This window comes from Jiella marina, from assembly GCF_024359545.1.
Taxonomy (GTDB): Bacteria; Pseudomonadota; Alphaproteobacteria; order Rhizobiales; family Rhizobiaceae; genus Jiella.
Window position 1 is genome coordinate 57,672 of sequence record NZ_JAKQZG010000004.1, and the last position, 56,431, is coordinate 114,102.

Sequence of the window (56,431 nt, forward strand, 5' to 3'; positions counted from 1 at the left end):
AGGCGGGACCGTTCACGTTCCCTCCGACGGCAAGCCGCTTCCGGGCTACCAGCAGGCGCTGGCCTCCTACAAGGCGCGGCGGAGCCGGTCCGAGATCCAGGTCGCGAACGCTTCTTCGTCGTCTTCCGGCGGCGGCAAGTCGCTGATCGCCATGCTGTTTGGCGGCGGTGAGGACGAGGCCGAGGACAATGCCGATACCGCGGCACCCGCCCGGGCCGCCCCGGCGCGCCGCGAGGCTCCGGTCCAAGTCGCGGCCGTCGTGCCGACCCCGCGGCCTTCGCGGGATCTTCCGGCCGGTGTAGCCGTGGCCGTCCCGGATCGTTTCGACACTGGTCCGTCTGCGGTTTCGCAGAAGCCTGAGCCTGAGCAGACGGTGGTCGCATCGCTCGATCCGGCCCGCATTCCCGTGCCGACCTTCGCACCGTCTCGCGGTGAACCGCAGGTCGCAAGCGACGAAGTGGGTGCGCTGGTGGCTGCTGCCGAGAAGAATGACGATCAGAGCGCCGTCGCCGGTCAGCTTGCTTATGCCGTTCCGACGCCGACAGATCGGCCGAACTTCGACAGCATTCTCAAGAAGAGCGAGCCGAAGGCCGAGAAGGCTGAGCAGGCTGTCGCAGCCCTCAGCGCGCTTGCCTCGCGCCAGGAGCGGAATGTTGCGGCCGTCCTGCCGCAGGATCGCCCCGAGCCGCGCGATGCGAAGAAGGTTGGCCAGGAACGCGCCGTTCCCGCGGGCATGATGGCGGCCTCCTTCGGTCGCAAGGCCGAGCCGAAGCGCTCGTCCGAGACGCTGGTCCGTGCTGCGGCCCTCGCGTCCGACAAACAGGGCGCCGGCTTCAGCGGCAAGGGTGGTCGTGTCCTGCAGGACGCGGTCGGCCGGGCCGCCAAACCCGCCCCGAAGACGATCGATCCGCAGGAAGTCATTGCCTCGCGCATCCAGCTTGCCTCGCTGGTGCAGGAGCAGGACAAGCGCGTCGAAAAGATCCGCTCGGTCGAGCCGTCCGCCGGACGCCTGGTCGGCAACCTGCCGCAGGTTCTGATCGCCAAGGGCTTCACCGTTGCCGAGTCTGATGCCGCGACCGATCGCTTCGCCGGTTCGGCTGTGACCTTCCTGCCGACGGTGAAGATCGCCCGCTAGGCCGGACGATCTGCCAGCATCAATAGCACAAAGCTTGGGACCCGGAAGGCGATCGCCTTCCGGGTCTTTGTTTTTCCTGAGGTCTCCCGAGCCGCTGTCTGGCCTGAAGCGGGCCGCGTCTTCTTCGACCGATGCCGGCGTCTTTACCGGGGGGATCCAACTCCTTCATGAGCACCGCCAACGCGGCCGATGCGCGCACGTCGCAAGATCGCCCGGGATCGACGCCAAGCCAAGGCAGAGGCCGCTCGAGGCTCTGTCACCCAAGTCATCGAACACCGAATGGCCCCCGATTGACCTCGCCGCTCCGTCATGGGCGCGGGTCATTTCAAGGGACAAGGCCCGCAGCCTGCTAGCGCGGGCGACGCGGACGGGCTCCGCATTGCAGATGAGAAGCAAAACATGCGGCCCGGGGTGAGAAAACACCCGGCAAGGCGATGATGCTGAAGCAGTTGCAGCGATAAAGAATTACAATCAACACGATGCTTCGCGCTGGATTTGTTTTGTGATCTCTCGCTGAAATGGTTGTCGCTGCGTGCCTTTGACCGATTCCACCATATCGGGGGTCATAAAAATTTCGCAAAGTCTCGCGGTAATCGGTCGCGCCAGCATGCCATGCGGCGCTTGTTTAAACATTATGGTCAGACATTTACCGACTATTTCTCCGGCCAAGTCGGTTCTGCGCAAAGCCGGTTCTGATCGAAAGTTCGGCCAGCAACGACATGCTTGTTTCCACCGTTTTTTGATATTTTTTCTTGCATTCTGCGCTCAATGGCTTGACAGCAAGTAAATCAATATAAATACAGAGCCAACGAGGATATTGGAGATATTACTCCATCGTAAGGTCCTCGGGCTCGCCACCATGATATGCGACGTTTTCCAGTGGAATGCGGGCTCTTGTGGCCAACTTTCGAATGAACGGGTGAAAAATTGGACCAGATCGAAGCTATCGATAACAACGAAATGCTCATGGAATTGACCGCAGAAGTGGTCGCGGCTTACGTGAGCAATAATTCTTTGCCCGTGTCAGAGCTTCCGGCCCTGATTTCCGACGTCTACGGCGCGCTTGGCCGCACGACGACGGCTCCGGCGGCGCCGCAGGCCGAAAAGCCGAAGCCGGCTGTTCCCGTCAAGAAGTCGGTGACCGATGATTACATCATCTGTCTGGAGGACGGGAAGAAGTTCAAGTCGCTGAAGCGTCACCTGATGACCCACTACAATCTCACGCCGGAAGAGTATCGTGAGAAGTGGGATCTTTCGCCGGAGTACCCGATGGTGGCGCCGAACTACGCCGCTGCGCGTTCGCGTCTCGCCAAGCAGATGGGCCTCGGCCACAAGCGCCGCCGCGGCGGACGCTGAGCCGAAGCCCAACCAGCTCCCAACCGCCCTCTCGGGTGGTCGTGAATGCGGGTTTGATGAGAGATGGGACTGGTCGCAAGGCCGGTCCCATTTGCGTTTGAGGCTCATACAGTGCTTGCGCGGGAAAAGGGCGCAGTTTGCGCCCTTCCCGAGACGTCCAATTGCGCCTTACGGGTGGCTCGACCCGTGTCGGCGGTCACCGAGAACGTAGTTCACCAGGTGATTGGCATAATACGCATAGCCCTCCACCGAAGCGTGGAAGCCGTCGCGGGAAAAGCCGGCCGGTTCGACGCGGGGCAGGGTGGTCGCAACGATGGCGCCGCGTTCGGCGCACAGGCGCGCCCCCATCTTGCGTACGATCCGGGCCCTGAGTTCCAGAACATGCCCGAGGCCGCGCGGCAGCGCCGGTACGCGCTTCAGATCCACCGGCGGCGACCACACGATACGCGCTTCCGGCCATTTGGCCTTGAGGGCATAGAGCAACCCGCCGAAGCCCTTCTTGAAGCGCCGGGCGCTGTGGAAGTTCTTGGCGTCGTTCGAGCCGATCATCAGAACGATGTGCGTGAAAGCGTCGCGGGCCAGGTTCGGCACGACGAAGTCGCGGACCTCCGCCGAGACGGCGGAATTGGCTCCGGCCGCCCGCCAGAAGACCGACAGGCCGGTCATGGCATAGATGCGCTCCGCGAGCCGCGGTCCGAGGGAGTCCTCGATCGACTCGACGCCGACACCGGCCGCCGAAGAATCGCCGATGATCAGGAGCTTGACGGCGGCCTCGCGGATCGTCGGCGCGCCAAAGGAGCCCCAGGGCTCGCCTGCAGGAGGGCGCATGCGTTCGACACGCCGTCGTGTGGCGATGCCCTGCCAGACATAGACCGGGAACAGCAGCCAGGAGATCAGGCCGGTCTTGAAGGAGGCCGCAAGGCCTCCCGGGTCGATCTCGCCCCAGCCGGCAGGCGGGTGGCCGGAAAACCGCGTTTCGGGAGCGATCATGCCTTGAGCACCTCGACACCGGGCAGGGCCTTGCCTTCCATCCATTCGAGAAAGGCGCCGCCTGCCGTCGAAACATAAGTGAAGTCGCCAGCGACGCCGGCCTGGTTCAATGCTGCCACGGTGTCCCCACCCCCGGCAACGGAAATCAGCTTGCCGGCCTTGGTGCGCATCGCCGCATGGCGAGCGGCGGCCATGGTCGCTGCATCGAAGGGTTCGATCTCGAAGGCGCCGAGCGGGCCGTTCCACACCAGCGTCTCCGCCTTGTCGAGCCAGGCGATGACGGTTTCGACGCTTTTCGGGCCGGCATCGAGGATCATCGCATCCTCGGGCACGGAATTGACGTCCACCGTCTCACTGGCCGCCCCGGCCTTGAATTCTCGCGCGATCACCGCATCGGTCGGCAGGACGATCTCGCAGCCGGTCTTTCCGGCGGCCTTGAGGATGGAGCGTGCCGTCTCGGCGAGATCATGCTCGCAGAGAGACTTGCCCACCGCGACGCCCTGGGCAGCCAGAAAGGTGTTGGCCATGCCGCCGCCAATGACGAGCGCGTCGACCCGCGAGACGAGATTCTGCAGAAGGTCGATCTTGGTCGAGACCTTCGCGCCGCCGACGATCGCGACGACCGGCCGCTTCGGAGCGCCGAGCCCTTTTTCGAGCGCTTCGAGCTCGGCCTGCATGGTCCGGCCGGCATAGGAGGGAAGGTGGCGCGCCAGGCCCTCGGTCGAGGCGTGGGCGCGGTGCGCGGCCGAGAAGGCGTCATTGACGAAGACATCGCCGAGCGAGGCGAGGGCCGTGACGAAGTCCTCCTCGTTCTTCTCCTCGCCGGCGTGGAAGCGGGTATTCTCCAGAAGCACGACATTGCCGTCCTTCAAACCTTCCACGATCCCGGCGGCAACCGGCCCGACGCAATCATCGGCAAAGCCCACCGGCTGGCCGAGCATCTCGCTCAGGACTCCAGCGACGGGTTCGAGCGACATTTCCGGATTGGGCTTGCCCTTGGGACGGCCAAAATGGGCGAGCAGGATCACGCGGCCGCCCTTTTCGGCGATTTCGCGGATGGTGGGCAGAATCCGTTCGATCCGGGTGCGATCCGTGACGACCCCGTCGCGCATCGGAACGTTGAGATCGACGCGCACCAGAACGCGCTTGCCCGTCACGTCGGCATCATCAAGGGTCTTGAACTCGGTCACGACATGGCTCCTTCAACACGACCGGGAGACGGAAACTTCCGGAGACGAACGGCACACGCTTCGTCGGCGACGGCGCGCCCCTCCCTCTTGTCATCAGCGATCTCGTAGCGGTGTCATGGCCATGCGTCCAGTCAACCGTTCTTAGCGCGATGATGAGGATTCCTTGCCCGCGCGCCGAAAAAGGCGGGCGAAAAGACTCCTGAGATCGCGGCGGTTGAAGAACATGGGAATCGCGGCGCCTCGTCCGCTTTCTGGCTCCAGCGAGAGGCCTGCCGCGACGACGGCCCCGTCGAGCCCGGTCTGGCGCACGATCAACTCGATCGGGGCCGCCGGAACGCGGTCGCCATAATCGGCTTCGCCGCCAAGCCGCGTGATCATCATCTCGGAGATCGACATCCTGTCTTCGCCGGGCTGAAGCCGAAAGCCATAGGCGCTTGCAAGATCAGCCGCCTTCGCGCTGGGATCCACGGAAAATTCGCCGAAGAATTCCGCGTCGTCCGGGTCGAGCACCGTCGGCCGCGCGAAGAGCCTGTCGAGCAGCGGCGGATAGCGCGGGGAGATGAACAGAAAGACATAGTCTCCCGCCCGAAGCCGCCCGGCATATTGATAGCGCATGGAGTGGCCGTCGCGGATGACGAGCGATGGCCGTGCCCAGCGCGGAACCCTCTCGCCGCGTGCCACAGGGCTACCTTCCACGACGCGATAGGAGAGGAGTTCGTGATCGGGCGTGCCCGGCAGTTCCAGCTCGTATTTCTCGATCGCGCCGGTACGCGGCGGTACCACGAGCCCCAACCGCCGGGCCACGCTAGCGATCGTCCAGCCCTGCACGAGCAGCGAGGTCAGCACGATGATGAAGGCGGCATTGAAGAAGAGCCGGGAGTCCTCGAGCCCACCGATCAAGGGAACGATGGCAAGCAGGATGGAGACCGCGCCGCGCAGTCCGACCCAGGAGACGAAAGCCATTTCGCGGCGTTGAAAGTCGAAGGGTAGGAGGCAGAGCCAGATAGCCGCCGGCCGCGCGACGAAGATCAGGAAGGCGGCTAGGAGGAGTGACGGCCAGATGATGTCGGCAAATTGCGATGGCGTCGCGAGAAGACCGAGGATCAGGAACATGACGATCTGGGCGAGCCAGGTCAGCCCGTCCTGAAAGCGCCGGATCGAGGCCGCGCGGGCGAGTTTGGAATTGCCCGCGTAGAGACCCGCCACATAGACGGCGAGAAAGCCCGAACCGCCGACGGCGCCGACAGCGGCAAAGACGCAGAGAGCGAGGCTGAGCGTGATGATGGGCAAGAGCCCCTGATCGATATTGAGGCGCTTGATCGCGGCGGCGATCATCAGGCCACCGCAGAGCCCACCGACAAGGCCGATCACCATCTGCAGGACAAGATCCAGCGCCACGCCGAAACCGACGGTCTCGAAACCCGCACCGCTGCCGGCCACTTCCACCAGCGCGACCGTCAGGAAGATCGCCATCGGGTCGTTGGTCCCCGATTCGATTTCGAGCAGGGACCGGACGCGGTCGCGAATGGTGATGCCGCCGACGCGCAGGAGAAAGAAGACGGCCGCCGCATCCGTCGAACCGACGATCGCGCCGAGGAGTAGGCCTTCGACCAAGGAGAGGCCGAGGAGCCAGACGGCTGCGAGACCAAAGAGGACGGCGGTCAAGAGGACGCCGACCGTTGCAAGCGTGATGGCCGGAACGGCCGCCTGTCTGAACGTGCTGAGCCGCGTGCCGAAGCCGGAATCGAACAGGATGATTGCGAGCGCGATCGTTCCGACGAAATAGGCGAGCCCGGCATTGTCGAAATCGATGCCGATGCCGTCGACGCCGGCGAGCAGGCCGATCGACAGGAAGAGCAGAAGCAGCGGCGCGCCGAAGCGAAAAGCCAGAAGGCTCGAAAAGGCGGCGACGACGATCAGGATCGTCCCGACGAGAATCAGGACGTAGAGGGATTCCAGCATGCGTCGTGCGCGTTTCCGTCTGCGGCAAGGGGTTGGAGAGCCGGAGGGCTTGATCTTCGATATAGCCGCGATCCTGTTCCCGGCTACGGAGGATGCCCGCTTTATCGTCGCAAGCCAGATGGAGAGTGTTGCCGCTGGTGGTCACGCACTGATCCCTCAAGAGGCATCCTGCGGTCGCGCGCCGCCATGATCGGAACCCCTTTCGACCGCGTAAGCATCCGCTTATGAGGCGCTGAATAAGCCGAACGACAATCGTATCCGCCGTCGCGGCCTGTCATCTCGATCCTGCGGTCGCCGTGATCGCACACTCATCGAGAAAGGACACGACATGATGAAAATCCTCCTTCCGGCTCTCGCCCTCACCCTGACACCCGCCGTGGCGCTGGCGATGCCCGCTGTCGGCGACGTGGTCGGCACCAATCCGGCCGACGCCACTGCCGCGCTCGAAAAGGCGGGCTGCAAGGTGCGCGAATTCGAAGCGGAGAACGGCCAGATCGAGGCCAAGTGCGTCGGCTCGGATTCGAAGCTCTGGGAAGTCTATATCGACCCGAAGTCCGGGGCCGTCACCAAGGTGAAGGCCGAGGACTGAGCCATGTCCACCGATCAGATCACGGGCGCCGACATGGCGCCCGTTCGTCCCCGACCCTGGGATCCCGTGGTGCGTGTGACCCACTGGACCATCGCCGCAGCAGTCATCGTCAACGGCTTGTTGATCGAGCCCGGCGGCACCGTCCACGTCTGGATTGGATGGATTGCGCTCGGCACGCTGGCGCTGCGCCTCGTCTGGGGCGTGATCGGGCCGCGCGAGGCGCGTTTCACCGCCTTCCTGCCCGATCCCCGGGCGGCGATGAGCCACCTGTTCGACCTCGTCCGCGGCCGACCCCGCGAGTATCCTTCGCACAACCCGGCAGGTGCGCTCATGGCCTATACTCTTTGGGCATGCCTTGCCGTAGTCGTGGCAACGGGGCTAATCATGACGGACGGCAAGAGCCCGGTCACCATCGCGGAAGAAAACGCCGCGGTCGCAGCGGGCGACTGGTCCGTGCTCGTCGACGAAGAGGAGACCGGCGAAGGCCGTGAAGGTGGCGGCGACGTCGCCGAGGAGGTGCACGAAGTGGCCGCCAATCTGATGCTGTTTCTTGCTCTTCTTCATGTTGCAGGCGTCGCGCTCGAGAGCCGGGCGCTCGGCAGGAACCTGGTGCGCGGGATGGTGGCAGGCGGAAGGAGATAGGGTGAGCGTGCCCGAGGGTTCCCGAGCGCGAGACAGGCACGGGCAACTGGCCCTTGCGGGGGTCATGGTGCTTCAGAGCGTCGCGGTGGTCTTCTTCATGGCGGACGCCGCGGCGGATCTTCTGACCGAACCGCTGGGGTCTCATTCCATCGTCGAAACTCTCGTCACGCTCGCGCTCGTCGCGGGCGTTCTCCTGACAGGATGGCAGTTGCGCCAGACGCTGGAGCGTATCCGTGCCCAGGAGCGAACCATCGAAACGGCTCGGGGTGACCTCTCGCGGGTGATCGCCGATCAGTTTGCAGCCTGGAAGCTGACCCCCGCGGAACGCGATGTGGGGCTGCTGGCGCTGAAAGGTCTCGACCCGGCCGAGATCGCCGAGATCCGCGGTGCCGTGCCCAGCACGGTCCGTGCGCAACTCACCCGGATCTATAGCAAGGCCGGCGTTACCGGCCGGGCGCAGTTCGCCGCCTGGTTCGTGGAGGACTTGCTCGACAACGGTGTCGCCGACCGCTGATCGCCTCGAAGCCGGGCTGGCCCCCAGCTAAATTCCGCGCAAACGCTGTCCTCGCGCGAATGTCACAAGCTCTGCCATTCTCAAACATCCGTGGATGACGACTGTGAGCCGAGCTGAAGTGCTCGTGGCCTTCGTCCCAAATAGAAATGCCCTGCCGCCTAATCCGCGACAGGGCCGTTCTTGTATCTCAGCAGATGAAGCGTAGCCCCAAGACAGAGCGCTTCACGGCCGTGCGATCCCGCTCCCGTTATCCGTAGACCACGTCCGGCAGCCAGGTGATGATCTCCGGAAAGACCATGCAGAGGACAAGGCCGGTCAGCTGGATCAGAAGAAAGGGAATCGCCGCCTTGAAGATACGGGTCATCGGGATTTCCGGTGGGGCGACGCCGCGCAGATAGAACAGGGCGTAGCCGAAGGGCGGCGACAGGAAGCTCATCTGCATGTTGACGAGGTAGAGCACGCCGAACCAGAGCACCAGATCGTCGCCGCTCTCGAGCCCGAAGGCCGCCGCGCCGAGACCCTTGATGATGGGCACGAAGATCGGAACGCACAGGAGCAGGATACCCACCCAGTCGAGGAACATGCCGAGGAAGACCAGGATGATCTGCATCAGGATCAGGATGCCCCAGGGGCCGAGGCCCATGCCCTGCATCGCGCCGGCGACGAACTGCTGGCCGCCCTCGAGCACGTAAAGACCGACGAAGATCGTCGCGCCGAACATGATCCAGATGACCATGGCCGTGGCCTTGAGGGTCGTCAGGCAGGCACCCTGGACGGTCGGCCAGTCGAGCTTGCGGTGGATCGCCGCGACGATGAAGGCGCCGAAGGTGCCGATGCCGGCGGCTTCCACCGGCGTCGCGACGCCGGAGAAGATCACGCCGAGAACGACGACGATCAGGGCGATGGGGGCCGACATCTTCGACATCACCCGCACCTTCTCGCCAAAGGAGATGCGTTCCTCCGGCGGCGCGGGCGGGCCGAGCTCCGGATTGATGTAGGACCGTGCGATCACGTAGAAGACGTAGAGGCCGGACAGGAGCAGGCCGGGGAAGACCGCGCCGATGAACAGTTCGCCCACCGACTGTTCGGCGACGACGGCGTAGATGATCGCCAGGATCGATGGCGGGATCAGAATGCCGAGCGTGCCGCCCGCCATGATCGAGCCCATGGCGATCTCGGGATTGTAGTGGCGCTTCAGCATTGCCGGCAGGGCGATGATGCCCATGGTGACCACCGCCGCGCCGATGACGCCGACCATGGCGGCGAGCACCGTCGAGGCGATGATCGTCGCCGCTGCGAGCCCACCCTTCACGCCGCCGAGCACCTTGTAGATGACGTCGAACATGTCGTTGATGATGCCGGCCCGCTCCAGCATCGCCGCCATGAAGATGAACAGCGGGATCGCCGAGAGCTGATAGTTGGTCATCAGCGGGAAAATGCGCGACGGCACGATGTTCAGCGTCTGCCAGTCGCCCAGGATGAACAGGAAGACGCAGGCAAGACCGCCGGTGACGAAGGCGAGCGGCAGGCCGGCCATGAGCAGGGCCAGCAGACTGCCGAACATGATCAGCGTGAGCCAACCGATTTCGATTTCGAGACCCATGGATCAGGCCTTTCCGGGCACGCGCGGCTCGCCGGTCGCCAGGGTGCGGAAATCCTGGCCGAGCTTGGCGATGCCTTGAAGAATGAGAAGGATGGCGCCGACGACGATCGCCCATTTGAACGGCCAGTAGGCGAGTTGCCATTCGGTGAAGGACACCTCGTTCACGCGCGTCGCGTCGGCCGCGAAGATCCAGCCGGTGACCAGCAGCACACCGGCGAAGATGAAGAAGAACACCGAGGTCAGGATGTCGGCGATCGCCTTGCGGCGTGGCGAAAGGGGTGCGTAGAAGATGTCGACCCGGACATGGCTCTCGCACAGCATCGCATAGGCACCCATGATCAGGTACTGCATCCCGAACATGAGATACATGCCTTCATGGGCCCAGTTGGTCGGGGAGTTGAAGACATAGCGGGCGACGACTTCGTAATAATAGACGAAGACGGCGATGACGGCCCAGTAGGAGACGAACTCGCCGGTGTAGAAGCTCAAATTGTCGATCCAGCCCGTCCAGCCCCGCGAGACATTGGCACGGTCCCTGTCGTGCTCGCTGACTTCTGGCGCATTGTCTTTTGCGTCCTCGGCCGGATCGATGTTGCGATTGGCCTTCCTGACGAGGAAGGGCATCAGGATCGCGTCCAGAACAATCAGGGCGAGGATCGCGGCAAAACAGACGAACGCGACGATCTCCCAGAAGCGGCGGTCTTCACCGGCGGAGTCGGCGATCGCCTGCTGTTCGGCAAGGTCGGTGCGGGCCTGTTCGAGCCGGGTGCGCGAGGTTTCGAGGCGCCGCTCCTCCCGCTGCAGTCGACGTTCGGCCGCGCGTTGGGAGAACGAGCCTTCCTCGGCGGCCTCGACCTCGGCGCGAAGTTCAGCCAGCGATTCGTCCGCCTGGGCAATGCGCGGCTCCTCGCGCTGGATCGTGCCCGTGGCGACGCGAACGATATTGGCCGCGTTGGAATAGGTTTCTCTCGCGTCACGCTGATGCGCGTTGGCATAGAGGATCGCGGCGAAGAGCGGCAGGAACAGCAGTCCCCATTTGACGCTCTTCAGGTAGAAGCGATGCAGGCCCAGAATCCCGCCTGTGATCAGGATGAAATAGGCAAGCGGAAGGGAATAGAGGCGCTCGCCGTCTCGTTTCGAACGCCGGGCCATGATCATGGCGACGATCGGAAAGACGACAAGCGTCGTCCAGTACAGCCAATGCGGCAGTACGAACGTCAAGCTTGGCATGGGATTTGTCCTGGCTGAGCGGGAAGGTACTTCAAGCGCCAAACGCGTGCATGCGGGCCAAGTGAATGCGCGCCGGGTTGAGCCCGGCGCGCATCTTGCGGTGCCCTTGTCCGCAAAGTCGAATCTAGAGGTTGGTCAGTTCCAGGCCCTCGAGCAGGAACGGATCGACGTATCCGAGGGAACCGGACGTCATGTAGTCGAGCTGGATCTGGAAGACCCGCGCGGCATTCGGATCCTTGTTGGCCCAGTTGTACCAGATCGGCACCGCCACTTCGGTCATCAGGGCGACGTCGTCCTGGGTGAGGCGCGTGACCTCGGTGCCGTCGGCCTCGAACTGCTTCCAGGCTTCCTGGTTCGCCTTCTGGATCGCGGCATGGTGCATGTCGGAATAGACATGCGTCTCCATTTCGACGAACTGCTTCATCTCGTCGGAAAGCGCATTCCAGGCGTCCATGCCGACGGTCAGATCCATCAGATCGACCGGCTGGTAGAGCGACATGAAGCCCGGAGGGCCCATGGAGATGTAGTCGGTGACCTGGCTGAAGCCGAGGGCGTAGTTGACCGCGGGACCAGTATAGTCGGCGACGTCGATCGTGCCCTTTTCAAGCGCGGGGAAGATCTCGGAGCCGGGGAGCACGGTCGTCTTCGCGCCGAGAGCCTGGAAGACCTCGGCGACCATGCCGCCGGGCAGGCGCATCTTGCGGCCGCGGAAATCGTCGATCGAGCGGATCGGCACCTTGGAGTGGATGATGTTGGCGTCGTGCTGGATCGGACCGACGAAATACATGCCCTGTTCGGCATAGAGTTCGCGGGCGATCTCCAGGCCGCCGAGGCCGTAGTAGAAGGTGTCGAATTCGTGCGGGTTGCGCAGGCCCAGCGGATAGGAGGTGAGGAACACCGCCGCCGGGATGATGCCCTGAGCATAGATGGTGAAGGGGTTCACTGCCTCGAGAACGCCGTTCTTCACCGCGTCATAGAGCTGGAAGTCGCCGACGACGTCGTTTGCGCCGAAGGCCGTGAACTCCAGTTCGCCGCCGGTCTTCTCCTTGATCGTGGCGCACCAGTCCTTGAAGGTCTGCAGGCCGATACCGCCGGGCCAGGACGTCTGGACGCGCCAGGTCGTCGTCTGCCCCTGGGCACGGGCGATGTGGGGCGCGGCCAGCGTGGTGGCCGCTGCGCCGCCGACAAGCGCCGTACGGGTCAGAAAACGGCGGCGGTCGATCGAGTGATTGGTCATGGTACCTCCCTTGGTCACGGCACGAAGCTGTCTCCTCCCAGCTCCGGACCCTGTTCCATTAAACTAGAGGCAAGTGAACCGAGAAGGCAACCTTTATACGACTTTAGTCGCAATCGCATTCATTCTGCCGTGCATCCAACGACATGCCACGTTCTTGGAATTGCTCTGAGTCAGCAATGACTTTCCGAATAATTCCCGCAAGCAATAACTGCACGGGTCTTTTGTATAAGCAAAAGAGAATAGAACCATGCTTGGCGGATGGGAGAAGGGCAGGATTGATAAGGCTGCCAAAATGAAGCCGCGCCACGAAAAAGAGGCGCCGCCCGACCGGCAGCGCCTCCTCTTCTCGTCGTGCTGATGAAATTGCGATCGATCAGTAACGGGCAGTTCGAATCGTCAGTACGGGCAGTTCGAATCGGTGGTGTAGTCGTGCACCTCGATCTTGCCGTCGATGATATCCTGCTTGGCCTGTTCGGCGGCGGCCTTCATCTCTTCGGTGACGAGATCCTCATTGTTCTCGTCCATGGCGTAACCGACGCCGTCCTCGGCGAGGCCGAGGGTCACCACGCCGGATGACCATTCGCCGTCCTGACCGGCTTTGAACGTGTCGTAGACGGCATTGTCGACGCGCTTGACCATCGAGGTCAGGACGTGGCCGGGAAACAGGCCGTTCTGGTTTGAATCGACGCCGATGCCGAAATTGCCCTCGTCGGCAGCCGCTTGCAGGACGCCGAGACCGGTTCCGCCGGCTGCGTGGAAGATCACGTCCGCGCCCTGGTCCATCTGCGACTTGGCGAGTTCGCCGCCGCGCACCGGATCGTTCCAGGCGGCGCCCGTCGTTCCGGTCATGTTTTCAAGCACGGTATTGCCTTCCGCGACCGACTTCACGCCGCCCGTGTAGCCGCAGGCAAATTTCGAGATCAGCGGAATGTCCATGCCGCCGATGAAACCGACCTTGCCGCTCTCGGACTTCATGGCCGCGAGGATGCCGACGAGATAGGAGCCTTCCTCCTCCTTGAAGAGGATCGAGCGCACGTTCGGCAGATCGACGACGGAGTCGATGATCGCGAACTGGGTGTCGGGGAATTCCTTGGCCACCGCCTCCAGCGCAGCCGCCTGGCTGAAGCCGACGGAGATGATCGGGCTCGCTCCGTCGCGGGCGAAGCGGCGCAGGGCCTGTTCGCGCTGGGCGTCGTTGACGATCTCGAATTCGCGATATTCGACGCCGGTGTCCGCCTTGAACCGCTCGGCGCCGTTATAGGCGGCTTCGTTGAAGGATTTGTCGAACTTGCCGCCGAGATCATAGAGGATGGCAGGTTCGAAATCGGCGGCCGAAGCGGCGGACGCGGTCAGAACGGTGGCGGCGAGAAGTCCGGCCAGGAAGTGTTTCATCAAAGTCAGGATCCCTGTTGGCGACTGTGGATGTCGTCTTGGCGTGTCTGCGAGCCAGGCTTGGCTCTCCGTTCACAAGGGGACAGATTGGCACGGCTTTCCACGCAAATGAAGCGGAATCAGATGGATGTCGGGTCGTTGAGGAAGCGGGAGGAAACCCTCCCGCCTCGCGTCAACTGGCTGCGACGCCTTCAAGCCCCACGGGGCAGGTCACACCGGTGCCGCCGACACCGCAATAGCCGCCCGGATTCTTGGCGAGATATTGCTGGTGATAGTCCTCGGCATAGAAGAATTCGGGGGCCGGCAGGATCTCGGTGGTGATCGTGCCCTTGTGGCCCGCGGCCGTCAGGGCCTGATGATAGCGCGCCTTGGTCGCCTTGGCCGCTTCGGCCTGGGCCTCGGTCGTCGTGTAGATGCCCGAGCGGTACTGGGTCCCCATGTCGTTGCCCTGGCGCATGCCCTGGGTCGGATCATGGCCTTCCCAGAAAACCTTCAGCAGGTCTTCATAGGAGACGACCGCCGGATCATAGACGACCAGAACCACCTCGTTGTGCCCCGTCTGGCCGGTACAGACTTCCTGATAGGTGGGGTTCGGGGTGGAGCCGCCTGTGTAGCCGACAGCCGTAGTATAGACACCATCGGTCTGCCAAAACTTGCGCTCCACGCCCCAGAAACAGCCCATCCCGAACACCGCCGTCTCGTGGCCTTCGGGGAAGGGGGGCTTCAGCGGCTGGTGCTTGACGAAATGCTCCTCAGCCGTGGGGATCGGCTCGGACCGGCCCGGCAGCGCCTCGCCGGGGCCGGGCAGCTTCATCTTCTTGGCGAACATGTCGAGGATATACATGGAAGGCCCCTTTAATCGAGACGGTCTCAACGCATTGGCCGACGGCGGCTGACCCGACGCCGATCCTTGCGACGGAATTTGCGGATAGATGCAATGTCGGACCGTCGGACGCCCGCATCAAGGCCCGGGGGCTTCACGGAATGCGGCGCACTACGGATTGGCGTCTGCGGGTGCGATGGCCGAGCAGGATCAGGACGAGGCCGATCACCCCGCAAGTGATGGCCATCGACCAGGCGCCGACGACCGCGAGGAATTCGCTTTCGTCGGTCGCGATCACGATTCCCATGGCGTTCAGCGCTTCGGTGACGCTGATCATCTCGGTTGCCTCGTCGGCGAGCGAACGGGCGATGTCCCCGACCGCGAAGACGAGACCCAGAGCGAGAACCAGCATGCCGACGGCGCGAAACAGGAAGGACATGAGACGTGAATTAGACGAGGAGCGAGACGACGTCCACCGGGGTCTGAGCGGGCGTAGTCCGGTTCATCTCGGTTCGAATGTGCCGGCCGCGACGACAGGCGCATTGGCGGATGCATGCTGCGGGGGAGGGCGCCGATCCTCACCCGATCGCCAGCCCGATCAGAATCGCGATTTCGGCGAGTTGCTGGAAGGCGCCGAGGCAGTCGCCGGTCTGGCCTCCGATCCGTCGCATGACGAAGCAGCGCAGCCAGAGGAAGACCCCCGCCGCTAGAAGGATCGCCGAAGTGACCGGCAGGAGCCCTGCAGTGGGCAGGCCAAAGACGAGAGCGATTGCCGCACCAAGCCCTGCCGCTAGCCAGCCTGCCTGTCGCGACGGCTCGCCGACACGGGCAGCGAGACCGGTCTCCAGCGCGGAGGGTGTCAGCGCCCAGAACAGCGCCATTCCTCCACGGCTGGCGGCGGCAGCGGCGAGGACGGCGCAGGCGGCGAGCGTCGGCTCGCTGGCCGCAAGTTCCGCAAGAAGCGCCGCGCGCAGGCCGATCGACAGAATGAGCGCGATCGCCCCGTAGCTGCCGACGCGGCTGTCATGCATGATCTCCAGTGCCCGATCGCGGGGGTGATGGCCGCCCAGACCGTCCGCCACATCAGCCAGCCCATCCTCATGGAGCCCGCCCGTCATCGCGATCATGGCGACGACGGCAAGAACCGCCGCGACGAGCGGCGAGAATCCAAAGGCGGGCAGGCCGAACAGAAGGAGCGCGGCCGGCGCTGCGACGATCAGCCCGACCAAAGGGAATCCGGCCGCATCGTCTCCCAAACGGTAGGGTTGACGATTTTCCTGGGAATTCTGCGGGTCATGGGCCTCGAACGCCCGGCCGGAGATGTTAAGCCGGGTGAGAAAGGCCGCGGCCCGCATGGTCGCGCCGAACAGTGCCGTGACTTTCTGCAAGATGTCGTCCCGCCAGTTTGCGCCCGCGATGGTCCGCGGTCCGCATGACCGTCCAAGGGGCGGCACAGGCAGAACACCAAGGAGCGTTTCATGTCCACCACCGGCCTTCCCTTCGACGATATTCGCGACCTGATCGCCCGCATGCCCGGGCCGGATGATGCGGCGGTGGGCGTCGCACGCGAACGCGAGGCTCAGCTGACCAAGCCGGCCGGATCGCTGGGTCGGCTGGAGGAGCTCTCCCAATGGCTGGCCGCCTGGCAGGGCGGCGTGCCCCATGTGGATCGGCCTCTCGTGGCCGTCTTTGCCGGCAACCATGGTGTGACCGCCAAGGGCGTGTCGCCGTTTCCGCCGGAGGTGACGGCTCAGATGGTCGAGAACTTCGCGGCCGGCGGCGCCGCGATCAACCAGATCTGTGCGACCTACGATCTCGGTCTCAAGGTCTACGATCTGGCGCTGGAGCTGCCGACGGGCGACATCACCGAGGAGCAGGCGATGGACGAGCGCACCTGCGCCGGCACCATGGCCTTCGGCATGGAAGTGCTGATGGACAGCCCGGACCTCCTCTGCATCGGGGAAATGGGCATCGGCAACACCACGATCGCCGCCGCGATCTTCGCTGCGCTGTTCGGCGGCGAAGGCGCCGACTGGGCGGGGGCCGGCACCGGCCTCGATGCCGAAGGGCTTTCCCGCAAGGCGGCGGTCATCGATCAGGCCCTGGCGACTCACAAGGATCATCTGGACGATCCGCTCGAAGTGCTGCGCCGGCTCGGCGGGCGCGAGGTCGCCGCCATGGCGGGTGCGATCCTCGGCGCGCGTCATCAGCGTGTCCCAGTGATCGTCGACGGATTCGTCGCCACTGCGGCGGCTGCAATCCTTCATGCTCTCGACAAGCGCGCGCTCGACCATTGCCTGTTCGGCCATGTCTCGGCGGAGCAGGGCCATCTGCACGCCCTCGAAGCCATGGGCAAGGTGCCGCTTCTCGCTCTCGGCATGCGGCTTGGCGAAGGCACCGGGGCCGCGCTCGCCGCAGGCATTGTGCGGGCCGCCGCCCGCTGTCATCGCGACATGGCGACCTTTGCGCAGGCCGCCGTTTCCAACCGAGACCCGGGGTGACCCCGGCGAGCCGCCGATCTCGCTATCGGCCGCGGGGAGCCTAGATTGTTTGTCGCGAAGAAATTAACTGAAACTTACAAAAATCCACCGCGTCGCCGTAGGCTTCGCGTCGGGAGGTGATCATCATGAAGACTGCGGTGATCGGGGCGGGCGCCATCGGCGGCTATTTCGCGGCGATGCTGACAGAAGCCGCTCACGAGTCCCTCTTGTGTGTGCGAACGCCGTTCGATCAGCTGACGCTGGAGGATGACGGCAAGCGTCAGACCGTGGCGACGACCATCGTCTCCAGGCCCGACGCCATCGCCGAAGACTTCCTCCCCGCCGATCTCGTCGTCCTCGCGACCAAGGCACAGGATTCCGAGAGCGCGGAATCGTGGCTCCGCAGGCTGGTCGGGCCTGAAACGCTGGTTCTCGTGGCACAGAACGGCGTCGACCATGTCGAGCGGGTCGGCAAGATGTGCGGCGAGGGGCGGATCGTCCCGTCCATCGTCTATGTCGCGGCCGAGCGCGTGGCACCGGGCCGGATCGTGCACCATTCCAACAGCCGCCTGGTCGTGCCCGACGATGTGGATGGCCGCCGGATTGCGGAAATCTTCTCTGGGACGAAGTTGAAGGTCGAGACCGAGCCGGACTTTCTCACCGCTGCCTGGCGGAAGCTTCTGTCCAATGTGGTCGCCAATCCGATCACCGCGCTGACCCTCCGCCGTATGGACGTCTTCAAGGACCCCGATGTGGCGGATCTGACCCGCGCTCTGATGAAGGAGGCCGTCGCCGTTGCCGCTGCCCAGGGAGCCAGGCTCGATGACAGCGATGTCGAGCGAGTGCTGAGCTCCTACGACCGGATCAATCCGCAGAGCGGTTCATCAATGCTCTACGACCGCCTGGCAGGCCGGTCGCTGGAGCATGAGCATCTCACCGGCGCCGTGGTTCGCGCCGGCGAAAGGCATGGTGTGGCGACGCCCTTGAACAGAGCGATCCTGACACTGCTTTCAGCTGTCGATCCCGCGCCTATCGCACGACCATGACCGAGGTCTTGGCGTGGGCAGCAACGCTGCCGGCGTGAGACGCGAAGAAATGTTCGGGGAATCCGGGCCGATGCGAGGCCATGACCACCAGATCGGCGTGGCTTTTCTCGATCGCCGCGAGGAGTGTGTGGTTGAGATCGGCTGTGGGATCCGGCGTGACCTTCATCTCGATGTCAGCCTGGATGCCGTCTTCCGCGGCGCGGGCGGCAGCGAAGTTCCTCAGCTTCTCTTCGAATTCCTCCGGCGTGTGGGCCACGGGGCCGGGGCTGCTGCTCGTGACCCCGAGATAGCACAGGGTCGAACCGTAGAGCTTGGCGAGGTCGGCGGCTGTCTTGAGCGCCTTGTCGAGGGTCTTGGCGTGGCTGAGGTCGACGGGGACGAGGATCTTCTCATACATGTCGGGCACCTTTATCGACGTTTGGGTCTTCTTTTGTCTCGACGTCTTCGCAGCTTGATCGGCCCCAGGGAAGGGGCGGCAGGCAGGCTGAAATCAGATTTCGCCCTGGCCGGTCCCTGAGATCAACGACGCCATGGGATTCGGGAACTTTAGGCGTTCCCTCGGGTTGCAGGCTGACCATGCCTTGTTCGGCGCGCGGATGGCAAGCCGCAGACGCTTCGCCCTGCATCGCCTTGTCCTTCATCCCAACAGGGAGACGTTCCTTGAAGTTCGCCGCATCTTTCGCCGCCATGGCCCTGGTCCTCGCCGCGCCTGCCTTCGCGCAGGACACACCGTCCGACCCGGCGGCGCAATCCCAAACGTCGAGCGACGTGCTGGTGCCGATCGAAGATGACGACGCGCCCGTGCCGCAGCTCAACCTCATGGCCGGTCAGGTGGAAGATATGGATGTGATAGGCCCGGACGGCGAGGAGATCGGCGATATCGAGAACATTCTCGGCAATCAGGACGGCAATGCCCAGGCGATCACGGTCGATGTCGGCGGATTTCTCGGCATCGGCGAGAAGACGGTGATCATCATGATCGACGACGTGTCGCTGGATATGGGCCGGCTCAGAACCACAATGTCGAAGGACGAGATCGAATCGCTTCCCGCCTTCGACGACTGATTCCTTTCGCGGCCTGGATCAGACGAAAAGCGCCCGCTCGGCCTCCACGGCCGAGTGGATGAAATCCGTGACGGCCGCAACGCGGCGCACGTCCCGTGCGCTCTCGTGATAGACCAGCCAGTAGGTTCGCCAGATCGTCTCGTCGGTCAGAATCGGGACGAGATCCTCCCTTCCTTTCGCAACGAAGCCATGAAGGATGCCGATACCGGCTCCGGCCGCGACGGCCTCCGTCTGGCCGATGGCACTCGAGACTTCGAAGTGCGAGGGCCATTGCGGGAGGATGTCGGAATAATAGGCGAGACGCGGAGAGGCGAGCAGGTCCTCCACTGCCCCGACCAGATCGTGACTTTCCAGTTCCGCCAGGCTTTGCGGCGCAGGCCGCTGGGCGAGATAGGCGGGGCTCGCGTAGAAACCCAGGCGATAATCGCAGAGTTTCGCTGCCACCAGCCGGCCGGCCGATGGCCGCTCGACGGTGATCGCGATGTCGGCCTCGCGCCGGGACAGCGAAAAGGCGCGGGGGACCGGTACGAGTTGCACCGTCAACTGCTCGTGTTGCTCCGCCAACCGCCACAGGCGGGGCGCGAGAAAGGCCGTGCCGAAGCCGTCGGGCGCTCCGATCCGCACTGTGCCGGACAGGGAAATGTCGGCACCACCGACTTCCGATCGGCCCGCATTCATGGCTTCTTCCATGGCCTCGGCATGCCGGCGGAAGATCTGCCCCTCCGCCGTCAGCTCGCAGCCGTTCGGACGGCGGTCGACGAGGCGCGCCCCGATCCGCTCCTCCAGCGCAGTCAGCCGGCGCCCGACGGTCGCGTGATTGAGTTCCAGCCGCCGCGCGGCCGCGAGGATCTGGCCGGCCCGGGCAACGGATAGAAAAATGCGCACGTCATCCCAGTTCAACGGACAAACCCCGGCTTCTGCCTCACGGACTCTATTTCTTGCACAGCGGATGCGCGTTTCAAGGGATTGGAAGCGGGTTCAATGTGCGCGAAAAGACAGGCAGACAGTTTGAGGTCAAATCCAGGGAGGCTCCATCATGTATGAGATCGGCCATTTCATCGGCGGCGAGCGCGTTGCCGGCAAGAGTGGACGGACGTCCGAGATCTTCAATCCGGCCACGGGCGAGGTGCAGGGAACGGTGGCGCTTGCGACGCCGGACGAGCTCCGCGCAGCGGTCGAGAACGCCAAGGCGGCCCAGCCGAAATGGGCCGCGACCAATCCGCAGCGCCGCGCCCGCGTGATGATGAAGTTCGTCGACCTTCTCAATCGCGACATGGACAAGCTCGCCGAAGCCCTGTCGAAGGAGCATGGCAAGACCTTTCCGGACGCCAAGGGCGACGTGCAGCGGGGCCTCGAGGTTGCCGAGTTCTGCATCGCCGCTCCGCAGATGATGAAGGGCGAGTTCTCCGAAGGGGCCGGGCCCGGCATCGACATCTATTCGATTCGCCAGCCCCTCGGCGTCGTCGCCGGCATCACGCCGTTCAACTTCCCGGCCATGATCCCGATGTGGAAGTTCTGCCCCGCGATCGCGGCGGGCAACGCCTTCATTCTCAAGCCCTCGGAGCGCGACCCCTCCGTGCCGATGATGCTGGCCGAACTGATGATGGAAGCGGGCCTGCCCGCCGGCGTCCTCAACGTCGTGAACGGCGACAAGGCTGTGGTCGACGCGATCCTGGACGATCCCGACATTCAGGCCATCGGCTTCGTCGGCTCGACCCCGATCGCCCAGTACATCTACGGCCGCGGCTGCTCGAACGGCAAGCGCGTGCAGTGCTTTGGCGGTGCCAAGAACCACATGGTCATCATGCCGGACGCCGATATGGATCAGGCGGCCAACGCCCTGATTGGCGCGGGTTACGGCGCGGCCGGCGAGCGCTGCATGGCGGTCTCGGTGGCCGTTCCCGTGGGCCAGGAGACCGCGGACAGGTTGGTCGAAAAACTGATCCCCAAGGTCGAGGCCCTGAAGATCGGGCCTTACACCGCCGGGGACGACGTCGATTTCGGTCCGCTCGTCACCCGCGAGGCGCAAAAGCGCGTGCTCGGCCTCGTCGATCGCGGCATCGAGGAGGGCGCCAAGCTCGTCGTCGATGGTCGGGACTTCAAGATGCAGGGCTATGAGGACGGCTTCTTCGTCGGCGCCTGCCTGTTCGACCATGTGAAGAAGGACATGGACATCTACAAGACCGAGATCTTCGGTCCTGTCCTCTCGGTGGCGCGGGCCAAGGATTACGAGGAAGCGCTCGATCTGCCGATGAGCCACGAATATGGCAATGGCGTTGCGATCTACACTCGCGACGGCGACGCCGCGCGCGATTTCGCCAGCCGCATCAATATCGGCATGGTGGGCGTGAACGTGCCGATCCCCGTGCCGCTGTCCTACTACACTTTCGGTGGCTGGAAGGCCTCCGGCTTCGGCGATCTGAACCAGCACGGCGCCGACGGTTTCCGCTTCTATACGCGCACCAAGACCGTCACCAGCCGCTGGCCTTCGGGCATCAAGGAAGGGGCCGAGTTCCACTTCAAGGCCAATGGCTGATCAGCCGACCGAGATGTCTTCGCGCGGCGGACGGGGCCGGTCCCGTCGGCCGCCACGACGTCGAGGATGCAGACATTCGATCTGACAGGTGCCCCAACCGTGATCGAATGCCTGCATCCGGCTCTGTCGCCGCGTGGCGCGATTCGCTGCCGGCTTGCAGCGACAGGCTATAGGTGCTGCCGGACATCTCGCGAGACATCCGGCTGGCTCCCGGTCTCGCGCGTCAATGGTCCGCCCGCGCACTCCCCGGCATGTCCTCAGTCGTCAGGAACAGCGAGACGCGACCATCCCGTTTGACGTCGAGATGGATGGTCAGAGGGCGGTCCTGGGACAGGTGCAGAAAGCCGAGCATATGCCGGCGCTGTTCCAGGGACATGCGATCGCCAAGCGCCGTCAGCAATTGTTTGAGCTCGGTCGTGGTGACCTGTTCGGTGATCATCGTGCTGCTATGCGGCATGGATGTCCTCACGGATCGACAACGGTTCGGCGAGGCCGCGTCGCACAAGACAGCTGTGCTCGATGCCATAAACACCACGCATTTCCTCGAGCGCGCGCTGCGTGATGTCGAAGGCGAAACCGGCCAGGGTCATGCCTTCATGCGCAATCGGCAGACCCAGGGGACGCGGCCGCCATCCGAGCCCCTGGATGCGCGGGATCCACCAGGCTTCGCCGAGGGCCCGCATCTCGCGCACGCCTTCTTCGAGCAGATATTCGAACATGCTGCAGAGAACCGCGCCCCCGGTACGGCTCAGCCGATGCTCTTCCCGGTGGGATTTGGCGACGAAGAAGCGCGTCCATTCCCACACGTCCGGCCCCTGCGGCATGCCGCGCACTGCAGCGGCCTCGGGAAACACCGCCGACAGGAGGGTCGGCTTCCAGCTTGGCAGCAAGCGCGTACCGCCCACGACTCCCGCCTTTGGGTCGACGGCAAGAAGATAGACGGCCTCCGGATAGTCGAACTGATCGGCCTCACGCCCGTTCCGGTCGACCAGGGCGCGCCAGCCATGCTCGCCAATATAGATGTCGCACCGCAAGCGATGGTGCTGGTCGAGTTCGTCTTCGTAAAGGTGTCGATTGGCCGCGCTGACGACGTGGACAGAGATCATTTCGTCCCTCCATGGTTAATTCATCCATGAGGATAAAAGGACGAAACTTGTGGTCGGAATATCCCCGAAATCGGGGACAAATCGACGTCAGTTCTTGCCCGGCAAAGAACAAACGTGATCGAAAATTAGAGCATCCGGCCAGGGCGCCGCAGCGGGTCGACCATGGTGAGAAACAGGCACAGAGTTAACTGGGGCGGAGCAGGAAGATAGGCATGCGACGCCGAAGACGTCCGAAAGAACGATAGGCGGGTGAGAGCGACCACGGCCGTTCTTGCCAGCCGGGATTGACCACCGGCTCGGCGCAGGGTTCTGGAAGAAGACCTGGGATGTATCAGGGGCGCAATTCGCGTTGGCGAAGGGCTTCCACCACAGTATGGGTCGTCGACCGCGTGCCGAACTTGGCCTTTGCTCTTTTCAAATGGGTCGTGACGGTCTCGACCGATACCCCGAGCCTTTCGGCGACGTCATTGATGGCGTTTCCTTCCGCGATGAAAGCCAGGACTTCACGTTCGCGCGGACTCAAGACGCCGCCTCGCGAAAGTTTCTGCTTGCCGACACGGATCGAGGCGTTGTGGGCGTAATAGCCCAGAAGATGGAGCATCCGCCGCTCGTCCGGCGAGGCTTCGATACGCTCGCCGGCCATGGACACGACGGCCTGGAAACCGTTCACGTCGATGATCGGAATGCAGAACCCCTCAGCCATCCCGAATTCGCTGGCCTCGCCCATGACACGGTCGGCCTTGGGATATCGGTTGGGATCGATCGGTGCATTGGACCATTCGAAGGGGTTGATGGTCTCGAAGCAATATTTGAGGACCGGATCCTCGCGGCAATAGCCGCTGCGGTCGTAATGGGTCATCCAGCCCGTCGGCCACTCCTTGAGAATGGCATAGGGTGCAAGCCTTTCGCGAGCTGGCGGAAGGTGCGAAACCAGAAAGTAGTCGATCCCGAAATTCGCAAAAACACTGCCCAGAGCATCCGACACGGCGGCAGCCGTCTTCAACTGATCGAGACCCTCCATCAGATCGAAAATGTCGCCGACACGCCTTTCGAAGCGGGCATTCATGACCACTCCTTCCTCTCGCTTCCTGCCTCAGTCGTAAGCGAATAGAATAACGGGCAAGCGCCGGTCTTGCTACGACGAAGTTGCTTGAGTTCGAAGTTTTTCGACTCGTTGAGCTTCGTTGACCGGCTTTGTTAGTCCGCAAATGATTTAGGCGTGTCTTGATCCGGACCGCTACGCGAAGACCCCAGTCGGTCTCGGCTGCGTTCGGCTCCGGCCGAAGGGGCGACATTCCTGCAAAGCGCGTTCACATGGCCGTGTGCGGCCTGTTACACAGCGTCGCCCTTGGAAACGGAGCGGTATCGGCCCCTGTGCATCACCCCTGTCCCAGCGACCACGACGTCTCGAACCAACAGCCGCGCCGAGCGCCTCGGGTGTTGTCCTGACGGCAGGAGGGACCAGTATCCTGCCTTGATGTGCGTCAAGATGCCGCAAATCGCATGATGGCGTTTTTCCCGTCTCCGGGTCGGCCGCACTTCAAGCGGTCCCAGGCTGAAAGGCGCGCGGAGGCAGGGTCCGAGGAGGGCGACCGCGCCTGTCATTTCCGAGCGCGGATAGGCGGTCAGGATGGAGAAATGTTCACCCGGGGTCTTGGAGCGGTCTTGCGCATTGTCTCGGAGCGCGCTGCTTCCGAGAGACCTTCGCTTTTGGGCGCAACCGCGACCTTCTGCGCGACGGCCCACCAGTCGAGATAGCGAGCCAGCGTGAACTGGGCCAGCAATCCGAGCCCGATGACCAGCGTATCGAGCGGCAGATACGGTTCCTGATCGTATTTGATCACCTGCCCGATGAGCGAGAGCACCGTACCCAGGGCGAAGACGGGCAGGGAGTGGCGGCCGAGCATGGCAAGCGGATTGTCCCGGCCAATCCGCGAGAAGGGCGATGAGGCCGCAGCATTGGCAAAGATGTAGACGAGTGCCAGTACATGCAGCAGACGCGGCAGGCTGACATAGGTCTTGTCGAAGCCGGCAATCAGCGTGGGCAATGAGAGATCGCCCCAGAGGAACCACAGCCGAAACTTGAGGGTGGCGAAGGCGAACAGAAGGAAAGCGCCGGCCAGCGCCACCAGCCAGGGACGGAAGGCGATCGAATAGCCGCGCTCAATCCGCCGAAACCCGCAATAAAGTCCGCAGGCAAAAATCAGCTGCCAGGAGAACGGATTGAAGAACCATCCGCCGGGCAGGGGATAGGCCGGGACATCGATGCGAAAGATGTAGGCGAGAATCCATGTGAGGATCGACACGCCGAGCATCAGCCTCAGATCGATCCGCGACAGCCAAAGAAGGGCAGGCAGGAAAAGGAGCATGGCCGAATACATCGGCAGGATGTTCACGTAGCCCAGCTGATGACCGAGAGTCGCGAAACCGATCATGGTCTCCAGGGGCTTGGTGATGAAGGACGTCAGCGCGATCCTGTCCATCAACTCGCCGCGTCCGAGGGCGAGAGCTCCCCAGGCAAAGATGCCGACGGCCAGCGTGGTGAGCATGAACTGCACCATCACCAGCACACCCGCACGCCGCCAGGACTTCAGCGTCGCGACCAGCCTGTGACCGGCAAAGAAGAGGCGGCCATAGGCATAGGCCGATGCGAAGCCCGCCAAAAAGACGAACAGTTCCGCGGCGTCGGAGAAGCCGAAATTTCGCGACGTGAAGTGTTCGTAGAGGTTGCCCGGGATATGATTGACGAAGATCATCACCAGGGCGACGCCGCGCCAGAAGTCGACTCGATGGTCACGGCCCATCGGGACGCGGGGCGATAGAACACTCGTCATTTGGATGTCTTAGAACTCAGGCAGGTCCCGGCAAGACCTGAGAGCGTTCCATCGTGGCAATATGAGGGCGCTCGGCCTCGGTCCCGAGCCTGGCGAGCCGCGTCCGCCATTCCAAGCTGGCGAGAATGACGGCTTCCGGGTTCGCCTCGAAGGGCGTCGTGAACAGCCCCGTCCCGCGCAAGAGCTGTCCGAGCCAGGGGCTGCCGGTCAGGCTGATCATCAGCGGCGCCGCCACGAGGGGAATGGCAATGGGCAGGGTCCAGAGAATGAGGTCGGGGGCATAGCGCGTGGTCGCTACAAGCACCACCGCGCCGGCCAGCACCATCCACCAGCTTGCCTTGAATGCCGTCGAAAGCGGCATCCGGCCGTCCTGCCGTTCCGTGGCCGGCCATCCCGCATCGGCGCCGATCAGGATCTCGTAGACCGCCTTCGACTGAAACATCATCATGATGGGCGCGAGAATGCTCGTCAGCACGAGCTCGACCGCCGCTCCGGCGAGCACCAGCCCCCGGCCGCCGAAAGCCTTGCTGCGGCTCGATGAGAGGGCCGATCCGAAGGCGATCAAGGTCTTCGGCAGAAGAAGCAGAACGAAAATGCCGAACAGGAGCAGGAGCGCCTTGGTCGTTTCCGGTTGCGGGAAGACGGGGAACAGGGAACCCGATGGAAAATAGTTAGGCTCCGGCGCCAGGACCGGATCGAGCAGGCTGACGATCAGGAACAAGAGCCAGATCGGCGAGGCGAGATAGGCCATGATGCCGGCGACCAGCGAAACCCGGCTCCAGAGCTTGAGGCCGGGTGCGGCCAAAAGCCGCGTGTGCTGCAGATTGCCCTGGCACCAACGGCGGTCGCGTTTGGCGTACTCAATGATGTTGGCCGGTGCTTCCTCGTAGGACCCTTCCAGGTCCGGATCGACGCGGACCTTGTAGCCGGCGCGGGCAAGGAGAGCCGCCTCGACATAGTCATGGCTGAGAATGTGCCCGCCGAAGGGCGGTTTGCCGGAAAGGCTCGGCAAGCCGCAGCTTGCCGCGAAGGCCCGAATGCGGATCGCGGCATTGTGACCCCAGAACGGACCTTCACGCCCCTGCAGAGCAGCAATCCCGCGCGAGAAAATCGGCGAGAACAGCGCGGCGGAGAACTGCAGGGCGCGGCCAAAGGGCGTCCGGCGGCCGATGATCAGAGGCTGGCTTTGCAGGAGAGCGAGTTCGGGATCTGCGTCCATGCGGGCGATCATCTCGATGATCGTGTCGGCCCGCATCAGGCTGTCGGCGTCGAGGATCAGCATGTACTCGTAGGCGCCGCCATAATTCGTGACGAAGTCCGCGATGTTGCCTGCCTTACGGCCGATATTGCGCTCGCGGTGGCGATAATAGAGCCGGCCCGCCGCAGAGAGTTCCGCCAGAAGCAGATCGTAGACGCGCTTTTCTTCCGCGACATTCTCGGGATTGGTCGAGTCGCTGAGGATGTAGAAGTCGAACCGATCGGCCGAGGGCGTCTGCCGGATCATTTCGATCATCGCAGCGACGCGGGCGAACACGCCGGTTACGTCCTCATTGTAGACGGGCATCAGGATGGCGGTCCGACTTTGCGTGTGCCGCAATTCCTTCGGCGCGGCCGGAATGGGCTGGCGGGAGAAAATTCCGGCCACCGCCGTGTTGAATCCCCAGGAAAGCCAGAGGCAGCAGATCAGCAGAAGCGTGATCTGAGCGATGTGCAGGTAGGTGACGCCGTTGACGGTGACGATGATGAAAAACAGATTGGCCGCCACGGCAGCGAGGACGACCGCAGCCAGGACGAACATCAACCTCCAAGCTGCCAGCATGATCGTCTCATCTCCATCAAGTGTTGCGCGCAGCCGCGCCTGCCTGCCCGTTTGAACGGAAGCCAGCATCCAATCGCGCCGAATTCAGGCGCCGGGCAGAGCCCCTGCTTCCTGTCCATGAAGCCTGACGCCGTTCATGACCGGTCGGTTCCGTTGGCTGGCAAAAAAAGCAGCCGCGGATCCGATCTGCCCGCGACCGAGAGAATTTTGTTGCGCCGCGTCAAGCTCGCATAAAGACGTCGGAGAATGATCTGCAGGCGCTATTGCGGTCTGCCTGTCGGAACCGCGATAGAGTGCGCGGCTGGCGGCAGATGACAGCGAGGGCTGGCCGATAGGGCCGATGTGCCGCAGAACGGCCAACACCCTTGCGGACACCCTCAACCATCCCCTGCATTCATCCGCGGGTCCAGGAGATCCGGATCACAGGCAGCGGGATCGCACGGCGCAGGGACGGCCTGCTCAGCTTCTGCTCCGGCATCGAAAGCCGTGCCGACGGTGCTGGAACCGGGATCGTGCGCAGGAGACCGATCGCTTCCTGTTCGCCCGCAAGGGCGGCCTGGAGAACCTCTTCGGCCTCTGTCGCGGGGCGCCGCTTCGACGCGAGCCGTGTCCGGAGGCCATCGAGCAGGACGTCGTCGGATAGATCGGCCCGACCGATGATCGCGCCGGCGTTCATGTCTTGTGGCGTGGAGCGCACACCTGGGAGTGTGGTCATGCTTCTTCTGTCCATTGATAGAGCCACGTTTCACTTACAATGCGCTGCAGCATTGAAAGTTTCACGCGCAGTTCAACGGCCTGTGAATCTTCTCGCTCGATCTCGATCGAAAGGCGCCAGCCGCCTCCGGGAAGGCGCGACATGCCCTGATGCAGAAGCCTTGCATTCGAAGGCACGTCGATCAGGGGTTCGATCGAGGCGTCCGACGGCAGATTGTGAATCGTGCCGCCTTCGAAATTGATCGCGAACCGTCGGCTCGTGGGATTCTCGTTCGCATCGGCGGCATTTCCGCCGACGCCGACATAGGTGCCGGCGACCCGAGCCAATGTGGTCTGTTCCTGCGGGTCGAGACCCCACAGCATGCGATAGCGATATTCCAGGCTGTCGCCAGCCGATGGCCGGCCTTCTGGGACCCAGAACGCAACGATGTTGTCGTTTGTTTCCGAATCGGTCGGAATTTCCACGAGTTCGACCACACCGCTGCCCCAGTCGCCGACGGTCTCGATCATCAGGGACGGCCGCAGATCGTAGCGCGCTTCGGTGTCCTGATAGTTCGAGAACAGCCGGTCGCGCTGCATCAGGCCGAAGCGGCGGGGATTGGTCTCCTGGAAATAGGAAAGGGCGAGCTTGTCGGGGTTCTTCAACGGCCGCCAGACCATCTCGCCCGAGTTCCGCATGATGTAGAGCCCGTCGCTGTCATGGACTTCGGGCCGGAAATCCTCGTAGTCGCTGTGATCGTTTTCCCCAAAGGTGTACATGGAGGTGAGCGGCGCGATGCCGAGCCGGGTCACTTCCGTGCGCATGAAGAGTCGGCAGGTGACGTCCATCGTCGTCGTATGGCCGGGGGTGATCACGAATTCGTAGGCGCCCGCAACGCTCGGGCTGTCGAGCTCGGCCATGATGCGGATCGAGGCGTCGGTCGGCCGGGGCTGATCGATGTAGAACGCCGTAAAGCGTGGAAATTCCTCGGTCTCGGAGGTGGCGGTGTTGATCGCAAGGCCGCGCGCGGACAGGCCGTAGCGCGTTCCGGTGCCAAGCGCCCGGAAATAGCTCGCGCCCAAGAACGTCACGAGCTCGTCGAAATAGTCGGGCCGCTCGAGCGGGGCATGGATGCGAAAGCCTGCCACACCCGGCAGTTCCAGCGACTGAAAGCGGCTCGGATCGAGCGGCGGCCGATATTCGAAATTGGCCGGATCGAACACGTGCCGCCGGTAAACGCCGCCCCGTCCGACGAAGATGGTCGTGGTGTCCTTGAAGACCCAGCCGGGATAGAAGGCCTGGAGATGGAATTCGCCCGGCTCGCTCCGCCAGAGCGAATGCTCCGGGCGGAAACGAATGGCCCGGTGCTCGTCGTAATTCAGGTCGGCGATCGCCTCGGGAAGGTTCGACTCGGGCGGCTGATATTCTTCCGCGGCGCGCTGCTTCATCTTCTCCGACAGCGCGTCGAAGGTCAGAGGCCTCTCCTCGGTGCCGACCTGCGGCCCCTCGAAAGCTCCATCCTGCGCCCTCGCACGACTGGAGAAGGCGAAGGCACCTGGAAAAGATGCCGCTGTGGCGGCTGCTGCCAGACCGAGCTTGAGCGCGGTGCGGCGAGACTCGTTACGCTGGATTGTCACGGGGCAAATGTCTGCTGAATCTGATGACGATGATCATCAGACTATCGGCAAATGCGGCCAATAAATAGCCGCGATGCGGCGCTGCAAAAAATTTTGCCAGGCATCTTTGCTGCGCCTGCAATCTGAGAACGCCTGGACGCGTCCCTCCGCAGCCTCACCGAAGTCGGCGCAGACGCTGGGTCAGGATTTCTTCCGCTTTCACCAGGGAGTCGCTGAGGACGCCGATCTCCTCATCGCTGAGATTGGACGTCAGTTCCTCTTCCAGCTTGCTCCAGATCTCGCGAACCTCGGCTTGGGCCTTCATGCCAGCTTCGGTCAGCCGCACCATGGTGCGGCGGGCGTCGCGAAGATTGGAGGCCCGCTCCACCAATCCGCGATCGATCAGGCGGTCGAGCATCTTCGAAACGGTAGATGGACGGACCGCAAGCGAGTCGGCCAGCGAAGAAACATTGATCGGATTATCGCGGTCGAGCTTGTCCAGAAGCTGATCCTGGCCAGGATGAAGGTCGATGCGGTCGAGTAATATCGTCAAGAACGCGCGCGTCGACTTGGCAATCGACAAGAGTGAAGGCACGACGGTCGGATCTGACCTGGATTGCATTCCTGTAATGTCCAAAATTCTGTAGATGGGAAACGTTTTCGGACTTATGCAACGGTGCTCCCCCGCAATCTTTTAAGTGGTTTACTAAGTCCACTGCGAAGAGGCGGAAATGCGTTCGGGCGCCGGTTAAAAATTTCCTGTTTCTGCTTTGAGAGCCATGGAAATTCGGCTCAACGACACGAAGTCGCAACTGAACGATCGCCCGGCGAATCGGTTGCCTGGCGGTCGACGGTCGAAATGGAGAGTTTGAATGGCAGACGTGCGGGTCATCTGCGCAATCGGCAGGAGCGGGCAACTCGGCCTGAATGGCGGCATGCCGTGGGAGGGGCGATCCGAGCGCGCCTTTGTCGAGGATGTCGAACGCTTCTTCGAGATCACCCGTGGCCACGTGCTGATTGCCGGACCGAAGACCGTCGCTTCCTTTCCGGATTTCGCTCACAACGAGCGCACGATCGTGGAAATCCGCTCGGGCGAGAAACCGGAGGAGGTGCTCGAGCGATTCGGGGATCGCGTGGTCTATGTGGGCGGCGGACCCTCGGTCTGGACGGCCTACGCGCCGTTTGTCCGCCATTGGGACATCAACACGGTCCCCTATGATGGCGAGGCCGACACCTGGTTCGATCCGGCCTGGCTACTGGCCGGCGGTGGTCGCGCGGGTGTCAGCTGAGGCGGTTGCCCCTACGGGGCTGCGTCGAAAAAGCTCGGATCGATCGCGCATTCCTGCGCGATGGCAAGGCGGAGTTCTCTGGCGAGGATGTCGATCCTCTCGTCACGCGGCTGCGCCGTGTCGTCCCACCGATCGACGGGGGAGATCAGCCTCAGGCTGTTGGTCGCGATCATCGCATTGCCATTTGCCGCACCGGTGGGGAGGGTCGTTTCCTCGACCGTGAGACCGGCCTTGGACGCGTTTTCGATCACCCATTTCCGCGTGATGCCGGGAAGGACGCCTTCGTCGAGGGGCGGGGTGAGGAGGCGATCGCCGTCGATCACGAAGAGGTTGGCGAGCGCCGTCGAGGCCAGTCGGCCAGCCATGTTGAGGAAAAGGGCATCGTCCGCACCCGCGGCCTTTGCCTCGCCGGTGGCAAGAACGGCGTCGAGATAGGCGAGCGTCTTGTGCCGCGAGGTGGGCGAGGTCTCGTTGCGCCGGATCCGCGCGGTCGCGAGCTTGACCGGTGCGAACATCAGATGTCGCACCAGCGGTGCCAGACTGCCGAAGACAGTGGGCTCGGGCTCTGCCGGCGCGGAGAGGCCGCGAGGCCCCGGGCCGCGGGTCACCGTGAGGCGGATCGAGCCGTCCCCGCAACGCTCGGCCAGTGCCACCATGGCCGCTTCGAGCCGCGCCTCAGAGACGGGAATGCCGAGCACGGCGCAGCTCGCCATCAGCCGCGACAGATGATCGGCCTGGCGAAACACGCGGCCATTCAGAACCAGCGCGGTATCGAAAACACCGTCCCCGAGAAGCAGGCCCCGGTCGTTGGCGGCGATGGCTCCGGCCGCCGGCCGGAAGCCCCCGTCAATCCAGATCGCGCTGGGGTCCCCGCTCATGAAAGCGCTCCGCCAATGTCAGAAAGTTTGCCACAATCGTCGCGCCATGCTCGGTGAGGACGGATTCGGGGTGGAACTGGACCCCGTAGGTCGGGTGCTCCTTGTGGGAAAGCGCCATGATCTCCCCCTCGGTGGAGCGGGCGTCGACACTCAGCACATCGAGCATGGCCGGCGTTTCCTCGACGATGAGCGAGTGATAGCGGCCGGTCTTGCAGCCCTGCGGCACATCCTCGAAGAGGCCGGCTGCGCTGTGCTCGATCGTCGAGGCGCGTCCGTGCATCGGCTTGATCGCACGGGTGACATGGCCCTTGAAAACGTCGCCGATGACTTGGTGGCCGAGACAGACGCCAAGGATCGGGACCTGGCCGGAGAGCTTTGCCACCAGTTCGGACGAGATTCCGGCATCCGCCGGCCCGCATGGGCCGGGTGAGACGACGAGGGCATCCGGCGGCGCGGCCAATATCTCCTCGACGCTGGCCTTGTCGTTGCGGGTGACGGTCGTCTCTGCGCCCAGCCGAACGAAATAGCGCGCGACGTTGAAGACGAAGCTGTCGTAATTGTCGAGGACGAGAACCTTCATCGGCTCTCCTCCTGAAAGGCGGCGAAGACACGGGTCGCCTTGGTGAAGGTCTCTTCGTATTCCGCCGCGGGATCCGACAGGATGGTGATCCCGCCGCCGGCCGAAAGGCGTGCGCGGCCGGCTTCGAAGCTGACGGTGCGGATGGCAATGTTGAGGTCCATGGTCCCGTCGAAGCCGAGATAGCCCATCGACCCGCAATAGGGGCCGCGCGCGGTGTTCTCGATCTCGGTGATGATGTCCATCGCCCTGATCTTCGGCGCGCCGGTGATCGAGCCGCCGGGAAAGGAGGCCGCGATGAGATCCGTCGCGCAATAGCCCTCGGCCAGCCGGCCGGTCACGACCGAGACGAGATGGTGGACCGCCGCATAGCTTTCCAGGCCGCAAAGCACCGGGACCTCGACGGAGTCGGGCGTGCAGACACGGGCGATGTCGTTGCGCAGGAGGTCAACGATCATCACGTTCTCGGCCCTGTCCTTTTCCGAGGCGAGAAGCGTCTCCGCCAGAGCACGGTCCTCGGCCGGATCGGCGGAGCGCTTGGCCGTGCCCTTGATCGGTCGGGCCTCCACCATGCCGTCTTGGAGCTTCACGAAGCGCTCGGGCGAGGAGGACGCGATCTGCAGATCGCCGAAGTCGAAATAGGCGCCGAATGGGGCGGCGTTCGAGCGGCGGAGCCGAAGGTACAGCGCGAAGGGATCGAAGGCGGCCGGCAGCTTGGCCTGGAAGGTCTGGGCGATGTTGGCTTGGAAGATATCGCCGTCGCGAATGTATTCGCGCACCCGCTCGATGCCGGCCCGGTAATCGGCCGCAAAGAAGTTGGATCGCCAGTCGAAGCCGCCCGTCCAGGGTGATTGCGCGGTCGAAGCGTGCTGCGGCGCTTCCAGTCGCTCCTGGAACGCGCGGATGCGGGCCGCAGCACGGGCGTCGCGGGCGGCCGCATCCTTTTCCGGATGGCCGGTGGCGATGAGAAAGGCTCGGCGTTCGGAAAGATCGATCGCAAGAACGGTGTCGTACAGTCCAAGCCGGATGGTCGGCTTGGCGGGATCGAGATCGTCAGGCCGGTCGAGCCGTTCCAAGTGATGGGCGAAGTCATAGGCGAATATCCCCATGGCCCCGCCCTGAAAGGGCGGGAGTCCGGGGATCGTCTCGGTCTCATACTGAGCCAGAAGGGATTTCAGCGCGTCGAGCGGCGCTCCGGACAGGGGATGGCCGTCGAGCTTGGCGCCTTTGGCGTCCACCATGAACATCGCGAAGGGATCGGCGCCGATAAAGGCGTAGCGTCCGAGAGTCTCGTGCCGCATCGCGCTATCCAGAAAGGCCAGCGTGCCAAGCGGCCGCAAACGCTCGGCGGCGACGGACGGTTCGATGAAGGCGATCTCGTGATGGCGCATGGCGGGACTTGGACAGAAATTTCCCTGAACCGTCAATCAGGCTTCGCTGCGACCGAAGATGCAGCAAGACGTGTTGCATCAGGTGCCGCAGGAAGGTGAGGCTTCAAGCCGCCCCAAGGACTTTCAATTGCTCGGACGTCTTTCAACTGAACGGGGCTGCCGACGTCTGCCGATCCGGGGCCCTGGTGGCGGATCGCCCGGCAACTCCTGGCCCTGGTCTTCCTTCTATTGGGAGACGGCAGCCAGCACCGCTCGTCCGGCCCGCTCCTGCTGCGGCGTGCGCGAGTAGAGCTCCCGATAGCACTTGGCGAAGTGCGAGGCGGAAACGAAGCCGCAGGCGATGGCGATTTCGATGATCGGCAGTTTCGACTGCAGGAGCAGGTGCCGGGCGCGGTCGAGGCGGATTTCGAGATAGTAGCGCGCCGGCGAGCGGCCCATCTCCTTTTCGAACACGCGTTCGACCTGCCGGCGCGACAGGCCGACCTGCTCTGCGATCTCGGACAGGGAAAGCGGGTCGGCGAGATTGGCCTCCATGATCTCGATGGCTCTCAGCACCTTGACATGATGGACGCCGAGGCGCGCACGCAAGGGGAGTCTCTGGCGATCGTGCGCGCCGCGTACACGGTCGGCCAGGGCCTGCTCGCAGACCTGGTTGACCACGTCGTCCCCGAGATCTTCCTGGATGAGGGCCAGCATCATGTCGAGCGAGGCCGTGCCGCCTGCGCAGGTGTAGATGTTGTGATCCATCTCGAACAGGTCGGCATAGACCTCGACATCCGGGAACGCCTCGCTGAAGCCTGCCATGTACTCCCAATGGATTGCGCAGCGCCGGTTGGTAAGAAGGCCGGAACTGGCCAGGACCCAGGCGCCGGTGCAAAGACCGCCAATGGTGATGCCCCGCTTGTGGGCCTCGCGCAGATAGGAATAGGCGGATCGTTCCTGGAAATGCTCCACGAGGATGCCGGCGCAGACGAGGACCATGGAAGGTCGCTTTTCGCTGAGAAGCGCCCGCCGCTCGTCTTCCAGGGAAGAGGTGGCCTCGACCGTGACGCCGTTCGAGGCGTGGATGCTGCCGCCCTGAACGGAGGCGAGGCGCCAGCGATAGACTTCGCGTCCCGCGACGCGGTTGGCGATCCGCAGCGGTTCGATGGCGGTCGCGAAGGCGATCATCGAGAAGTTCGGAACCAGGAAGAAGACGACGGTGCGCTTCGGCCCCTGGAAGAGGGGCTCGACGTTGTCGCGTCCGGGCGACTTGTCCGATTCCGATCCGCTCCCTCGATCCATGCAGAACCTTTCGAACCAAAACCCGTTGCCAGAACCAATCACCTGCCGAGATGACGAAATTTGGTCCGCCATCTATTGTCGGCAATGTCGTCTTGCGCGCAAGACACCGCAAGAAGGGCCTCACCAGAGCGCCGCGATTTTCCGGCGCGCCGGCTTGCGGCTTACCCGCTGCGGTCACCCGGCGAACAGACCGCGCCGATCTCTCAGAGCGTGACGGGCTTTCCGTTCGATCGGGCGATGGCGTGGATGATCCGCTCGATCACAAGCCCCTCGGCGAAACCGGGTTCACAGGGCGCTCCGCCCGCAATGGCGCTCAAGAGATCGCGCGCTTCGATCACTTTCTGCTCGTTGAAGCCGAAATTATGGCCCGGCGCCGGGCAGAAGGCGGCGAAATCGGGTTGCTCGGGTCCGCTCAGATGACGGGTGAAACCACTTTCGCCCGCCCTGTGAACCCAAAGTTCGTTCATGTTCTCCTGATCGAAGACCATCGTGCCGGCGGTCCCGTGGACCTCCCATTGCAAGCGGCATTTTCGCCCGCGTGCCACCCGGCTCGTGGCGAAACTGCCATGGGCGCCGGAGGTAAACCGGACCAGGGCCATCGCACTGTCCTCGTTCTCCACGGTCTTCGGCCCGTCGGGGGAGGGGCGCTCTGGGATCGCCACGTGGGTCAGGGCCGTGACCTCCTCGACCGGCCCCATCAGGGCAAGCATCTGGCTGACCAGATGACAGCCGAGATCGCCGAGCGCCCCGAGGCCGCCGCCGGCATGGGTCATGCGCCAGGACCAGGGTAGGCGCGGGTCGGAACAATAGTCCTCGTCATAGACGCCGCGAAATGCCGTCGGGGTGCCGATCGCGCCCTGGGCGAGGAGTTGCCGTGCCATCTGAAATGCCGGCGAGCGCAGATAATTGTAGCCGAGAAGCGTCACCTGCCCGGGATGCCTCGCCGCGATGACAGCCATCGCTTCGGCGTCCTCGAGCGTCAGCGCCATCGGCTTTTCCAGCCAGACATGCTTGCCGGCCTCAAGGGCCGCTTCGGCCATGGCGCGGTGGAGGCCGTTGGGTGTCGTGATGGAGACGACGTCCACCGCCGGATCGGCCATCACCTCCTGCCAGTCGCTCGTCGCGCGGGCGAAGCCGAATTGCGCGGCGAGGGTGCTGGCTCTTTCCTCCGGCATGTCGCAGAGGATTTCGAGGCGGGGATGCACGCCGCCGAAGACCAGGGCCACGTTGCGCCAGGCCATGGCGTGGCACTTGCCCATGAAACCGGTCCCGATCAGGGCAACACCGAGCGGCTTGGATGGCATCGCCTTGCTCATTCCCCGTCTCTTTCTCGTGCTGGCATTGCCGAAGCGGGAATCAGGGGGCAATGCTCCGCCCGCCAGCCGTCCCCTTCGATCGAAGGGGATCAGATCTCGACGGCCACCGGCTGCCCGGTCTTGGCGGAGGTGGTGGCCGCTTCGGCCAGGGCCAGAGCGGCGATGCCGTCCTCCAGCGTCACCGGCACCGGCGTGTCCTGAAGGACCGCATCAACAAATGCCGCCCATTCCACCGCATAGGCACGCATGTAGCGCTCCAGGAAGAAGAACTCCGGCTTGGCGCTGACGACCCCGGCCTTCGTCGCCTTGGAAACCGTGTTCTCCAGCACGTTTTCCGCCGACAGCAGCCCCTTGGAGCCGAGCAGTTCCACGCGCTGGTCGTAGCCATAGGCCGCGCGGCGGGAGTTGCGGATGACGGCGATCCGCCCGTCGGTGTAGGTCATGGTGACGACGGCGGTGTCGACATCGCCGGCTGCGCCGATTTCAGGATCGACGAGCGAGCTCGCGACCGCAATGACGCTTTTCGGCAAGGCGCCCATCAGGAAGTTGGCGATGTCGAAATCGTGGATCATCATGTCGCGGAACAGGCCGCCCGAGACCTTGATGTAGGCCAGCGGCGGCGGCCCCGGATCGAAGGAGGTGACGGCCAGCATCTCGGCCTTGCCGATCTCGCCCGCCGTTGCAGCCGCGCGGATCGCCGCGAAATTCGGATCGAAGCGGCGGTTGAAGCCGATCATCACGGGCTTGCCGGAGGGGCGGGTCTTTTCGAGGCAGGCCTTGGCGCGGGCAAGCGACAGATCCACCGGCTTTTCGCAGAGCACCGCTTTCCCGGAGGCGGTTGCGGCCTCGATCAGATCCGAATGTGTGTCGGTGGAGGTCGCGATCAGCACGGTGTCGATCGAATCGTCGGCCAGAATGTCTTCCGAGGTGCAGGCACGTGCGCCGAATTTTGCGGCGAGGGTCTCGGCCGCCGGCATGTTGACGTCCGACACCGCCGCGAGTGTGCTTTGCGGATGGCCGGCAATGTTGACGGCATGAACCTGTCCGATCCGCCCGGCGCCGAGCAAGCCGACCTTCAGCATTTCCATTTCCTCCCGATGGGGCCAGTCATTGTGATGCGGCTGGCATCCGGTCGTTCGCCCTAGCGAAAGGCGCGCGACGGCGAGCCGTCATGGGCGGCGATTGTTTCGCCGTTCTCGATTTCCAGAAGCTTGACGTCGTAGCCCCAGAGATTCGCGAGGTGATGTAGCACCTTTGCCGCGTCGGCAGAATCCAAAGTGATGCCGTCGACGATGTTGTGGTGCAAAATCAGCTTGCGGTCGCCGGCCAGATCCACGTCAGCCACCTGGATGTCGGGATCCTGCCGACCCACGTCGAACTGGCGGGACAACGACTTGCGCACGTCGCGATAACCGCGCTCGTCATGGATCGAGGCGACGAGGATCTCGTCTTCTTCCGAATCGTCGATCAGCCGGAAGAGCTTGTGCTTGCGGATGATGTTCGGGCTCAGGAACTGCAGGATGAAGCTCTCGTCGCGATAATTCGCCCAGGCATCTTTCAACACGCCATAGGCGTCGCCGCAGCCGGCAAAATCCGGGAAGAAGGCCTCGTCTTCGGGCGTTGGACGAAGCGCGATGCGCTCGATGTCCTCCATCATCGCAAAGCCCAGCGCATAGGGGTTCATGCCCGAATAGCGCGGATCGTCATATTCCGGTTGGAAGACGACGCTGGTGTGCGAATGCAGGAATTCGAGATAGGCGCCGTCCGTCAGTTTGCCCTGTTCGTGCAGCCGGGTCATCAGGCGGTAATGGGTGAAGGTGGCGCAGCCCTCGTTCATCACCTTGGTCTGGCGCTGCGGATAGAAATATTGCGCGATCTGGCGGACGATGCGCAGCAGTTCGCGCTGCCAGGGGGCCAGCAGGGGCGCGTTTTTCTCGAGGAAATAGAGGATGTTCTCCTCCGGCAGGCCGAGCATCTGCCGGCGCCGGTCCTCGTCCGGATTGCGCTTGGCGCCCTTCTTGGCCTTCGGCAAGGTGCGCCAGAGATCGGAGAAATGCTGTTCGGCGAAAGCCTGACGCTCTTCCAGGCGGCGCTGCTCGGATTTCAGGTCCGGCGTGTGCTTGCCGGGATAGCGATGAACGCCATGGCTCATCAGCGCATGGGCGGCATCGAGAACCTGCTCGACCTTTTCCTGCCCGTAGCGGTCCTCGCAGGCCGCGACATATTTCTTGGCGAATGACAGATAGTCGAGAATGCTGGTGGCGTCGGTCCACTGCTGGAAGCAGTAATTGTTCTTGAAGAAATGATTGTGGCCGAAGGCGGCATGCGCGAGCACCAGGGTCTGCATCGTCGCGGAGTTTTCCTCCATGATGTAGACGATGCAAGGCGAGGAGTTGATGACGATCTCGTAGGCAAGCCCCTGCCAGCCCTTGCGGTAGAGCGTTTCGTTGCGCACGAACTGCTTGCCGAACGACCAGTGCTTGTAGAACATCGGCATGCCGGTCGAGGCATAGGCGTCGAGCATCTGCTCCGACGTGATCACCTCGATCTGGTTCGGATAGATGTCGAGGCCGAGTTCCTGATCCGCGACCTCCTCGATCGCCTCGTAGATCCGCGAGACGAGGCCGAAATCCCAATCGCGGCCGGTAAAGAGAGGGGCGGCGGCGTCCTGCCGCTTGCGGGGCTTCGCCATCACGTCTCGCGCCACCATCAATTCGCCTCTGCCATCTCGTCGCGCTTCTCGAACAACTCGCGGAAGACCGGATAGATGTCGCGGCGGTCGTTCACCTTGCGCATGGCCATGGGGAGTTCCGGCCGGACGAGTTCCCGATAGGCGCGCCAGAGGGTGGTCTCCTGGCGGGCGAAGACACCGTCGTCGCGGTCATAGTCGCCCCGGCCGACCTGCAGATAGGCGTAATATTGCGACATGGGCAGGATGGTCTCGCGCAAGAGCGCGACCGTGCGGGCGTTGTCGGAGGAGAGATTGTCGCCGTCCGACGCCTGCGCGGCATAGATGTTCCACTGGTCCGCGGGGAAGCGCTCCTTGGCGATCCGGGCCATTTCGATCAGGGCCGAGGAGATCACCGTGCCGCCGGATTCGCGCGAGTGGAAGAAGGTCTCCTCGTCAACCTCCTTGGCCTCGTGGGTGTGGCGGATGAAGACGATCTCGACCTGCCGGTAGCGCCGGGTCAGGAACAGATAGAGCAGCGAGAAGAAGCGCTTGGCGAGATCCTTCATGTGCTCGTCCATGGAAGCCGAAACGTCCATGAGGCAGAACATGGCTGCCTTGGCGATCGGCTCGGGTGTCACTTCGATGCGCCGATAGCGCAGGTCGACCGGGTCGATGAAGGGAACGACCCGGCTCCGGCGCTCCTGCCGTTCGATCTCTGCCTTGAGTTCGTTGATGCGCGCCTTGTCCTTGCCGGCCTCCTCCTCCAGCGCGGCAAGCTCTTCGTGCATCGCCTCAAGCGCTTGGCGGTTCGGCCGCTTGAGCGCGATCCGGCGAGAGAGGCTGCGCCGCATGGTGCGGCCGACCGACAGCGAGGAGGGGGGGCCGGACGTGCGGAAGCCGGCGGGCTGCCGCTTTTCGGCCGCTTCCCCCATCACCTTGCGCTTGGCGAGATTGGGCAGTTCCAGGTCTTCCAGAAACAGATCGAGGAACTCGTCGCGCGACAGGACGAAGCGGAAACTGTCCTCGCCCTCGCCGTCTGCGCTTCCCTCCGAGCCCGAGCCGCTGCCCTGTTTCGGGCGATCGATGCGATCGCCGGAGACGAACTTCTTGTTGCCGGGCAGGACGTAGTCGCGCATCCCGCCATTGCGGCCGGCATGAAAGCTCGGCTCGCTCACGCCGTCAGCGGGGATGGTGACGGCACCGCCGCCATCGATCTCGCGGATCTTGCGAGCGCCGGACGTTTCACGGACCGCCTGCTTCACCAGAGCTTTCGCCCGCCGGATGAAGCGCTGGCGGTTTGCGAGGCTCTTGCCCCCCGGGTCGAGACGACGGTCGATGATATGCATATTCGATCCGTGGAAAGAGCAGAACGTCGAACAGCCTACGCTCAGCTTGCCTGTCTTACACGCATATACCATTCGACGAGGCGCCGCACCTGTCGCGGGGTAAATCCACGCTCCACCATGCGGTCGACGAATTCGTTATGCTTCTTCTCGGTCTCCGAATCCTTTTTCGAGCCGAAGCTGATGACGGGCAGCAGGTCCTCGACCTGGCTGAACATGCGCTTCTCGACGACGTCCCGGATCTTTTCGTAGCTCGTCCAGGACGGATTCTGACCGGCATTGGCAGCGCGCGAGCGCAGCGAGAACTTCACGACCTCGTTGCGGAAGTCCTTCGGATTGGCGATGCCGGCCGGCTTCTCGACCTTGGTGAGTTCCTGGTTGAGGAGGTCGCGGTCGAGAAGCTGTCCGGTGTCGGGATCCTTGAAGTCCTGATCCTCGATCCAGGCGTCGGCATAGGCGACGTAGCGGTCGAACAGGTTCTGGCCGTAATCGTGATAGGATTCCAGATAGGCCTTCTGGATCTCGTTGCCGATGAACTCGGCATAGCGAGGCGCCAGTTCCGCCTTGATGAACTCCAGATAGTCGCCCTCGACATCCTCGGGAAACTGCTCCCGGCGCACGGCCTGCTCGAGCACATACATCAGATGGACGGGGTCGGCCGCCACTTCCTCCGTATCGTGGTTGAAGGTTGCCGACAGCGCCTTGAAGGCAAAGCGAGTCGAGATACCGTTCATGCCTTCGTCGACGCCGGCGGCGTCGCGGTATTCCTGCAGGGTGCGGGCCTTGGGGTCGACCTCGCGCAGGCTTTCGCCGTTGTAGACCCGCATCTTGGCGTAGAGCGCCGAGTTTTCATGCGGCTTCAGACGCGAGAGGACGGCAAAGCGGGCCAGCATTTCCAAAGTGTCGGGCGCGCAAGGGGCTTCCGCGAGCTCCGAGCCCTGCACGAGCTTTTCGTAGATCCGCGTCTCCTCGTCGACGCGCAGGCAGTACGGCACCTTGATGACGTAGATCCGGTCGATGAAGGCTTCGTTGTTCTTGTTGTTCTTGAAGCTCTTCCACTCCGCCTCGTTGGAGTGGGCCATTATCATGCCGGTGAAGGGGATCGCGCCGATATTCTCCGAGCCCACATAGGAGCCCTCCTGCGTCGCCGTCAGCAGCGGATGCAGCATCTTGATCGGCGCCTTGAACATCTCGACGAATTCGAGAACGCCCTGGTTCGCCCGGTTCAGCCCGCCGGAATAGGAATAGGCGTCGGGATCGTTCTGGGCGTACATTTCGAGACGGCGGATATCGACCTTGCCGACGAGCGAGGAAATGTCCTGATTGTTCTCGTCGCCCGGCTCGGTCTTGGCGATGCCGATCTGCTTCAGCCGCGAGGGCATCAGCTTGGCCACCTTGAACTTCGAGATGTCGCCGCCGAATTCGTCGAGCCGCTTGACGCACCAGGGGCTCATCAGCCCCGAAAGGCGCCGGCGCGGAATGCCGTACTCCTCTTCGAGGGTCGCACCCATGGTTTCGGGATCGAACAGGACGAGCGGGCTTTCGAAGACGGGGCTCAATTCGTCGCCCGCCTTCAGCACATAGATCGGCTGATCTTCCATCAGCGACTTGATGCGCTCGGCCAGCGAGGACTTGCCGCCGCCGACGGGGCCGAGGAGGTAGAGGATCTGCTTGCGCTCTTCGAGACCCTGTGCCGCCTGGCGCAGGAAGGCGACGATCCGCTCGACCGTCTCCTCCATGCCGTAGAAATCGGGAAAGGCCTTGTAGGTGCGGATCGTCCGGTTCTGGAAGATGCGGCCGAGCCGGGAATCCTGCGACGTGTCCACCATTTCCGGCTCGCCGATCGCAGCCAGGAGCCGCTCATGCGGGCCGGCAAAGAGGATCGGGTCGGTTCGACAGGCATCGAGATAGTCGGCCAGAGACATGACCGTCTCCCGGCGCTGCTCGTATGACTTGGCGTACTGGTCGAATAATGCACTCACCACCCACCTCCATTCGCCAAACCGAGCATTCGAACCATGGCTGGCCGCTCGGCGCTACCTGATCAGTCTGGGCAACTGCCCGATGCTACACAAGTCAAATTATTGATAACAATCATTAAATTAATCGAATTCGAACGATCTGCTCTTGCCGGTCGCGCCGCTGCCACAAACTGATTCGCGCCGGATGCGTGTCCCCGGAGATTTCTTGCGCTGCAGCGACGCATCGCACTGCAAAAGAGTTTCACTTGCAGCCTGTTTTAGCAAGTGGTGTCGGCCTGAAACGCGTGCAATGGCCTGTTGGATAACACCAACTTGTCCTGCAGAGGCCAGCCTCGTCGGCAAGTTCTGGCGGCGGCTTCAAGCGTCGCCGTTTCGCCTCGGCTCTCCTAGCTTCGACACGAAAAGCGATACGGATGCAGGCCGAGGCCGATCACCAAAGCGTCAGTATGCCGCGATTCCAGCTGGCCGAGACTGAAAGGCAAACGCCGTCAGGCTGGCCTGTCCGCCAGCATGTCCTTGACGAAGGCGGGCACGAGCACCGAAGCCGGGCCGTGGCGGGCCTCGTCGAAAAGGACGGTTCCTTCCGAGGGCTCGAGATTGAGTTCGAGCGTGCGGATCCCGGCCGCGCGGGCTTCGGCGACGAAACCGGCGGCCGGATAAACGGCGCCGGACGTGCCGATGGAGACGAACAGGCCGGCTTCCATCAGACGCTCGTAGATCGTGTCGAGATGATAGGGGATCTCGCCGAACCAGACGACGTCCGGCCGCATGCCGCCGGGCGCGTTGCAAGACGTACAGACCAGCGCCTGCGACAGATCACCAGCGGCTTCCGCCTTCCCACCGCAATGGGCGCAGAAGGCCTTCGCCAGTTCGCCATGCATGTGGATCACATTTCGGCAGCCGGCCCGCTCGTGCAGGTTGTCGACATTCTGGGTCACGAGGGTAACCTGCCCTGGATAGCGCTCCTCGAGCCGGGCCAGCGCGAAATGCGCCGGGTTCGGCTCGACGGTGCGGAGGCCGGCCCGTCGCGTATTGTAGAATTCGTGGACACGAACCGGATCCCGCGCAAACGCTTCCGGGGTCGCCACGTCCTCGATCCGCACCTTCGACCAGACGCCGTCCTTGTCGCGGAAGGTCTGAACGCCGGATTCGGCGGAAATGCCGGCACCGGTGAGGATGAAGATGGAAGAAATTGTTTTCTTTGGAAAGTGTTGATCGCCCATTCTCGTAAAGTCGATTACCGTAACGTATGGATCAAGCCAAAGATAAATATGCGAGTGTGTCGCGTATCACTGAAGCGCATATAGATTCGCCATATCAAGTGCGAAGGGGCAGACGTAATCGTATCGAAGCCGAGGATCTTGGGTAAACAAGTGAAACGCAATCAGCTGCGGTACATACAAATTTGGATCCGCGCGGCTACTATACTGGTATAAGTTTCCAGTGCGCTGGAGATCCTTAGGAATTTTGGAAATATCGCCTTCGCAGGGCATAGCCCAGAACCAGGCTCCCGCAATATTGACAGCCGCTGTAGCCTCAGCATCAGAAAGTCCGTGGTTGCGCGATAAATCTTTAAAATAATTCAATGAACTTTGAACGAAGGTAGACTTATTAAACGGAATAATGCGTCCAGAGGCCGGAGAAATTATGAATCCTGTCAGGCTAATGCAGAAAACTACTTTCTTTAACACTTCCTTAATCCTTGAAAACGACTGAACGCGTCAGTTCGAGAGGATGATGAAGGAGTCTAAGTCTGCTTCGACCGCCATGCCTGCGCCTCAAGTCTCCGTGCCGCCGACCGTCACCTGATCCATCCTGAGATGCGGCTGGCCGACGCCGACGGGAACGCCCTGGCCGTTCTTGCCGCACATGCCGATGCCGGTGTCGAGGGCGACGTCGTTGCCGACCATCGAGACCCGGTGCATGGCTTCCGGGCCGTTGCCGATCAGCATGGCGCCCTTCAGGGGCTCGGCCACCTTGCCGTCGCGGATCCGGTAGGCTTCGGTGCAGCCGAAGACGAACTTGCCCGAGGTGATGTCGACCTGCCCGCCGCCGAAGGAAACGGCATAGATGCCGTCCTTGACCGAAGCGATGATCTCGTCGGGCGTATGCGGGCCTTCCAGCATCATCGTGTTGGTCATGCGCGGCATGGGGACATGGGCGTAGGACTGGCGCCGGCCGTTTCCGGTGGCGGCCATGCCCATCAGCCGGGCGTTCTGGCGGTCCTGCATGTAGCCGACGAGCTTGCCATCCTCGATCAGGACGGTCTTGTTGGTCGGCGTGCCTTCGTCGTCGATGGTCAGCGAGCCGCGCCGCTCGGCGATGGTGCCGTCATCGACGACGGTGACGCCCTTGGCGGCAACCTGCTGGCCCATCAGGCCGGCAAAGGCGGAGGTCTTCTTGCGGTTGAAGTCGCCTTCCAGCCCGTGGCCGACCGCTTCGTGCAGCATCACCCCGGGCCAGCCGGAACCGAGCACGATATCGAAGGCGCCAGCCGGGGCGGGGACAGCCTCCAGATTGATCCGGGCCTGCCGCAGCGCCTTGTCGGCGATCGCCTTCCAGCTGTCCTCGACCAGGAATTCCCCGAAGCCCCGACGTCCGCCGGCGCCGAAGGAGCCGGTCTCCTGACGGTCTCCATTGCCGCAGACCACCGAGACATTGATGCGCACGAGGGGGCGGATGTCCTTCACCAGCCGGCCGTCGGCGCGCAGGATCTCGACGTTCTGCCACGTCGCGCCCAGCGTCGCCGAGACCTGCCGGACATCGTCACCCTGCGCGCGGAGATAGGCGTCGATCTCTTGCAAGAGCTTCACCTTGGCCTCGAAGCCGGGGGAGGGGATCGGGTTCTCGTCGCTGTAGAGCTTGGCGTTGGTGCCCGCCGGCGGCTCGGCAATGGTGCCGGAATAGCCGGTCTTCACCGCCGCCACCGCATCGGCCGCGCGCATCAGCGCGGCCTTGGAAAAATCGCCGGCATGGGCATAGCCCACAGCCTCGTTCGCCACGGTGCGAAGGCCGAAGCCCTGGTCGGTGGAGAAATTGCCGGATTTCAGCCTGCCATTGTCGAAGGCGAGAGATTCCGACTCTCGGTATTCAAGGAAGAGTTCTCCGTCGTCGGCGCCATGAAGCGTCTGGCCGAGAATGGCTTCGACCTCGGCTCGGGAGATGTCGAATCGCTCCAGAAGGGAGAGGGGCATGGCGAAAGGCTCCTGACGGAAGAATGTCTCCGGCAGATAGGTGGGCTGTCGAGCCTTGCCAACGTCCCTTGCGATCCGTCCGGACTACTGCAGCGCGTCGAAGCCTTCGCGAAAACCGTTCAGGTCGACCGGAATGCCGATCCCCTGCTCGGGGGTCTGGAAGACGATGAAGGTGGCGGTGGTGCCGGTCGACAAGGTCTCGAGGAGCGTGTCCTCCAGGATCACCTCGGCGTAGCAGCCATCGGAAAAGCAGCGCACAAACTGTGCCCGACCGATGTCCTTGCCATCGACGTAAAGGCCGAGGCCGTTGGGCAGCAGAATGCCAAGGGGGGCGAGGACGCGCAGGATCCGCGCCTTCTGGTCCGCCGTCTTCAGGGCGACGACCGACAGGCCGATCTCCGGCCGGTCCTCGGCAACGACGTTCTGCAGAAGGGCGCACTGCTCGCTGGAAGCGCCGGCCGGTTGATCGCAGACCACGGCCCAGGCCCCATGCTGGGACTTCACCGTCCCTGTGGCGCCCGACTGGGCGAGAGCGGGGCCGGTGCCGACTATCAGGGCCGGTGCCAGCACGGCTGCGATCGCGACGAGCTTGGCGAGCGGCTTCAGCGCATTCATCATGACGAAATCCGAATCAATTCGATCTTTTCAGACTGCCAGTTTATGGCAAACAATCGGTTACCGCCGCCTTTCAAGGTAGCAATCTAAGACGGACAGCGAAACTCCGAAAGCCCCGGTGCCGCCCTTCCCCGCACATTGAACCCGAAATACGGCGGAAGGCTTGCCGGCCAAGCGCTTGGCCGGTCGCCAGCACGACGCTGAATGACGTCGGGGCAGTCCAAGCCTTTGCGAATGTGTCGCAAGCGGGGCGTGCCGATATTGAGTTGCGGTTCGGCGGTTTTCGTGATTTTAAGCGGCCGGGTCGCCGGAATTTAGGATTATTCGATGCTGGGGGTACCGGTCCGATGGGGCCGAGTGTCCGGCGGTACGTCAGGGAGAATATGCGAGTGAGACGATCGACCATTGCCGCCGCGGCGTTGCTCTCGTCGGTTGGTGCTGCCATGGCTCAGGACGGGGGTCCGATGCTTCCGGGCCAGCCGCACGACTGGCAGATCACCTTGCAGGATGCGCTGTCGCCGATCCAGGAGCAGATCCACTGGTTCAGCGACTACACGCTGGCTTTCATCATTCCGATCACCATTCTGGTCGCCGCGCTTCTGGGCTGGTGCATCTATCGGTTCGCCGAAAAGAAGAACCCGAACGCTTCGCGCACGAGCCACAACACGCTGATCGAAGTCGTTTGGACGATCGCGCCGGTCATCATCCTCTTGTTCCTGGCGGTGCCCTCCTTCCAGCTCCTGACCGCGCAGTACAATCCGCCGAGCGAGCCCGAACTGACCGTCAAGGCGACCGGTTACCAGTGGTATTGGGGCTACGAATATCAGCCGAGCAATACGTCGCAGGAAGCTCAGGCCGATCCGGTGTCGTTCGATTCCTATCCACTGTCGCAGCTCACCGATCCGCTCGAAGACCAGTATGCCGCGATCGAGGAAAAGGGCGGCGAAGCGCTCTATCCGCGCCTGCTGGCCGTCGACAACGAGATGGTCGTGCCGGTCGATACGGTGATTCGTCTTCTCTCCACCTCGGGTGACGTCATTCACTCCTTCGCCCTGCCGTCGATGGGCGTGAAGGTCGACTCGGTGCCGGGCCGGATCAACGAATACTGGTTCGAGGCATCGCGTGAAGGCATCTTCTACGGCCAGTGCTCGGAGCTCTGCGGCCAGAACCACGCCAACATGCCGATCGCGGTGCGCGTGGTCTCGAAGGAGCAGTTTGCCGACTGGTACGCGGCGGCTGGCGGCGATCTCGAGGGCGCCAATGCTGCGCTGACGGCGGCCATCGAGGCCGACAAGGCCGACGTCGAAGTCGCCAAGCGATAAGTTTCGAGGGTTAGAGGGAAACGATCATGGCATATGGTGCCGCCCACGAGGCCCATGACGATCACAAGCCGCATGGCTGGACGCGTTGGGTTTATTCGACCAATCACAAGGACATCGGAACGCTCTACCTGATCTTCGCGATCATGGCCGGCATCATCGGCGGCCTGCTTTCGATCGCGATGCGCATGGAGCTTCAGGAGCCGGGTCTCCAGATCTTCGGCGACCCGCAGGTCTATAACGTCTTCACCACCGGTCACGGTCTCATCATGATCTTCTTCATGGTGATGCCCGCCCTGATCGGCGGTTTCGCCAACTGGATGGTGCCGATCATGATCGGAGCGCCGGACATGGCGTTTCCGCGGCTGAACAACATCTCGTTCTGGCTGCTCGCCGCCTCCTTCCCGCTCCTGATCCTCTCCATGTTCGTGGAAGGGGCTCCTGGTGCCAATGGCGCCGGTACGGGCTGGACGATCTACCCGCCACTGTCCACCAGCGGCCATCCGGGGCCGGCGGTCGATCTCGCGATCTTCTCGCTGCATATCGCCGGTGCATCCTCGATCTTGGGTGCGATCAACTTCATCACGACCATCCTGAACATGCGCGCCCCGGGCATGACGCTCCACAAGATGCCGCTGTTCGCCTGGTCGGTGCTGGTCACGGCGTTCCTGCTGCTTCTGTCGCTGCCGGTTCTGGCGGGCGCCATCACCATGCTGCTGACGGACCGCAATTTCGGCACCACCTTCTTCACCCCCTCGGGTGGCGGTGATCCGATCCTGTTCCAGCACCTGTTCTGGTTCTTCGGTCACCCGGAAGTGTACATCCTGATCCTGCCGGCCTTCGGCATCATCAGCCACATCGTGTCGACCTTCTCGAAGAAGCCCGTCTTCGGCTATCTCGGCATGGCCTACGCCATGGTTGCGATCGGTGTCGTCGGCTTCGTCGTGTGGGCGCACCACATGTACACGACCGGCCTGTCGCTCAACACGCAGCGCTACTTCGTGTTTGCTACGATGGTCATCGCGGTTCCCACGGGCATCAAGATCTTCTCCTGGATCGCGACCATGTGGGGCGGCTCGCTGTCCTTCCGCGTGCCGATGCTCTGGGCGATCGGGTTCATCTTCCTGTTCACCGTGGGCGGCGTGACCGGCGTCAAGCTCGCTAATGCCGGCATGGACCGTGTTCTTCACGACACCTACTATGTCGTCGCGCACTTCCACTACGTGTTGTCGCTCGGGGCGGTGTTCGCGATCTTCGCCGCCTGGTACTACTGGTTCCCGAAGATGACCGGCTACATGTACAATGAACGGCTCGGCCAGATTCACTTCTGGATGACCTTCATCGGCGTGAACCTCGTCTTCTTCCCGCAGCACTTCCTGGGCGCTGCCGGCATGCCGCGCCGCTACGTCGACTATCCCGACGCCTATGCCGGCTGGAACTTCATCTCGTCGATCGGTTCCTACATTTCCGGCGTCGCGGTACTCGTCTTCCTCTATGCGGTCTGGGAGGCCTTCTCGAAGAAGCGCGTCGCCGGAGCCAATCCCTGGGGCGAGGGTGCGACCACTCTGGAATGGCAGCTGTCTTCTCCGCCGCCCTTCCACCAGTGGGAAGAACTGCCGCGGGTTCGCTAAGGCGCGCGGCCGGGTTTCGGCCCTCTTCAATCGGGCTCCGGCAGGTCCAGTCCTGCCGGAGCCGTTCTTGCCAGTGGCCGGCTGGCAGTCTCCGGCCGAGCCGTTGCGGGGCTGGTGCGACCTGACCGCCCGTTACGTGATGCTCCGGAGGTCTATGGTCGTGGGTGCGCCCCGGCCGGTCTCCGACGCGAACTTTCGAATGCCGCGATGATCGAGGTATGAATTGACGCTTCTCGACACGACGACCCCGACGACGACCGGCGGAACGATCAGTCTCGCCGAACCGCGGGACTTCATCACGCTCCTGAAGCCGCGCGTGATGTCGCTCGTGGTGCTGACGGCGGTGGCCGGGCTCGTCGTCAGCCCGGGCGCGCTCCATCCGACGCTCGCGGTGATCTCGATCCTGGCGATCGCCGTCGGGGCAGGGGCGGCGGGTGCGCTCAACATGTGGTACGACGCCGATATCGATGCGGTAATGACGCGGACCGCCAAGCGGCCGGTGCCGATGGGCCGCGTGTCGCCGGAAGCGGCTCTCAGCTTCGGTCTGATCCTTTCGATTCTCTCGGTGATGCTCCTGGGTCTGGCGTCGAACTGGTTCGCTGCCGCCTTCCTCGCCTTCACCATCTTCTTCTACGCCGTCATCTATACGATGGGTCTGAAGCGCTCGACGCCCCAGAACATCGTGATCGGTGGCGCCGCCGGCGCGTTTCCGCCGATGATCGGCTGGGCCGCGGTAACGGGCGATGCGTCGGTGAACAGCTTCATCCTGTTCCTGATCATCTTTCTCTGGACTCCGCCGCATTTCTGGGCGCTCGCGCTGTTCAAGCTGCGCGACTATGGCGACGCCGGCGTGCCGATGCTGCCGAACGTGGCGGGTGAGCGTTCGACCAAGCTGCAGATCTTCGCTTACTCAGTGGTTCTGGCGCCGGTTGCCGTCCTGCCCTGGATTCTGGGCTTTGCCGGCGTCGCCTATGGCGCAGTCGCGACGGTGCTGGGACTGAACTTCGTCCGCCATGCCTGGGCCGTTCTCAACATGGCGGATGGCGACGAGCGCATGATCCCGGCCAAGAAGCTCTTCGGTTTCTCGATCCTCTACCTTTTCGGCCTGTTCGCGATGCTGATCGTCGACGCGGCGGTAGCGCCATTGTTGGGCCTGGGGGCGTGACGGTGGCAAGTGATGACCGGGTCAGGCTGACGGAGGCCGAAAAGAGCGCGCGACGCAAACGTTCGATCGCCATCGCGATCGTGCTGGTGGCGCTGGTCGCGATTTTCTACGTGGTTTCGATCGTGAAGATGGCACCATGAGCGAATTTGACGCGAAGCGAGAGACGAAGATTCGCAGCCCCGGCCGTCGCGGGGCGGTTATTGCGATCGCGTGTGCGGCCTTTGCGGTGGGAATGGTCGGTGCGGCCTTCGCCTCCGTTCCGCTTTACCAGCTGTTCTGTCAGGTCACAGGCTACGGCGGCACTACGCAACGCGCCGAAGCCGCGCCGACCGAGGTCTCTGATCAGTTCGTCACCATTCGCTTCGACGGCAATGTCGCGGGCGATCTGCCCTGGACCTTTCGCCCGAACCAGCGCGAGGTGCGGGTTCGCCTCGGCGAAAAGTCCAATGTCAGCTATCATGTGAAGAACACGTCAGACCGGACGACGACGGGTCAGGCGCTCTTCAACGTGACGCCGGATGCCGCCGGGCTGTACTTCAACAAGATCGAATGCTTCTGCTTCAACAATCAGACGCTTGCGCCGGGCGAAGAGGTGGATATGGGGATCGTGTTCTACGTCGATTCCGAAATCCTTCAGTCGGAAGAGCTGCACGATCTTCCCGGCATCACCCTGTCCTACAGCTTCTTCGCGGTCGACGCGCCGGCGCCCGTTGCCAGCGGTCCGGAAGAGGCTGCGACTGGGGGATCGGACAGTTGAACGCTTCGGGGCGGACGGACCAAACAACGATCGAATAAGCTGGAGTTGGGCCGCCGAGTGCTATAGGCAGATGGCGGGCCGCAAAGGGAGAGACCGGGGAACAGGCAATGGCAGATACGCACGCCAAGAAACACGACTATCACATCATCGATCCGAGCCCCTGGCCGTTCATCGCCTCGATGGGCACCATGATCATGCTGATCGGCGCCGTTGGCTGGATGCGTGCGTTGTCGGGACAGGACTTCAACCTGTTCGGCCTGAATCTGGCCACGCCCTGGCTGTTCTTCCTCGGCCTCGTCGTTGTCCTCTACGTGATGTTCGCCTGGTGGTCCGACACGGTGAAGGAAGGACAGGAGGGCGCCCATACCCCTGTCGTTTCGCTGCACCTGCGCTATGGCATGATCATGTTCATCGCCTCCGAGGTGATGTTCTTCGTCGCCTGGTTCTGGGCGTTCTTCGATGCCAGCCTGTTCCCGAACGAAGCGGTGCAGGTTTCGCGGACGGAAGTGCTGGGCGGTCAGTGGCCGCCGGTCGGGATCGAAGTGCTCGATCCGCTGCATCTTCCGCTGTTCAACACGATCACCCTGCTTCTCTCCGGCACGACCGTCACCTGGGCCCATCACGCGCTGCTTCATGGTGACCGCAAGGGCCTGAAGCTCGGCCTCACCCTGACCGTCGTGCTGGGCGTCATCTTCTCCTACGTCCAGTTTTACGAGTATGCGCACGCTCCGTTTGCCTTCTCGGGCTCGATCTACGGCTCGACCTTCTTCATGGCGACCGGCTTCCACGGCTTCCACGTCTTCGTCGGCACAATCTTCCTGCTCGTCTGCCTGATCCGGGCGATGATGGGCCAGTTCACGCCGCAGAAGCATTTCGGTTTCGAGGCGGCAGCCTGGTACTGGCACTTTGTCGACGTGGTGTGGCTGTTCCTGTTCTTCTGCATCTATGTGTGGGGCGGCTGGGGCGCGCCTGTCTTCGACGCTTGATCATATCTCGGCCGCCGGGGCTCGGTTTCCGGCGCGAGAGAGAAAATCGAGAAGGCGGCACGGGGCTTCCGGCCGCCTTTTCCGTTTGAAGGAGTTCTGCAATGGCCGAGGACAGGGCGCACTACGCCGAGGCCGATCCCGTGAAGGCTGCGACCCGTGGCCGCTGTCCGCGCTGCGGCGAGGGCAGGCTCTTCGCCGGCTTCCTGCGTCTTGAACCGCGATGCTCGGCCTGCGGTCTAGACTACGAGTTCGCCGATTCCGGGGACGGACCGGCGGTCTTCGTCATCCTTCTCATCGGCTTCATCGTGTGCGGACTCGCGCTGTGGCTGGAGGTATCCGTCGGTCCGCCGCTGTGGGTCCACTTTGTCCTCTGGGTGCCGCTGATCCTCGTCCTTTGCCTGCCTCTCCTTCGGGTCCTGAAGGGGACGATGATCGGCGTGCAGTACAAGAACCATGCGGCCGAGGCGCGCATCGACGATGGAAAGTGACACGACACGCGCCGGGACGGACGCACAGCCCGACGGCGGCGATCGTATGAGCGGCACGCGCTTTGCCGTGGCGTTGTTCGCCTGTCTTCTCGGCATCGTGATTCTCGCTGGCCTCGGAACCTGGCAGGTCGAGCGGCTGCATTGGAAGGAAGATCTGCTCGCCCGGATCGAGCAGCGTGTCGAAGCCGAGCCAACCGATCTCGCGACGCTGCGCCAGCGCGCCGAAGCGGGCGAGGACATCGCCTATACGCCGGTGCGCCTTTCGGGTCGTTTCCTGAACGAGGGCGAGCGGTACTTCCTCTCGACCTTCGAGGGCCAGGCCGGCTGGAACGTCTTCACGCCATTGCTGCTGGAGGATGGCGACCTGATCTTCGTCAATCGCGGCTTCGTCCCTTACGATCTGCGCGATCCGGAAAAGCGGGAAGCGGGTCTGATCGAGGGAGAGGTGGAGCTCACCGGCATTGCGCGCGTGCCTCCGACGGAGAAGCCCGGCTATTTCATTCCGGACAACGATCCGTCGAAGGATACGTTCTTCTGGCAGGATCTTTCGGTCATGGCCGCGGGGCTGACGCTTGCAAGCGACGCCCGCGTCCTGCCTTTCACGGTCGATGCCGGGCCGGGCCGCGCGCCTGGCGGCTGGCCGGTGGGTGGCACGACGGTGGTCACCATGCCCAACAACCACCTCCAATATGCCATCACCTGGTACGGGATCGGACTTGTCCTCGTGGTCATGACCGGAATGATGGTCTGGCGCCGATACGGGCGGCGTGCTTGACACGGGGCCAGGCGATGCCTTCATTCGCGGCATTGTCTGCATGCCCTTGAGATCGAACCAGTCCAGGAGACCATATTGTCCGGGAACGCCTCGAAGCCGAAGCTGACTTTGCGCCTGTGCGAGCCGCGCGGCTTTTGCGCCGGGGTCGATCGGGCCATTCAGATCGTGGTCCTGGCGCTCAAGAAATACGGCGCTCCCGTCTATGTCCGCCACGAGATCGTCCACAACCGCTTTGTGGTGGATGGCCTGCGGGACATGGGCGCGATCTTCGTGAAGGAACTCGACGAGATTCCCGATGACGGCCAGCCGGTGGTCTTTTCGGCTCATGGCGTGCCGAAATCCGTCCCGGCGGCGGCGGGTGCCCGTGAGATGCTCTATCTCGACGCCACCTGCCCGCTCGTCTCGAAGGTTCACAAACAGGCCATGCTGCACGTGAAGCGGGGCCGTCACGTGATCCTGATCGGCCACAAGGGCCATCCGGAAGTGATCGGGACCATGGGCCAACTCGCCGAAGGGACGGTCAGCCTGATCGAGACGGTAGAGGACGTCGCGAGCTTCGAGCCCGACGATCCGGCGGCGCTCGGCTTCGTCACCCAGACGACGCTGTCACTTGACGACACGGCCGACATCGTCGCGGCGCTCCAGGCGAAATTCCCGCAGATCATGGCGCCATCGTCGGAATCGATCTGTTACGCCACGACCAACCGCCAGGAGGCGGTGAAGGCGAGCGCGCCCGACACCGATCTTTTTCTCATCGTTGGTGCTCCGAACTCGTCCAACTCCAAGCGCCTCGTCGAGGTGGCGGAACGGGCGGGCGCCGTGCGCGGCGTGCTCGTTCAGGGCCCGCAGGAGATCCCCTTCGATCTGATCGACAGGAACGAGGCTGTTGTCGCCCTTTCCGCCGGTGCCTCGGCGCCCGAGATCCTGGTCGAGGGAATGATTTCGGCGCTGAAGGAGCGCTTCGACGTGTCGCTGGAACTCGTCCAGACGGCCGAAGAGAACGAGAACTTTCCGGTCATGCGCTCCTTGCGCGACGTGCCGATGACCGCGGCCGACATGGCCTTCGTGAACGGGCAGGGCTGACGTTCTTGGCGGTCTACACCGACATCACCGAGCCGCAGCTTGCCGAATTCCTCGACCGTTACGAGATCGGGGCGCTGTCCAGCTACAAGGGCATCGCCGAAGGCGTCGAGAACTCGAACTTCTTGCTGCGCACCACGGATGGCATCTACATCCTCACGCTGTACGAAAAGCGCGTGAACCGCGGCGATCTGCCCTTCTTCGTCGGTCTGATGGAACATCTGGCCGAGCGTGGACTGTCCTGCCCGCTGCCGGTGCACGACAAGGCAGGCCAGAGCCTCGGCGAACTGGCCGGCAGGCCCGCGGCGATCTTCACCTTTCTGGAGGGCATGTGGACCAGGCGACCCGGCGCGGAGCATTGCCGCGCCGTCGGAACCGCCATGGCGCAACTTCACGAAAGCGCCAGGAGTTTTCCTCTGACGCGCGCGAACGGCCTTTCCCTGTCCGACTGGCGCCCTCTGTTCGAAGCCTGCGACGGACGCGCCGACGAGGTACAGAACGGACTTGGGCGGGAGATTTCCGCCGAACTCGACACGCTCGAGGCGGCTTGGCCAGATGACCTGCCGAAGGGGATCATCCATGCCGATCTCTTTCCTGACAACGTGTTCTTTCTGTCCGGTCGTCTGTCGGGCCTGATCGACTTCTATTTCGCCTGTAACGACCTTCTCGCCTACGACATCGCCATCACGCTGGGCGCCTGGTGCTTCGAGGCCGACGGCAGTTACAACGTCACCAAGGGCCGGGCGCTGCTCGAAGGCTATGCCGCGGTGCGGCCGCTCGAACAGGCCGAATACGAGGCGCTGCCCATGCTCTGCCGGGGCGCCTCGATGCGCTTCCTTCTGACACGGCTCTATGACTGGCTGAACGTGCCCGACGACTCCTTCGTCACCAAGAAGGATCCCCGGGAGTATCTGAAGCGGCTGCGCTTTCACCGCAGCGTGCGGGACGCGGCGGAATACGGATTGGAGCGAGCCCAGGTGACGGTGCAGAGCAAATGAGCGAGCGTGTCGAAATCTTCACTGACGGCGCCTGCTCGGGCAATCCCGGACCGGGGGGCTGGGGCGCGATCCTGCGCTACAAGGGCAACGAGAAGGAGCTCAAGGGCGGCGAGGCGGCGACCACCAACAACCGCATGGAGTTGACCGCCGCGATCAAGGCGCTGCAGGCGCTGAACCGCGCCTGTGCCGTCGATCTTTATTCCGACTCCAACTACATGCGCGACGGCATCACCAAGTGGATCCATGGCTGGAAGCGCAAAGGCTGGCGCACCGCCGACGGCAAGCCGGTCAAGAACGCCGAACTCTGGCAGGCTCTGGAGGAAGAGAAAAGCCGACACGACGTGACCTTTCACTGGGTGAAAGGCCATGCCGGCCATGAAGAGAACGAGCGCGCGGATGAACTCGCCCGCGCTGGAATGGCGCCCTTCAAGCCTGGCAGACGAGCGGCAACCAGCCTGTCCGCGAAATAATCCAGTTCCATCGAACGGACCGAATGGCCTGTGAGATTTCCACTACCGATCCGACGCGAGCAAGCGCCAGATCGGTTCAGGTGGCAATCCAGCCCCCTGGCAACATGGCCTTCCCGCCGAGACGATGCCCGGCGGTGCTGGCAAGAACGATGGAGAGACGACAATGAAGCGCATCATCGAGATTCGCGCGGCCGAAGGCGGCGCCGATTCCCAAAATTTCGTCGGCGAACTCGCCAGCGCCTATGAGAAGCTCTGCCTGCGGCGCCGCTGAAAGGCCGTCCGAACGATTGAACGGCCGAGCGCAATCGGCTTTCTGCAAATCGATATCGAGGTGTCCGGAACGGATCTCCTGGCTCTTGACGG

At 63.3% G+C, this 56,431-nt stretch carries 57 protein-coding genes (3 of these 57 cut by a window edge); 22 read left to right on the forward strand and 35 right to left on the reverse strand.

Annotation, left to right across the window (positions count from 1 at the left end; translation table 11 throughout):
* Positions 1-1,135: the 3' portion of a DUF882 domain-containing protein gene (locus MF134_RS08645; RefSeq protein ID WP_255339041.1), read on the forward strand. The gene continues 590 nt to the left of window position 1, outside the view; only the last 1,135 of its 1,725 coding nucleotides appear in the window; the start codon falls outside the window, past its left edge; it ends in the stop codon at positions 1,133-1,135.
* Between the two features lie 960 nt (positions 1,136-2,095).
* The gene (locus MF134_RS08650) at positions 2,096-2,491 is read left to right on the forward strand and encodes a MucR family transcriptional regulator (protein ID WP_255339042.1); all 396 of its coding nucleotides are present in this window, start codon (positions 2,096-2,098) and stop codon (positions 2,489-2,491) included.
* A 168-nt stretch (positions 2,492-2,659) separates the two neighbouring features.
* On the opposite strand, the gene MF134_RS08655 is transcribed toward MF134_RS08650, so the two are convergent.
* The 3 genes from MF134_RS08655 to MF134_RS08665 form a co-directional block, all read right to left on the reverse strand.
* A complete protein-coding gene (locus MF134_RS08655; RefSeq protein ID WP_255339043.1) occupies positions 2,660-3,481 on the reverse strand; it encodes an SGNH/GDSL hydrolase family protein in 822 nt (273 codons plus the stop codon).
* Entirely contained in the window at positions 3,478-4,671 is a 1,194-nt protein-coding gene (locus MF134_RS08660; RefSeq protein ID WP_255339044.1) for a phosphoglycerate kinase, read from the reverse strand. Before MF134_RS08660 ends, MF134_RS08655 begins: the two co-directional genes overlap by 4 nt.
* A gap of 141 nt (positions 4,672-4,812) precedes the next feature.
* The gene (locus tag MF134_RS08665; RefSeq protein ID WP_255339045.1) at positions 4,813-6,633 is read right to left on the reverse strand and encodes a potassium/proton antiporter; all 1,821 of its coding nucleotides are present in this window, start codon (positions 6,631-6,633) and stop codon (positions 4,813-4,815) included.
* A 328-nt stretch (positions 6,634-6,961) separates the two neighbouring features.
* Here MF134_RS08665 and MF134_RS08670 point away from each other — a divergent pair, with 328 nt between their 5' ends.
* Genes MF134_RS08670 through MF134_RS08680 form a run of 3 tightly spaced genes read left to right on the forward strand, consistent with a single transcriptional unit; the run spans position 6,962 to position 8,378 of the window.
* Positions 6,962-7,222 carry a PepSY domain-containing protein gene (locus MF134_RS08670; protein ID WP_255339046.1) on the forward strand — a complete coding sequence of 87 codons (261 nt, stop codon included), beginning with the start codon at positions 6,962-6,964 and terminating at the stop codon, positions 7,220-7,222.
* Positions 7,223-7,225: 3 nt separating this feature from the next.
* Positions 7,226-7,864 carry a cytochrome b/b6 domain-containing protein gene (locus tag MF134_RS08675; protein WP_255339047.1) on the forward strand — a complete coding sequence of 213 codons (639 nt, stop codon included), beginning with the start codon at positions 7,226-7,228 and terminating at the stop codon, positions 7,862-7,864.
* Positions 7,865-7,871: 7 nt separating this feature from the next.
* On the forward strand, positions 7,872-8,378 hold the full coding sequence (locus tag MF134_RS08680; RefSeq protein ID WP_255339048.1) for a helix-turn-helix transcriptional regulator: 507 nt from the start codon (positions 7,872-7,874) through the stop codon (positions 8,376-8,378).
* A 247-nt stretch (positions 8,379-8,625) separates the two neighbouring features.
* Here MF134_RS08680 and MF134_RS08685 read toward each other — a convergent pair whose 3' ends face one another.
* From MF134_RS08685 to MF134_RS08715, 7 genes are all read right to left on the reverse strand, one after another.
* Positions 8,626-9,981, reverse strand: a complete 1,356-nt coding sequence (locus MF134_RS08685) for a TRAP transporter large permease (protein ID WP_255339049.1) — start codon at positions 9,979-9,981, stop codon at positions 8,626-8,628.
* Between the two features lie 3 nt (positions 9,982-9,984).
* The gene (locus MF134_RS08690; protein ID WP_255339050.1) at positions 9,985-11,211 is read right to left on the reverse strand and encodes a TRAP transporter small permease subunit; all 1,227 of its coding nucleotides are present in this window, start codon (positions 11,209-11,211) and stop codon (positions 9,985-9,987) included.
* Between the two features lie 124 nt (positions 11,212-11,335).
* Positions 11,336-12,448: a TRAP transporter substrate-binding protein DctP gene (dctP, locus tag MF134_RS08695; RefSeq protein WP_255339051.1), complete on the reverse strand. Its 1,113-nt coding sequence runs from the start codon at positions 12,446-12,448 to the stop codon at positions 11,336-11,338.
* Between the two features lie 396 nt (positions 12,449-12,844).
* Positions 12,845-13,840, reverse strand: a complete 996-nt coding sequence (locus MF134_RS08700; RefSeq protein WP_255339052.1) for a BMP family lipoprotein — start codon at positions 13,838-13,840, stop codon at positions 12,845-12,847.
* Between the two features lie 172 nt (positions 13,841-14,012).
* Complete coding sequence (gene msrA / locus MF134_RS08705; protein WP_255339053.1) at positions 14,013-14,684, reverse strand: peptide-methionine (S)-S-oxide reductase MsrA; 672 nt, start codon at positions 14,682-14,684, stop codon at positions 14,013-14,015.
* 133 nt (positions 14,685-14,817) lie between these two features.
* Positions 14,818-15,102 (reverse strand): hypothetical protein, encoded by a 285-nt coding sequence (locus MF134_RS08710; protein WP_255339054.1) that lies wholly within the window; start codon positions 15,100-15,102, stop codon positions 14,818-14,820.
* A 139-nt stretch (positions 15,103-15,241) separates the two neighbouring features.
* The gene (locus MF134_RS08715; protein ID WP_255339055.1) at positions 15,242-16,051 is read right to left on the reverse strand and encodes an adenosylcobinamide-GDP ribazoletransferase; all 810 of its coding nucleotides are present in this window, start codon (positions 16,049-16,051) and stop codon (positions 15,242-15,244) included.
* A gap of 90 nt (positions 16,052-16,141) precedes the next feature.
* Between MF134_RS08715 and cobT the strand changes: the two genes are divergently transcribed.
* Complete coding sequence (gene cobT, locus MF134_RS08720; protein WP_255339056.1) at positions 16,142-17,164, forward strand: nicotinate-nucleotide--dimethylbenzimidazole phosphoribosyltransferase; 1,023 nt, start codon at positions 16,142-16,144, stop codon at positions 17,162-17,164.
* Positions 17,165-17,289: 125 nt separating this feature from the next.
* The gene (locus MF134_RS08725; protein WP_255339057.1) at positions 17,290-18,189 is read left to right on the forward strand and encodes a 2-dehydropantoate 2-reductase; all 900 of its coding nucleotides are present in this window, start codon (positions 17,290-17,292) and stop codon (positions 18,187-18,189) included.
* On the opposite strand, the gene MF134_RS08730 is transcribed toward MF134_RS08725, so the two are convergent.
* Both MF134_RS08730 and MF134_RS08735 read right to left on the reverse strand, forming a co-directional pair.
* The gene (locus MF134_RS08730) at positions 18,173-18,586 is read right to left on the reverse strand and encodes a universal stress protein (RefSeq protein ID WP_255339058.1); all 414 of its coding nucleotides are present in this window, start codon (positions 18,584-18,586) and stop codon (positions 18,173-18,175) included. The genes MF134_RS08725 and MF134_RS08730 overlap by 17 nt on opposite strands.
* On the reverse strand, positions 18,579-18,878 hold the full coding sequence (locus MF134_RS08735) for a hypothetical protein (protein ID WP_255339059.1): 300 nt from the start codon (positions 18,876-18,878) through the stop codon (positions 18,579-18,581). Before MF134_RS08735 ends, MF134_RS08730 begins: the two co-directional genes overlap by 8 nt.
* On the opposite strand from MF134_RS08735, the gene MF134_RS08740 reads away from it, so the two are divergent.
* Positions 18,850-19,254 (forward strand): PRC-barrel domain-containing protein, encoded by a 405-nt coding sequence (locus MF134_RS08740; protein WP_255339060.1) that lies wholly within the window; start codon positions 18,850-18,852, stop codon positions 19,252-19,254. The genes MF134_RS08735 and MF134_RS08740 overlap by 29 nt on opposite strands.
* Positions 19,255-19,272: 18 nt before the next feature.
* Here the strand turns inward: MF134_RS08740 and MF134_RS08745 are convergent, their stop codons facing one another.
* Positions 19,273-20,154, reverse strand: coding sequence for a LysR family transcriptional regulator (locus tag MF134_RS08745; protein WP_255339061.1), 882 nt, complete (start codon positions 20,152-20,154; stop codon positions 19,273-19,275).
* A 136-nt stretch (positions 20,155-20,290) separates the two neighbouring features.
* Here MF134_RS08745 and MF134_RS08750 point away from each other — a divergent pair, with 136 nt between their 5' ends.
* Positions 20,291-21,790 carry a CoA-acylating methylmalonate-semialdehyde dehydrogenase gene (locus MF134_RS08750; protein WP_255339062.1) on the forward strand — a complete coding sequence of 500 codons (1,500 nt, stop codon included), beginning with the start codon at positions 20,291-20,293 and terminating at the stop codon, positions 21,788-21,790.
* A gap of 223 nt (positions 21,791-22,013) precedes the next feature.
* Here the strand turns inward: MF134_RS08750 and MF134_RS08755 are convergent, their stop codons facing one another.
* The 8 genes from MF134_RS08755 to MF134_RS08790 form a co-directional block, all read right to left on the reverse strand.
* Positions 22,014-22,247 carry a hypothetical protein gene (locus MF134_RS08755; protein ID WP_255339063.1) on the reverse strand — a complete coding sequence of 78 codons (234 nt, stop codon included), beginning with the start codon at positions 22,245-22,247 and terminating at the stop codon, positions 22,014-22,016.
* Complete coding sequence (locus tag MF134_RS08760) at positions 22,237-22,896, reverse strand: acyl-homoserine-lactone synthase (protein ID WP_255339064.1); 660 nt, start codon at positions 22,894-22,896, stop codon at positions 22,237-22,239. The genes MF134_RS08755 and MF134_RS08760 overlap by 11 nt, the downstream gene beginning before the upstream one ends.
* Positions 22,897-23,227: 331 nt before the next feature.
* Positions 23,228-23,962, reverse strand: a complete 735-nt coding sequence (locus tag MF134_RS08765; RefSeq protein ID WP_255339065.1) for a helix-turn-helix transcriptional regulator — start codon at positions 23,960-23,962, stop codon at positions 23,228-23,230.
* Positions 23,963-24,521: 559 nt separating this feature from the next.
* Positions 24,522-25,730, reverse strand: coding sequence for an OpgC family protein (locus MF134_RS08770; RefSeq protein ID WP_255339066.1), 1,209 nt, complete (start codon positions 25,728-25,730; stop codon positions 24,522-24,524).
* Between the two features lie 16 nt (positions 25,731-25,746).
* On the reverse strand, positions 25,747-27,618 hold the full coding sequence (mdoH, locus tag MF134_RS08775) for a glucans biosynthesis glucosyltransferase MdoH (protein ID WP_255339067.1): 1,872 nt from the start codon (positions 27,616-27,618) through the stop codon (positions 25,747-25,749).
* Between the two features lie 325 nt (positions 27,619-27,943).
* A complete protein-coding gene (locus MF134_RS08780; RefSeq protein ID WP_255339068.1) occupies positions 27,944-28,264 on the reverse strand; it encodes a hypothetical protein in 321 nt (106 codons plus the stop codon).
* Entirely contained in the window at positions 28,261-29,880 is a 1,620-nt protein-coding gene (locus tag MF134_RS08785) for a glucan biosynthesis protein (protein WP_255339069.1), read from the reverse strand. The genes MF134_RS08780 and MF134_RS08785 overlap by 4 nt, the downstream gene beginning before the upstream one ends.
* 154 nt (positions 29,881-30,034) lie before the next feature.
* Complete coding sequence (locus MF134_RS08790; protein ID WP_255339070.1) at positions 30,035-30,412, reverse strand: MarR family winged helix-turn-helix transcriptional regulator; 378 nt, start codon at positions 30,410-30,412, stop codon at positions 30,035-30,037.
* 319 nt (positions 30,413-30,731) lie between these two features.
* Between MF134_RS08790 and MF134_RS08795 the strand changes: the two genes are divergently transcribed.
* Positions 30,732-31,148: a dihydrofolate reductase gene (locus MF134_RS08795; RefSeq protein WP_255339071.1), complete on the forward strand. Its 417-nt coding sequence runs from the start codon at positions 30,732-30,734 to the stop codon at positions 31,146-31,148.
* Positions 31,149-31,159: 11 nt separating this feature from the next.
* Here the strand turns inward: MF134_RS08795 and MF134_RS08800 are convergent, their stop codons facing one another.
* The 13 genes from MF134_RS08800 to MF134_RS08860 form a co-directional block, all read right to left on the reverse strand.
* The gene (locus MF134_RS08800) at positions 31,160-32,026 is read right to left on the reverse strand and encodes an aminotransferase class IV (RefSeq protein ID WP_255339072.1); all 867 of its coding nucleotides are present in this window, start codon (positions 32,024-32,026) and stop codon (positions 31,160-31,162) included.
* Complete coding sequence (locus tag MF134_RS08805; RefSeq protein ID WP_255339073.1) at positions 31,995-32,606, reverse strand: anthranilate synthase component II; 612 nt, start codon at positions 32,604-32,606, stop codon at positions 31,995-31,997. The genes MF134_RS08800 and MF134_RS08805 overlap by 32 nt, the downstream gene beginning before the upstream one ends.
* Positions 32,603-33,994, reverse strand: coding sequence for an aminodeoxychorismate synthase component I (gene pabB, locus MF134_RS08810; protein WP_255339074.1), 1,392 nt, complete (start codon positions 33,992-33,994; stop codon positions 32,603-32,605). The genes MF134_RS08805 and pabB overlap by 4 nt, the downstream gene beginning before the upstream one ends.
* Before the next feature lie 225 nt (positions 33,995-34,219).
* Positions 34,220-35,164: a GlxA family transcriptional regulator gene (locus tag MF134_RS08815; protein ID WP_255339331.1), complete on the reverse strand. Its 945-nt coding sequence runs from the start codon at positions 35,162-35,164 to the stop codon at positions 34,220-34,222.
* 317 nt (positions 35,165-35,481) lie between these two features.
* Entirely contained in the window at positions 35,482-36,594 is a 1,113-nt protein-coding gene (locus MF134_RS08820) for a Gfo/Idh/MocA family protein (RefSeq protein WP_255339076.1), read from the reverse strand.
* An 89-nt stretch (positions 36,595-36,683) separates the two neighbouring features.
* Positions 36,684-37,676 carry an inositol 2-dehydrogenase gene (gene iolG / locus MF134_RS08825; RefSeq protein ID WP_255339077.1) on the reverse strand — a complete coding sequence of 331 codons (993 nt, stop codon included), beginning with the start codon at positions 37,674-37,676 and terminating at the stop codon, positions 36,684-36,686.
* A gap of 59 nt (positions 37,677-37,735) precedes the next feature.
* Positions 37,736-39,304, reverse strand: a complete 1,569-nt coding sequence (locus MF134_RS08830; RefSeq protein WP_255339078.1) for a SpoVR family protein — start codon at positions 39,302-39,304, stop codon at positions 37,736-37,738.
* Positions 39,304-40,611 (reverse strand): YeaH/YhbH family protein, encoded by a 1,308-nt coding sequence (locus MF134_RS08835; protein WP_255339079.1) that lies wholly within the window; start codon positions 40,609-40,611, stop codon positions 39,304-39,306. Before MF134_RS08835 ends, MF134_RS08830 begins: the two co-directional genes overlap by 1 nt.
* A gap of 41 nt (positions 40,612-40,652) precedes the next feature.
* Positions 40,653-42,593 carry a PrkA family serine protein kinase gene (locus MF134_RS08840; protein ID WP_255339080.1) on the reverse strand — a complete coding sequence of 647 codons (1,941 nt, stop codon included), beginning with the start codon at positions 42,591-42,593 and terminating at the stop codon, positions 40,653-40,655.
* A 485-nt stretch (positions 42,594-43,078) separates the two neighbouring features.
* Positions 43,079-43,813 (reverse strand): NAD-dependent deacylase, encoded by a 735-nt coding sequence (locus MF134_RS08845; RefSeq protein ID WP_255339081.1) that lies wholly within the window; start codon positions 43,811-43,813, stop codon positions 43,079-43,081.
* Between the two features lie 66 nt (positions 43,814-43,879).
* Positions 43,880-44,281 carry a hypothetical protein gene (locus MF134_RS08850; protein WP_255339082.1) on the reverse strand — a complete coding sequence of 134 codons (402 nt, stop codon included), beginning with the start codon at positions 44,279-44,281 and terminating at the stop codon, positions 43,880-43,882.
* Between the two features lie 87 nt (positions 44,282-44,368).
* The gene (tldD, locus tag MF134_RS08855) at positions 44,369-45,784 is read right to left on the reverse strand and encodes a metalloprotease TldD (protein WP_255339083.1); all 1,416 of its coding nucleotides are present in this window, start codon (positions 45,782-45,784) and stop codon (positions 44,369-44,371) included.
* Between the two features lie 84 nt (positions 45,785-45,868).
* Positions 45,869-46,402 (reverse strand): invasion associated locus B family protein, encoded by a 534-nt coding sequence (locus MF134_RS08860; protein WP_255339084.1) that lies wholly within the window; start codon positions 46,400-46,402, stop codon positions 45,869-45,871.
* 380 nt (positions 46,403-46,782) lie between these two features.
* Between MF134_RS08860 and coxB the strand changes: the two genes are divergently transcribed.
* From coxB to rnhA, 11 genes are all read left to right on the forward strand, one after another.
* Complete coding sequence (gene coxB / locus MF134_RS08865; RefSeq protein WP_457589962.1) at positions 46,783-47,721, forward strand: cytochrome c oxidase subunit II; 939 nt, start codon at positions 46,783-46,785, stop codon at positions 47,719-47,721.
* Between the two features lie 26 nt (positions 47,722-47,747).
* The gene (gene ctaD, locus MF134_RS08870) at positions 47,748-49,349 is read left to right on the forward strand and encodes a cytochrome c oxidase subunit I (protein ID WP_255339085.1); all 1,602 of its coding nucleotides are present in this window, start codon (positions 47,748-47,750) and stop codon (positions 49,347-49,349) included.
* A 223-nt stretch (positions 49,350-49,572) separates the two neighbouring features.
* Complete coding sequence (locus tag MF134_RS08875) at positions 49,573-50,514, forward strand: heme o synthase (protein ID WP_304363689.1); 942 nt, start codon at positions 49,573-49,575, stop codon at positions 50,512-50,514.
* A 2-nt stretch (positions 50,515-50,516) separates the two neighbouring features.
* Positions 50,517-50,654, forward strand: a complete 138-nt coding sequence (locus MF134_RS08880; RefSeq protein ID WP_255339086.1) for a protoheme IX farnesyltransferase — start codon at positions 50,517-50,519, stop codon at positions 50,652-50,654.
* Positions 50,651-51,271 (forward strand): cytochrome c oxidase assembly protein, encoded by a 621-nt coding sequence (locus MF134_RS08885; protein WP_255339087.1) that lies wholly within the window; start codon positions 50,651-50,653, stop codon positions 51,269-51,271. Before MF134_RS08880 ends, MF134_RS08885 begins: the two co-directional genes overlap by 4 nt.
* Positions 51,272-51,378: 107 nt before the next feature.
* Entirely contained in the window at positions 51,379-52,257 is an 879-nt protein-coding gene (locus MF134_RS08890; RefSeq protein WP_255339088.1) for a cytochrome c oxidase subunit 3, read from the forward strand.
* Positions 52,258-52,358: 101 nt separating this feature from the next.
* Entirely contained in the window at positions 52,359-52,745 is a 387-nt protein-coding gene (locus MF134_RS08895) for a DUF983 domain-containing protein (protein ID WP_255339089.1), read from the forward strand.
* Entirely contained in the window at positions 52,735-53,520 is a 786-nt protein-coding gene (locus MF134_RS08900; RefSeq protein ID WP_255339090.1) for an SURF1 family protein, read from the forward strand. The genes MF134_RS08895 and MF134_RS08900 overlap by 11 nt, the downstream gene beginning before the upstream one ends.
* 72 nt (positions 53,521-53,592) lie before the next feature.
* On the forward strand, positions 53,593-54,603 hold the full coding sequence (gene ispH, locus MF134_RS08905) for a 4-hydroxy-3-methylbut-2-enyl diphosphate reductase (RefSeq protein ID WP_457589968.1): 1,011 nt from the start codon (positions 53,593-53,595) through the stop codon (positions 54,601-54,603).
* A 5-nt stretch (positions 54,604-54,608) separates the two neighbouring features.
* A complete protein-coding gene (locus MF134_RS08910) occupies positions 54,609-55,598 on the forward strand; it encodes a homoserine kinase (protein WP_255339092.1) in 990 nt (329 codons plus the stop codon).
* Positions 55,595-56,068: a ribonuclease HI gene (rnhA, locus tag MF134_RS08915; RefSeq protein ID WP_255339093.1), complete on the forward strand. Its 474-nt coding sequence runs from the start codon at positions 55,595-55,597 to the stop codon at positions 56,066-56,068. Before MF134_RS08910 ends, rnhA begins: the two co-directional genes overlap by 4 nt.
* Before the next feature lie 76 nt (positions 56,069-56,144).
* Here rnhA and MF134_RS08920 read toward each other — a convergent pair whose 3' ends face one another.
* On the reverse strand, positions 56,145-56,431 hold the 3' portion of the coding sequence (locus MF134_RS08920) for a hypothetical protein (RefSeq protein WP_255339094.1). It continues 16 nt past the right edge of the window; 287 of the gene's 303 nt are visible here — the last part of the coding sequence; the start codon falls outside the window, past its right edge; it ends in the stop codon at positions 56,145-56,147.
* Positions 56,400-56,431, forward strand: the 5' end (the start) of a protein-coding gene (locus tag MF134_RS08925; RefSeq protein WP_369695415.1) for a peptide chain release factor-like protein. 490 nt of this gene lie beyond the right edge of the window; 32 of the gene's 522 nt are visible here — the first part of the coding sequence; its start codon is at positions 56,400-56,402; its stop codon lies beyond the right edge, outside the window. The two genes, MF134_RS08920 and MF134_RS08925, sit on opposite strands and share 48 nt — an antisense overlap.

What these genes read in the sequence shown, in the direction of transcription:
- MF134_RS08650 (WP_255339042.1), top strand. Translation starts at nt 2,096, where the DNA reads ATGCTCATGGAATTGACCGCAGAAGTGGTCGCGGCTTACGTGAGCAAT.
- cobT (WP_255339056.1), top strand. Translation starts at nt 16,142, where the DNA reads ATGTCCACCACCGGCCTTCCCTTCGACGATATTCGCGACCTGATCGCC.
- MF134_RS08890 (WP_255339088.1), top strand. Translation starts at nt 51,379, where the DNA reads ATGGCAGATACGCACGCCAAGAAACACGACTATCACATCATCGATCCG.
- MF134_RS08820 (WP_255339076.1), bottom strand. Translation starts at nt 36,594, where the DNA reads ATGAGCAAGGCGATGCCATCCAAGCCGCTCGGTGTTGCCCTGATCGGG.
- MF134_RS08700 (WP_255339052.1), bottom strand. Translation starts at nt 13,840, where the DNA reads ATGAAACACTTCCTGGCCGGACTTCTCGCCGCCACCGTTCTGACCGCG.
- MF134_RS08885 (WP_255339087.1), top strand. Translation starts at nt 50,651, where the DNA reads ATGAGCGAATTTGACGCGAAGCGAGAGACGAAGATTCGCAGCCCCGGC.
- MF134_RS08805 (WP_255339073.1), bottom strand. Translation starts at nt 32,606, where the DNA reads ATGAAGGTTCTCGTCCTCGACAATTACGACAGCTTCGTCTTCAACGTC.
- MF134_RS08900 (WP_255339090.1), top strand. Translation starts at nt 52,735, where the DNA reads ATGGAAAGTGACACGACACGCGCCGGGACGGACGCACAGCCCGACGGC.
- MF134_RS08750 (WP_255339062.1), top strand. Translation starts at nt 20,291, where the DNA reads ATGTATGAGATCGGCCATTTCATCGGCGGCGAGCGCGTTGCCGGCAAG.
- MF134_RS08780 (WP_255339068.1), bottom strand. Translation starts at nt 28,264, where the DNA reads ATGACCACACTCCCAGGTGTGCGCTCCACGCCACAAGACATGAACGCC.
- mdoH (WP_255339067.1), bottom strand. Translation starts at nt 27,618, where the DNA reads ATGCTGGCTTCCGTTCAAACGGGCAGGCAGGCGCGGCTGCGCGCAACA.
- MF134_RS08685 (WP_255339049.1), bottom strand. Translation starts at nt 9,981, where the DNA reads ATGGGTCTCGAAATCGAAATCGGTTGGCTCACGCTGATCATGTTCGGC.
- MF134_RS08725 (WP_255339057.1), top strand. Translation starts at nt 17,290, where the DNA reads ATGAAGACTGCGGTGATCGGGGCGGGCGCCATCGGCGGCTATTTCGCG.
- MF134_RS08690 (WP_255339050.1), bottom strand. Translation starts at nt 11,211, where the DNA reads ATGCCAAGCTTGACGTTCGTACTGCCGCATTGGCTGTACTGGACGACG.
- MF134_RS08765 (WP_255339065.1), bottom strand. Translation starts at nt 23,962, where the DNA reads ATGAATGCCCGCTTCGAAAGGCGTGTCGGCGACATTTTCGATCTGATG.
- MF134_RS08730 (WP_255339058.1), bottom strand. Translation starts at nt 18,586, where the DNA reads ATGTATGAGAAGATCCTCGTCCCCGTCGACCTCAGCCACGCCAAGACC.
- MF134_RS08845 (WP_255339081.1), bottom strand. Translation starts at nt 43,813, where the DNA reads ATGGGCGATCAACACTTTCCAAAGAAAACAATTTCTTCCATCTTCATC.
- MF134_RS08655 (WP_255339043.1), bottom strand. Translation starts at nt 3,481, where the DNA reads ATGATCGCTCCCGAAACGCGGTTTTCCGGCCACCCGCCTGCCGGCTGG.
- MF134_RS08830 (WP_255339078.1), bottom strand. Translation starts at nt 39,304, where the DNA reads ATGGTGGCGCGAGACGTGATGGCGAAGCCCCGCAAGCGGCAGGACGCC.
- MF134_RS08710 (WP_255339054.1), bottom strand. Translation starts at nt 15,102, where the DNA reads ATGTCCTTCCTGTTTCGCGCCGTCGGCATGCTGGTTCTCGCTCTGGGT.
- MF134_RS08675 (WP_255339047.1), top strand. Translation starts at nt 7,226, where the DNA reads ATGTCCACCGATCAGATCACGGGCGCCGACATGGCGCCCGTTCGTCCC.
- msrA (WP_255339053.1), bottom strand. Translation starts at nt 14,684, where the DNA reads ATGTATATCCTCGACATGTTCGCCAAGAAGATGAAGCTGCCCGGCCCC.
- MF134_RS08670 (WP_255339046.1), top strand. Translation starts at nt 6,962, where the DNA reads ATGATGAAAATCCTCCTTCCGGCTCTCGCCCTCACCCTGACACCCGCC.
- MF134_RS08665 (WP_255339045.1), bottom strand. Translation starts at nt 6,633, where the DNA reads ATGCTGGAATCCCTCTACGTCCTGATTCTCGTCGGGACGATCCTGATC.
- MF134_RS08795 (WP_255339071.1), top strand. Translation starts at nt 30,732, where the DNA reads ATGGCAGACGTGCGGGTCATCTGCGCAATCGGCAGGAGCGGGCAACTC.
- coxB (WP_457589962.1), top strand. Translation starts at nt 46,783, where the DNA reads ATGCGAGTGAGACGATCGACCATTGCCGCCGCGGCGTTGCTCTCGTCG.
- ctaD (WP_255339085.1), top strand. Translation starts at nt 47,748, where the DNA reads ATGGCATATGGTGCCGCCCACGAGGCCCATGACGATCACAAGCCGCAT.
- MF134_RS08860 (WP_255339084.1), bottom strand. Translation starts at nt 46,402, where the DNA reads ATGATGAATGCGCTGAAGCCGCTCGCCAAGCTCGTCGCGATCGCAGCC.
- iolG (WP_255339077.1), bottom strand. Translation starts at nt 37,676, where the DNA reads ATGCTGAAGGTCGGCTTGCTCGGCGCCGGGCGGATCGGACAGGTTCAT.
- rnhA (WP_255339093.1), top strand. Translation starts at nt 55,595, where the DNA reads ATGAGCGAGCGTGTCGAAATCTTCACTGACGGCGCCTGCTCGGGCAAT.
- MF134_RS08800 (WP_255339072.1), bottom strand. Translation starts at nt 32,026, where the DNA reads ATGAGCGGGGACCCCAGCGCGATCTGGATTGACGGGGGCTTCCGGCCG.
- MF134_RS08815 (WP_255339331.1), bottom strand. Translation starts at nt 35,164, where the DNA reads ATGATCGCCTTCGCGACCGCCATCGAACCGCTGCGGATCGCCAACCGC.
- MF134_RS08735 (WP_255339059.1), bottom strand. Translation starts at nt 18,878, where the DNA reads ATGGCGGCGAAAGATGCGGCGAACTTCAAGGAACGTCTCCCTGTTGGG.
- MF134_RS08895 (WP_255339089.1), top strand. Translation starts at nt 52,359, where the DNA reads ATGGCCGAGGACAGGGCGCACTACGCCGAGGCCGATCCCGTGAAGGCT.
- pabB (WP_255339074.1), bottom strand. Translation starts at nt 33,994, where the DNA reads ATGCGCCATCACGAGATCGCCTTCATCGAACCGTCCGTCGCCGCCGAG.
- MF134_RS08755 (WP_255339063.1), bottom strand. Translation starts at nt 22,247, where the DNA reads ATGCCGCATAGCAGCACGATGATCACCGAACAGGTCACCACGACCGAG.
- dctP (WP_255339051.1), bottom strand. Translation starts at nt 12,448, where the DNA reads ATGACCAATCACTCGATCGACCGCCGCCGTTTTCTGACCCGTACGGCG.
- tldD (WP_255339083.1), bottom strand. Translation starts at nt 45,784, where the DNA reads ATGCCCCTCTCCCTTCTGGAGCGATTCGACATCTCCCGAGCCGAGGTC.
- MF134_RS08760 (WP_255339064.1), bottom strand. Translation starts at nt 22,896, where the DNA reads ATGATCTCTGTCCACGTCGTCAGCGCGGCCAATCGACACCTTTACGAA.
- MF134_RS08770 (WP_255339066.1), bottom strand. Translation starts at nt 25,730, where the DNA reads ATGACGAGTGTTCTATCGCCCCGCGTCCCGATGGGCCGTGACCATCGA.
- MF134_RS08835 (WP_255339079.1), bottom strand. Translation starts at nt 40,611, where the DNA reads ATGCATATCATCGACCGTCGTCTCGACCCGGGGGGCAAGAGCCTCGCA.